This window comes from Streptomyces sp. NPDC001822, assembly GCF_042892135.1.
In the GTDB taxonomy this organism is placed as follows: Bacteria; Actinomycetota; Actinomycetes; order Streptomycetales; family Streptomycetaceae; genus Streptomyces.
Genome location: NZ_JBIATW010000005.1, coordinates 288,358 through 345,009 on the forward strand (window position 1 = coordinate 288,358; position 56,652 = coordinate 345,009).

51 protein-coding genes and 1 pseudogene (2 of these 52 cut by a window edge) are annotated in these 56,652 nt (G+C 71.5%); 25 read left to right on the forward strand and 27 right to left on the reverse strand.

Annotation, left to right across the window (positions count from 1 at the left end; genetic code table 11):
- On the reverse strand, nt 1-1,178 hold the 5' portion of the coding sequence (locus tag ACFYY2_RS14585) for a sensor histidine kinase (RefSeq protein WP_388741951.1). Its footprint begins 40 nt before the window's first position; the window shows 1,178 of its 1,218 coding nt (coding positions 1-1,178); its start codon is at nt 1,176-1,178; the stop codon falls past the left edge of the window.
- 145 nt (nt 1,179-1,323) lie between these two features.
- Between ACFYY2_RS14585 and ACFYY2_RS14590 the strand changes: the two genes are divergently transcribed.
- A complete protein-coding gene (locus ACFYY2_RS14590; RefSeq protein WP_388741954.1) occupies nt 1,324-1,527 on the forward strand; it encodes a hypothetical protein in 204 nt (67 codons plus the stop codon).
- Here ACFYY2_RS14590 and ACFYY2_RS14595 read toward each other — a convergent pair.
- Nucleotides 1,517-2,437, reverse strand: coding sequence for a DMT family transporter (locus ACFYY2_RS14595; protein WP_388742422.1), 921 nt, complete (start codon nt 2,435-2,437; stop codon nt 1,517-1,519). The genes ACFYY2_RS14590 and ACFYY2_RS14595 overlap by 11 nt on opposite strands.
- 226 nt (nt 2,438-2,663) lie before the next feature.
- Here ACFYY2_RS14595 and ACFYY2_RS14600 point away from each other — a divergent pair, with 226 nt between their 5' ends.
- Entirely contained in the window at nt 2,664-3,308 is a 645-nt protein-coding gene (locus ACFYY2_RS14600; RefSeq protein ID WP_388741957.1) for a TetR/AcrR family transcriptional regulator, read from the forward strand.
- Nucleotides 3,309-3,350: 42 nt separating this feature from the next.
- Here ACFYY2_RS14600 and ACFYY2_RS14605 read toward each other — a convergent pair whose 3' ends face one another.
- Nucleotides 3,351-3,974 (reverse strand): dihydrofolate reductase family protein, encoded by a 624-nt coding sequence (locus ACFYY2_RS14605; protein ID WP_388741959.1) that lies wholly within the window; start codon nt 3,972-3,974, stop codon nt 3,351-3,353.
- Between the two features lie 188 nt (nt 3,975-4,162).
- Here ACFYY2_RS14605 and ACFYY2_RS14610 point away from each other — a divergent pair, with 188 nt between their 5' ends.
- The gene (locus ACFYY2_RS14610) at nt 4,163-4,999 is read left to right on the forward strand and encodes an aldo/keto reductase (RefSeq protein ID WP_388741961.1); all 837 of its coding nucleotides are present in this window, start codon (nt 4,163-4,165) and stop codon (nt 4,997-4,999) included.
- 63 nt (nt 5,000-5,062) lie between these two features.
- On the opposite strand, the gene ACFYY2_RS14615 is transcribed toward ACFYY2_RS14610, so the two are convergent.
- From ACFYY2_RS14615 to allB, 3 genes are all read right to left on the reverse strand, one after another.
- Entirely contained in the window at nt 5,063-5,392 is a 330-nt protein-coding gene (locus tag ACFYY2_RS14615; RefSeq protein ID WP_388741964.1) for a putative quinol monooxygenase, read from the reverse strand.
- A gap of 89 nt (nt 5,393-5,481) precedes the next feature.
- Nucleotides 5,482-6,597: an allantoicase gene (gene alc, locus ACFYY2_RS14620; RefSeq protein ID WP_388741967.1), complete on the reverse strand. Its 1,116-nt coding sequence runs from the start codon at nt 6,595-6,597 to the stop codon at nt 5,482-5,484.
- A 2-nt stretch (nt 6,598-6,599) separates the two neighbouring features.
- Nucleotides 6,600-7,943 carry an allantoinase AllB gene (gene allB / locus ACFYY2_RS14625; RefSeq protein WP_388741970.1) on the reverse strand — a complete coding sequence of 448 codons (1,344 nt, stop codon included), beginning with the start codon at nt 7,941-7,943 and terminating at the stop codon, nt 6,600-6,602.
- Nucleotides 7,944-8,277: 334 nt separating this feature from the next.
- Here allB and ACFYY2_RS14630 point away from each other — a divergent pair, with 334 nt between their 5' ends.
- Nucleotides 8,278-9,078, forward strand: coding sequence for an IclR family transcriptional regulator (locus tag ACFYY2_RS14630; protein WP_388741973.1), 801 nt, complete (start codon nt 8,278-8,280; stop codon nt 9,076-9,078).
- A 110-nt stretch (nt 9,079-9,188) separates the two neighbouring features.
- Here ACFYY2_RS14630 and ACFYY2_RS14635 read toward each other — a convergent pair whose 3' ends face one another.
- A complete protein-coding gene (locus ACFYY2_RS14635) occupies nt 9,189-9,503 on the reverse strand; it encodes a DUF5955 family protein (protein WP_388741975.1) in 315 nt (104 codons plus the stop codon).
- A 189-nt stretch (nt 9,504-9,692) separates the two neighbouring features.
- Between ACFYY2_RS14635 and ACFYY2_RS14640 the strand changes: the two genes are divergently transcribed.
- From ACFYY2_RS14640 to ACFYY2_RS14650, 3 genes are all read left to right on the forward strand, one after another.
- Nucleotides 9,693-10,298, forward strand: a complete 606-nt coding sequence (locus ACFYY2_RS14640; RefSeq protein WP_388741978.1) for an NTP transferase domain-containing protein — start codon at nt 9,693-9,695, stop codon at nt 10,296-10,298.
- A 267-nt stretch (nt 10,299-10,565) separates the two neighbouring features.
- On the forward strand, nt 10,566-12,185 hold the full coding sequence (gene aceB / locus ACFYY2_RS14645; protein WP_388741980.1) for a malate synthase A: 1,620 nt from the start codon (nt 10,566-10,568) through the stop codon (nt 12,183-12,185).
- A gap of 153 nt (nt 12,186-12,338) precedes the next feature.
- Nucleotides 12,339-13,547: an MFS transporter gene (locus ACFYY2_RS14650; RefSeq protein WP_388741983.1), complete on the forward strand. Its 1,209-nt coding sequence runs from the start codon at nt 12,339-12,341 to the stop codon at nt 13,545-13,547.
- A gap of 17 nt (nt 13,548-13,564) precedes the next feature.
- Here the strand turns inward: ACFYY2_RS14650 and ACFYY2_RS14655 are convergent, their stop codons facing one another.
- Nucleotides 13,565-14,557, reverse strand: coding sequence for a fibronectin type III domain-containing protein (locus ACFYY2_RS14655; protein ID WP_388741985.1), 993 nt, complete (start codon nt 14,555-14,557; stop codon nt 13,565-13,567).
- Between the two features lie 421 nt (nt 14,558-14,978).
- On the opposite strand from ACFYY2_RS14655, the gene ACFYY2_RS14660 reads away from it, so the two are divergent.
- Complete coding sequence (locus ACFYY2_RS14660) at nt 14,979-16,916, forward strand: multicopper oxidase family protein (RefSeq protein WP_388741988.1); 1,938 nt, start codon at nt 14,979-14,981, stop codon at nt 16,914-16,916.
- A 145-nt stretch (nt 16,917-17,061) separates the two neighbouring features.
- On the opposite strand, the gene ACFYY2_RS14665 is transcribed toward ACFYY2_RS14660, so the two are convergent.
- Complete coding sequence (locus ACFYY2_RS14665; protein ID WP_388741991.1) at nt 17,062-17,745, reverse strand: alpha/beta fold hydrolase; 684 nt, start codon at nt 17,743-17,745, stop codon at nt 17,062-17,064.
- A 65-nt stretch (nt 17,746-17,810) separates the two neighbouring features.
- Here ACFYY2_RS14665 and ACFYY2_RS14670 point away from each other — a divergent pair, with 65 nt between their 5' ends.
- Both ACFYY2_RS14670 and ACFYY2_RS14675 read left to right on the forward strand, forming a co-directional pair.
- Nucleotides 17,811-18,614 carry a chitosanase gene (locus ACFYY2_RS14670; RefSeq protein ID WP_388741994.1) on the forward strand — a complete coding sequence of 268 codons (804 nt, stop codon included), beginning with the start codon at nt 17,811-17,813 and terminating at the stop codon, nt 18,612-18,614.
- A gap of 104 nt (nt 18,615-18,718) precedes the next feature.
- Nucleotides 18,719-19,585 (forward strand): chitosanase, encoded by an 867-nt coding sequence (locus tag ACFYY2_RS14675; RefSeq protein ID WP_388741996.1) that lies wholly within the window; start codon nt 18,719-18,721, stop codon nt 19,583-19,585.
- A gap of 60 nt (nt 19,586-19,645) precedes the next feature.
- Here the strand turns inward: ACFYY2_RS14675 and ACFYY2_RS14680 are convergent, their stop codons facing one another.
- The 9 genes and pseudogenes from ACFYY2_RS14680 to ACFYY2_RS14720 form a co-directional block, all read right to left on the reverse strand.
- A complete protein-coding gene (locus ACFYY2_RS14680; protein WP_388741999.1) occupies nt 19,646-21,097 on the reverse strand; it encodes a nucleobase:cation symporter-2 family protein in 1,452 nt (483 codons plus the stop codon).
- A 231-nt stretch (nt 21,098-21,328) separates the two neighbouring features.
- Entirely contained in the window at nt 21,329-22,726 is a 1,398-nt protein-coding gene (locus tag ACFYY2_RS14685) for an 8-oxoguanine deaminase (RefSeq protein ID WP_388742002.1), read from the reverse strand.
- A gap of 45 nt (nt 22,727-22,771) precedes the next feature.
- Nucleotides 22,772-22,924 (reverse strand): annotated as a pseudogene (locus ACFYY2_RS14690) (purine permease); the annotation flags it as partial.
- A 145-nt stretch (nt 22,925-23,069) separates the two neighbouring features.
- Nucleotides 23,070-23,993, reverse strand: a complete 924-nt coding sequence (gene pucL / locus ACFYY2_RS14695; RefSeq protein WP_388742005.1) for a factor-independent urate hydroxylase — start codon at nt 23,991-23,993, stop codon at nt 23,070-23,072.
- A gap of 6 nt (nt 23,994-23,999) precedes the next feature.
- A complete protein-coding gene (gene uraH / locus ACFYY2_RS14700; RefSeq protein ID WP_388742007.1) occupies nt 24,000-24,389 on the reverse strand; it encodes a hydroxyisourate hydrolase in 390 nt (129 codons plus the stop codon).
- A gap of 5 nt (nt 24,390-24,394) precedes the next feature.
- Nucleotides 24,395-24,934, reverse strand: a complete 540-nt coding sequence (gene uraD, locus ACFYY2_RS14705) for a 2-oxo-4-hydroxy-4-carboxy-5-ureidoimidazoline decarboxylase (protein ID WP_388742010.1) — start codon at nt 24,932-24,934, stop codon at nt 24,395-24,397.
- A gap of 154 nt (nt 24,935-25,088) precedes the next feature.
- Entirely contained in the window at nt 25,089-25,466 is a 378-nt protein-coding gene (locus ACFYY2_RS14710; protein WP_388742013.1) for a helix-turn-helix domain-containing protein, read from the reverse strand.
- Nucleotides 25,463-25,714, reverse strand: coding sequence for a hypothetical protein (locus ACFYY2_RS14715; RefSeq protein ID WP_388742018.1), 252 nt, complete (start codon nt 25,712-25,714; stop codon nt 25,463-25,465). The genes ACFYY2_RS14710 and ACFYY2_RS14715 overlap by 4 nt, the downstream gene beginning before the upstream one ends.
- A gap of 191 nt (nt 25,715-25,905) precedes the next feature.
- The gene (locus ACFYY2_RS14720) at nt 25,906-26,748 is read right to left on the reverse strand and encodes a GntR family transcriptional regulator (RefSeq protein ID WP_327113014.1); all 843 of its coding nucleotides are present in this window, start codon (nt 26,746-26,748) and stop codon (nt 25,906-25,908) included.
- Between the two features lie 246 nt (nt 26,749-26,994).
- On the opposite strand from ACFYY2_RS14720, the gene ACFYY2_RS14725 reads away from it, so the two are divergent.
- The 9 genes from ACFYY2_RS14725 to ACFYY2_RS14765 all read left to right on the forward strand — a co-directional run bounded on the left by ACFYY2_RS14725 (nt 26,995) and on the right by ACFYY2_RS14765 (nt 38,013).
- On the forward strand, nt 26,995-28,260 hold the full coding sequence (locus ACFYY2_RS14725) for an extracellular solute-binding protein (RefSeq protein WP_388742021.1): 1,266 nt from the start codon (nt 26,995-26,997) through the stop codon (nt 28,258-28,260).
- A 39-nt stretch (nt 28,261-28,299) separates the two neighbouring features.
- Entirely contained in the window at nt 28,300-29,268 is a 969-nt protein-coding gene (locus ACFYY2_RS14730; RefSeq protein ID WP_388742024.1) for a carbohydrate ABC transporter permease, read from the forward strand.
- Nucleotides 29,265-30,104, forward strand: a complete 840-nt coding sequence (locus tag ACFYY2_RS14735; RefSeq protein WP_388742027.1) for a carbohydrate ABC transporter permease — start codon at nt 29,265-29,267, stop codon at nt 30,102-30,104. The genes ACFYY2_RS14730 and ACFYY2_RS14735 overlap by 4 nt, the downstream gene beginning before the upstream one ends.
- Nucleotides 30,105-30,171: 67 nt before the next feature.
- Nucleotides 30,172-31,731, forward strand: coding sequence for a beta-N-acetylhexosaminidase (locus ACFYY2_RS14740; protein WP_388742030.1), 1,560 nt, complete (start codon nt 30,172-30,174; stop codon nt 31,729-31,731).
- Nucleotides 31,732-31,766: 35 nt separating this feature from the next.
- On the forward strand, nt 31,767-33,200 hold the full coding sequence (locus ACFYY2_RS14745) for a cellulose binding domain-containing protein (RefSeq protein ID WP_388742032.1): 1,434 nt from the start codon (nt 31,767-31,769) through the stop codon (nt 33,198-33,200).
- Nucleotides 33,201-33,358: 158 nt separating this feature from the next.
- Nucleotides 33,359-34,198 carry a TIM barrel protein gene (locus ACFYY2_RS14750; protein ID WP_388742035.1) on the forward strand — a complete coding sequence of 280 codons (840 nt, stop codon included), beginning with the start codon at nt 33,359-33,361 and terminating at the stop codon, nt 34,196-34,198.
- Between the two features lie 44 nt (nt 34,199-34,242).
- Complete coding sequence (locus ACFYY2_RS14755) at nt 34,243-35,136, forward strand: 2-hydroxy-3-oxopropionate reductase (protein WP_388742038.1); 894 nt, start codon at nt 34,243-34,245, stop codon at nt 35,134-35,136.
- A 181-nt stretch (nt 35,137-35,317) separates the two neighbouring features.
- A complete protein-coding gene (locus tag ACFYY2_RS14760; RefSeq protein ID WP_388742040.1) occupies nt 35,318-36,775 on the forward strand; it encodes a catalase in 1,458 nt (485 codons plus the stop codon).
- Between the two features lie 494 nt (nt 36,776-37,269).
- The gene (locus ACFYY2_RS14765) at nt 37,270-38,013 is read left to right on the forward strand and encodes a hypothetical protein (RefSeq protein WP_388742042.1); all 744 of its coding nucleotides are present in this window, start codon (nt 37,270-37,272) and stop codon (nt 38,011-38,013) included.
- A gap of 115 nt (nt 38,014-38,128) precedes the next feature.
- On the opposite strand, the gene gcl is transcribed toward ACFYY2_RS14765, so the two are convergent.
- Entirely contained in the window at nt 38,129-39,904 is a 1,776-nt protein-coding gene (gene gcl, locus ACFYY2_RS14770; protein ID WP_388742044.1) for a glyoxylate carboligase, read from the reverse strand.
- A 264-nt stretch (nt 39,905-40,168) separates the two neighbouring features.
- Here gcl and ACFYY2_RS14775 point away from each other — a divergent pair, with 264 nt between their 5' ends.
- Entirely contained in the window at nt 40,169-40,882 is a 714-nt protein-coding gene (locus tag ACFYY2_RS14775) for a hypothetical protein (protein WP_388742046.1), read from the forward strand.
- Nucleotides 40,883-41,008: 126 nt separating this feature from the next.
- Nucleotides 41,009-41,230, forward strand: a complete 222-nt coding sequence (locus ACFYY2_RS14780; RefSeq protein ID WP_388742048.1) for a hypothetical protein — start codon at nt 41,009-41,011, stop codon at nt 41,228-41,230.
- Between the two features lie 38 nt (nt 41,231-41,268).
- On the opposite strand, the gene ACFYY2_RS14785 is transcribed toward ACFYY2_RS14780, so the two are convergent.
- Nucleotides 41,269-42,876: an AMP-binding protein gene (locus tag ACFYY2_RS14785; protein ID WP_388742052.1), complete on the reverse strand. Its 1,608-nt coding sequence runs from the start codon at nt 42,874-42,876 to the stop codon at nt 41,269-41,271.
- Nucleotides 42,873-44,549: an AMP-binding protein gene (locus ACFYY2_RS14790; protein ID WP_388742054.1), complete on the reverse strand. Its 1,677-nt coding sequence runs from the start codon at nt 44,547-44,549 to the stop codon at nt 42,873-42,875. Before ACFYY2_RS14790 ends, ACFYY2_RS14785 begins: the two co-directional genes overlap by 4 nt.
- Nucleotides 44,550-44,653: 104 nt before the next feature.
- Between ACFYY2_RS14790 and ACFYY2_RS14795 the strand changes: the two genes are divergently transcribed.
- On the forward strand, nt 44,654-45,505 hold the full coding sequence (locus tag ACFYY2_RS14795; protein ID WP_388742424.1) for a response regulator transcription factor: 852 nt from the start codon (nt 44,654-44,656) through the stop codon (nt 45,503-45,505).
- 45 nt (nt 45,506-45,550) lie between these two features.
- Here the strand turns inward: ACFYY2_RS14795 and ACFYY2_RS14800 are convergent, their stop codons facing one another.
- Nucleotides 45,551-46,669: a winged helix DNA-binding domain-containing protein gene (locus ACFYY2_RS14800; protein WP_388742057.1), complete on the reverse strand. Its 1,119-nt coding sequence runs from the start codon at nt 46,667-46,669 to the stop codon at nt 45,551-45,553.
- A 105-nt stretch (nt 46,670-46,774) separates the two neighbouring features.
- On the opposite strand from ACFYY2_RS14800, the gene ACFYY2_RS14805 reads away from it, so the two are divergent.
- Nucleotides 46,775-47,644, forward strand: coding sequence for a DMT family transporter (locus ACFYY2_RS14805; protein WP_388742059.1), 870 nt, complete (start codon nt 46,775-46,777; stop codon nt 47,642-47,644).
- A gap of 5 nt (nt 47,645-47,649) precedes the next feature.
- On the opposite strand, the gene ACFYY2_RS14810 is transcribed toward ACFYY2_RS14805, so the two are convergent.
- The 3 genes from ACFYY2_RS14810 to ACFYY2_RS14820 form a co-directional block, all read right to left on the reverse strand.
- Entirely contained in the window at nt 47,650-48,681 is a 1,032-nt protein-coding gene (locus tag ACFYY2_RS14810) for a glutathione S-transferase family protein (protein ID WP_388742061.1), read from the reverse strand.
- Nucleotides 48,678-50,174, reverse strand: coding sequence for an MFS transporter (locus ACFYY2_RS14815; RefSeq protein WP_388742064.1), 1,497 nt, complete (start codon nt 50,172-50,174; stop codon nt 48,678-48,680). Before ACFYY2_RS14815 ends, ACFYY2_RS14810 begins: the two co-directional genes overlap by 4 nt.
- Nucleotides 50,175-50,246: 72 nt before the next feature.
- Nucleotides 50,247-51,737 carry a TerD family protein gene (locus ACFYY2_RS14820; RefSeq protein WP_388742067.1) on the reverse strand — a complete coding sequence of 497 codons (1,491 nt, stop codon included), beginning with the start codon at nt 51,735-51,737 and terminating at the stop codon, nt 50,247-50,249.
- A gap of 170 nt (nt 51,738-51,907) precedes the next feature.
- Between ACFYY2_RS14820 and ACFYY2_RS14825 the strand changes: the two genes are divergently transcribed.
- Both ACFYY2_RS14825 and ACFYY2_RS14830 read left to right on the forward strand, forming a co-directional pair.
- Entirely contained in the window at nt 51,908-52,312 is a 405-nt protein-coding gene (locus ACFYY2_RS14825) for a VOC family protein (protein ID WP_388742070.1), read from the forward strand.
- A gap of 236 nt (nt 52,313-52,548) precedes the next feature.
- The gene (locus ACFYY2_RS14830; RefSeq protein ID WP_388742072.1) at nt 52,549-54,963 is read left to right on the forward strand and encodes an endonuclease/exonuclease/phosphatase family protein; all 2,415 of its coding nucleotides are present in this window, start codon (nt 52,549-52,551) and stop codon (nt 54,961-54,963) included.
- A 58-nt stretch (nt 54,964-55,021) separates the two neighbouring features.
- Here ACFYY2_RS14830 and ACFYY2_RS14835 read toward each other — a convergent pair whose 3' ends face one another.
- Nucleotides 55,022-55,936 carry an alpha/beta fold hydrolase gene (locus tag ACFYY2_RS14835; protein WP_388742075.1) on the reverse strand — a complete coding sequence of 305 codons (915 nt, stop codon included), beginning with the start codon at nt 55,934-55,936 and terminating at the stop codon, nt 55,022-55,024.
- Nucleotides 55,937-55,954: 18 nt separating this feature from the next.
- A protein-coding gene (locus ACFYY2_RS14840; RefSeq protein WP_388742078.1) for a beta-ketoacyl-[acyl-carrier-protein] synthase family protein crosses the window boundary here: on the reverse strand, nt 55,955-56,652 show its 3' portion. The gene runs 577 nt beyond the window's last position; only the last 698 of its 1,275 coding nucleotides appear in the window; its start codon lies off the right edge, out of view; it ends in the stop codon at nt 55,955-55,957.

The window sequence follows — 56,652 nt, forward strand, 5'->3', positions numbered from 1 at the left end:
CCGTCGGGCCGGGATCCGTGGTCGAGGTTCCCGCCGGCCAGGGTCGCCCGTTCGGTCAGGCCGATGAGCCCCTGGCCGGATCCGGGGACGGGGTCGAAGGCGGCGTCGGGGGCGGGGTTGGCGACCTCGATCGTCAGCCCGTCGCCCGGACCGCCCGCCACGGTGACACGCACCGGAGCGCCCGGTGCGTGTTTGCGGGCGTTGGTCAGGGCCTCCTGGGCGATGCGGTAGACGGTGCGCCCGGTGGCGGCCGGCGCCCGGGCCGGTTCGGACACGCGGTCGTCCAGGGTGACCTCCATGCCGGCCGCGCGGGATTCCTCGATCAGCGCCCCGAGCGTCACCAGCGTGGGCTGCGGCCGGTTCCCCTCGTCGCCCTCCCCGGGAGCGCGCAGGACGCCGATGATCTCGCGCAGGTCCTGGAGTGCCTCGTGGGCGCTGTCCCGGATGACTCCGGCGGCGCGGCCGACCTCGGCCGGTGGTGCGTCGGGCCGGAATTCGAGGGCGCCGGCGTGGACGCTGAGGAGTGTCAGGCGGTGGGCGAGTACGTCGTGCATCTCCCGGGCGATGGCCTCACGGGCCAGCCGCTGCGCCTGCTCCGCGCGGAGTGCCGCCTCGGTCTCCGCGCGGCGTGCCCGCTCGCGCAGGGAGACGACCAGCCGGCGCCGTGAGCGTACGGCCATGCCCCAGCTGAGGACGAGGAGGATCAGCAGGACACCGATGACCACGGAGACGACGAAGGACGTCTCGGGGTCCGGCCGCAGCAACGGCTGCAGGGGGGTGATGGCGAGGGCGCCCGCGCCGACGACGGCCACCGGCCTGAACGGCCGGTGCACGGCCAGGCTGAACAGGCCGACCAGCGTGGCCCCGGCCGCCGCCGGCTCGACGAGGCTGACGGCCGTCAGGGCGGCAGCGACCGCGACGGGCCACCTCCGCCTGAGCCACAGTGCGCAGCACGCCGCGGCGCCGACGAGCGAGTCGGCGAAGACGACGTTGTCGGACGTGGTCGGATCGGCCTCGATGGCCGCGAGGGCGAGCACCCCGATGCCGGCGGCGCAGAGGAAGGCCGTGATGTCGACGGCCCAGTCCCGCACGGTCCGGCGCGCCCTGCCCCGGTCCCCGGGCAGCTCGTCGCCGGCCAGGTCCGAGGGCAGCAGCCAGCGGTACTCCACGCGTGTCATGTCGACGAATCTACGCAGGCGGGGGACGCGAAGAGACCGTTGCGGGCCGGGGAGACACCAAAGTCGCACGATCCGAGACTTTCGCCGTGTGCCCGCAGACCGATGGCGGACGCGGACCTGCGACGGGCCGCGCCAGGCTCGGGCCATGAAGAAATTCGTGGAGACGGTCGGGTTCATCGTGTTCGCGCAGGGTGCGGCCGGACTGCTGCACGAGTGGACCGGCTGGTTCCGGCTGTGGGCGCTGGTCGCGAGGCTCGACGTCCTCGACGGTTACGCGGTCTTCGTCAGCATCGTGCTGGTCGTGGCGGGCGCGGCCGTGATGATCGCGGCTGACTCGATCAGGACGTGACCCCGGCGTGGCGGCGCCCCCACGCGGTGCCCGCCAGCACCAGCACGGCGCCGAGCAGCCCGGGCGCGCCGAGGCGTTCACCGCCGATCGCGATCCCGGCAGCGGCGGCCCAGAGCGGTTCCGTGCCGAGCAGCAGGCTCACCCGGGACGGCGAGGTACGGCGTACCGACCACATCTGCACGGCGAACGCGAACAGCGTGCAGAAGACCGAGAGGAAGACCAGCCCGGTCCACTCGGCGGCGCCGAACCCCGTCGCCACGGTCCAGGGCGCCTCACCGGTGCCCGGGACGGCCGCCAGTACGGCGAACACGGCGACCGCGCCGCCCAGCTGCACGGTGGTCAGGGACAGCGAGTCGGCGTCCCGGACCGCCTTGATGCGGGCCATCGCCAGGACGTGGACGGTCCGGGCGAGCGCGGCCAGGAGCATCAGGAGGTCGCCCGCCGAGGGGCGGGTGAAGCCGCCGCTCTGGGTCAGCAGCACGACGCCCGTGACCGAGAGGCCGGCGGCCGCGAGGAAGGGCCCCGGCGGGCGGACCCGGGTGACGGCGGCCTCCGCGAGCGGGGTGAAGATCATCGTGAGGCTGATGATGAGTCCGGCGTTCGTGGCCGACGTGTGGACGACGCCGTACGTCTCCAGCAGGAAGATCACGCCGAGGACGAGGCCCAGGAGACCCGCGCCGCGCCACTGGGCGGCTCGCAGGGTGCGGAGCCCGCGGTACCCGGCGACGGCCAGGACCGGCAGCACGATCGCGAAGCGGAGGACGAGGACGGCGACCACGGTGTGGGGCGTGGTGATGCCCTTGGCCGCGAGATAGCTGCCGCCCCAGACCGCGGCGACGAGCAGGAGCGGAAGGTCGGCGACGAACGCGCGGCGCGAGGGGGCGCGGGCGGGCAGGACGGCAGAGGACACCTTGATCTCCTGGTTCTCCACAGCGGAATCGGTGTGGAGACTTCGCCGGCTCGCACGGGGAGCGATCACCGTACCGAACGGGCGGACGCACCGGGAACCGCTGTCCGAAGGATGGCCCCGGCGGGCGGCCCAGGGGGGTTGTCAGCGGCCCGAACCGGTGTCCCCGCAGCGTCGGCTCCTCCTAGAATGTCGGCCTTGGGACGCTCGGACACACGGAGTTGGGCACATGGGTGGAGCGCGGCTGGACGGACGGGTCGAGCGGGGGAACCAGACCAGGCAGCTGGTGCTGGGGCGCGCGGTCCACGTCGCCTCGACCGAGGGGCTGGAGGGTCTGTCGCTCGGACGGCTGGCCACCGAGCTCAAACTGAGCAAGAGCGGTGTGTTCGCACTGTTCGGCTCCAAGGAGGAACTGCAGCTCGCCACCGTCCGCGCCGCCGTCGGTGTCTTCGTCGAGCACGTGCTGACACCGACCCGGGCGGCGCCGCCGGGACTCGGCCGCGTCTGGCGCATGTGCGAGAGCTGGCTCTCCTACTCGCGGCGCAGGGTGTTCAGCGGCGGCTGCTTCTTCTACGCGACCATCGCCGAGTTCGACTCCCGGGAGGGCAAGGTGCACGACGCCCTGGCCTCCACGCAGACCGGGTGGGTCACCTTCGTGGAGGAGACGGTCGAGGAGGCGCGGGTGCGGGGCGAACTCGCGGCGGACACCGATGTCTCACAACTCGCCTTCGAGCTCATCGCTTTCATGGAGCTGGCCAACGCGGAGTCGGTCCTGCACAACAACAGCCCCGGCTACGCGAAGGCCGCCCGGGCCATCCTGGGCCGGCTGCGCGCCGCCGCCTCCGACCCGGCGCTGCTCCCTCCGGCCCCCTGAGGCGTACCCCTCCGAGGGCCGGCGGGACGGCGGTCGCGCCGCTCAGAGCTCGCGCTCGAAGGTCCCGAACCGTGCGGGCCCCTCGGCCCGGTAGGTCTGGATCGCGATCCCGCTCCCGGTGGTCCTGGTGTCCAGCAGCTCGAACGCGGTCGGCCGTCCGCCCTCCGGGAAAAGCCGCCGGCCCGCGCCCAGGTAGACCGGGTGGACGAGCAGGTTGTACTCGTCGATCAGGCCGTGCCCCATCAGGGACCGCGCGAGGACGCCGCTGCCGTGGATCTGCAGCTCCCCCTCCTCCGTCCGTTCCTTCAGCCGGGCGATCTCGGCGGGCACGTCCCGCGCGATGACCGTGGTGTTCTCCCAGGCCGGATCGGTCAGTGTGGTGGAGACGACGTGCTTGGGCAGCGTGTTGAGCCGGGTGGCGACCGGGTCCTCCGGATCGGTGACCCGGGGCCAGTAGGAGGCGAAGATGTCATACGTACGCCGCCCGAGGAGATAGGCACCCGAGCGGTCGAAGACCTCGCCGATGAAGGCACCCATGTCCGCGTCCGCGAAGGGCACCAGCCATCCGCCGTACGCGAATCCCCCCGTGGTGTCCTCGTCCGGCCCTCCGGGCGCCTGCGTCACACCGTCGAGTGACACGAACGTCGTGAGAGTCAGCTTCGCCATGGTCCTGCTCCTTCACCTCGCTGCCGCGTGTCCGGCAGTCCGCGCGCCCGTGGGTGTCATGACCCCACTGTCGGGCGGAAGCCGTCGGTGCGCCCGGCGAACGGCACCGTGGCCGTCGTCGCGCGCCCGCCGGGACGACGGGACAGCCCTAGGCTGGCGAGGACTGCACGCGAACGAAACGGGAGACCATGCGCCAGACACCGACCCCGGTCCGCAACCTCCACGACGGAAGCACCGTCCCCGCGGTGGGCCTCGGCACCTGGCCGCTCGACGACGAGGACGCCGAGAAGGCGGTGGCCGGGGCGCTGGGGCTCGGCTACCGGCTCGTGGACACGGCGCTGAACTACGGCAACGAGCGCGGCACGGGCCGTGGCATCGCCCGCGCGGGTGTGCCGAGGGAGGAACTGTTCGTCACGACGAAGGTCCCGGGCCGTCACCACGGCTACGAGGAGACGCTGGCCTCGTTCGAGGAGTCCCGGAACAACCTGGGACTGGAGTACGTCGACCTGTATCTCATCCACTGGCCGCTGCCCCGGGTGGACAGGTACGTGGACACCTGGAAGGCCATGATCAAGCTCCGCCGCGACGGACTCGTACGCTCGATCGGCGTCTCCAACTTCACGGCGGCCCACCTGGACCGGCTGGAGCGCGAGACGGGCGTGCTGCCGGTGGTGAACCAGATCGAGATGCACCCCCTGCTCCCGCAGGAGGAGCTGCGGGCCGTGCACACCGCGAAGGGCATCGTCACGGAGAGCTGGAGCCCGCTGGCCCGGGGACGTCAGGTGCTGGAGACCCCGGAGGTGATCGCGGCCGCCAACGCCCACGGTGTGACGCCCGGCCAGGTGGTGCTGAGGTGGCACACCCAGCTCGGGGCGGTGCCGATCCCCAAGTCGGCGGACCCCGGGCGGCAGCGGGAGAACCTCGACCTGTTCGGGTTCGAGCTCACACAGCGGGAACTCGGCCGCATCGGGGCCCGGCCCGCGCACCGCTTCGGCGGAGACCCCGACACGCACGAGGAGTTCTGACCCGACCGTGCCGGCGGCCCGTGCACCGGGGCCGCCGGCACGGTCCGCCGCGAGCGTCCCGGGTCAGCGGTTGCGCGGGGTGACCTCCGCCATCCGGGACCAGTCGTCGCCGGGTACGTCGACGTTGATGATCTCCGGAACCTCCGTGACGAGGTCGGACATGGTGTCGATCGCCGCCTTGAAGTGCTCCGAGTTCACGTGGGCCTCGCCCGCCTCCTGCGAGGCGAACGCCTCCAGCAGGACGAACTGGTCCGGGTTCTCGACGCTGTAGGACCACTCGAAGAAGAGGTTGCCCGGCTCCTGACGGGTGGCCAGGGTGAACGCCTCGACGGCGGGGAGCCAGTTGTCCCGCTCGGCGGTACGCACGGTGAACTTGACGGCGATGAAGATCATGGCGGCTCCTGGTCGGTAGGGCGGCGTTCCGGCCAGGGTCCCATATGCCCGCAGGACGGGCACGAACCGGCACACCAGCCCACGGACCGCTACCCGCCGAGCTCCTCGTGCCGGGCGGCCAGCCGCGCAGCGCCCTCCTCGGTGAGCGAGCCGAAGAGCCGGAGCCGCGAGATCCCGCCGTCCGGGAAGATGTCGATCCGGACGTGCGTGCCGCGCACCGGCGCGGGCAGCACGAACCGGTGGTTCGTGTCCGGCTGGAGCCGTGTGCGGGGCAGGAGTTCGGCCCACGGCGCGTCCTGCCCCGCACGTACGGAGACCGCCGCCCAGCCGGCCGCGTTGCCCTTCAGGCAGGCCGTGTCGATCTCCAGTGCCCGGATCTCGGAATCCTCGGCCAGCCGGTAGCGGATCCAGTCGTTGCCCTTGTCCCTGCGGCGGCGGGTCTCCCAGCCGTCGTCCATCCTGCGGGAGCGGCCCGGCGCGATGGTGTTGGCCGCCGGGGAGTAGAAGCGGTCGGAGGCGTCCTCGACCTGCCCGCCGTTCTCCAGGGCGACGACGTCGAACGTCCCGAGAGCGGCCAGCCACGCGGGGTCGGGGGCGACCTCGCCGTGGACGCGGAGCCGGGCGATGCCGCCGTCGGGGTGCTGGTTGACGCGCAGATGGGTGAAGCGTCGGCCGGCGTCGACCGCGAAGCCGTTGGCCGCGTGTCCGCCGACGGGCGTACGGGGCACCAGGGTGGTCCATTCCACTCCGGGGGCCAGGAGGTCCTCGGGGGACGGGGAGCCCGGCACCGAGGCCGCCTCGACGGAGACGGACTGCGGGTAGTTGCCGCGGAAGTGGGCGGTGTCGACGACGACGCCCCGTACGACGCCGGGTGCTCCGAGGCGCACGAGGGCCCAGTCGTGGTCCTCGTCGGTGGGGTGGGGTTCGGCGGCGCTCGCGCCGCGCCGGCGGCGGGTCTCCCAGCCGTCCATGATCTTGCCCTTGTGCCCGAAGCGCTCCGGGTCGAATTCCGCCGGCTCCGGCTTCAGCATGTTCTCGCGTTCGGCGAAGAACTCGTCGTTGGCGGCGATCACTCCGCCGCCGATCCGCCGGTCGGCCAGGTCCACGAGCGAGGTGAAGACGAACTCGGCGGTGCGGTAGTCGGCGTACGGGTCGCCGCCCGCGTAGGGGCGCGCGTCACCGGTGAAGTGCGGGGTCGCGGTCATGGTCAGTGGTTCCTCTCCAGGAGACGGCCGGCCGGCCCGGCGGGTTCGCCGTCCGCCGCGATCCGGCTGCCGCGCAGCCAGGTGGACTTGACGACGCCGTGCAGGGTCCGCCCGGCGTAGGCCGTGACCCGGTTGCGGTGGAGGAGTCCGGCGGGGTCGACGGTGAAGGTCTCGTCGGGTGCGAGCACGGCGAAGTCGGCGTCCCGGCCCGCCTCGATGGCGCCCTTGCGGGTCAGTCCGGCGAGGGCGGCGGGGGCGGCGGACATCCAGCGGACGACGTCGTCCAGGGTGTGTCCGCGCCGCCGCGCCTCGGTCCAGACCGCGGGCAGCCCGAGCTGGAGCGAGGAGATCCCGCCCCAGGCGGAGGCGAAGTCCGGTGTCTTGAGGTCGGTGGTGCACGGGGAGTGGTCGGAGACGATGCAGTCGATGGTGCCGTCGGCGAGTCCTTCCCAGAGGGCGTCCTGGTTGGCGGCCTCACGGATGGGCGGGCAGCACTTGAACTCGGTCGCGCCGTCGGGGACTTCCTCGGCGGTCAGGGTCAGGAAGTGCGGGCACGACTCGACGGTGACGCGGACACCCTCACGCCTGGCGGCCGCGATCAGCGGCAGCGCGTCGCTGGAGGAGAGGTGCAGCACGTGGACCCGTGCGTTCAGGCGCCTGGCGTGGGCGATCAGGCCCTCGATCGCGGCGTTCTCCGCGTCACGCGGCCGCGAGGCCAGGAAGTCCGCGTACTTCTCCCCGCTCCGCTGCGGGGCACCCGCCAGATGGCGGGGGTCCTCCGCGTGCACGATCAGCAGACCGCCGAAGCCCGCGACCTCGGCCATGGACCGGGCCAGTTGCTCCTGATCCAGCTCGGGGAACTCCTCGACCCCCGACGGCGACAGGAAGCACTTGAACCCGAACACCCCGGCCTCGTACAGCGGGCGCAGATCCTTCGTGTTCGACGGGACCGCGCCGCCCCAGAAGCCGACGTCGACGTGCGCCTTCGCGCGTGCGACCTCCTGCTTCACCCGCAGGTGCTCGACCGTGGTGGTCGGCGGGAGCGAGTTCAGGGGCATGTCGAGCAGGGTCGTGATGCCGCCGGCCGCGGCGGCGCGGGTGGCGGTCCAGAAGCCCTCCCACTCGGTGCGGCCGGGGTCGTTCACATGCACGTGTGTGTCGACCAGGCCCGGCAGGAGCACGTCGTCACCCAGGTCCTCGACCCGGGCGCCGTCGGGCACCTCGGCGTCGTACGGCAGGACGGCCTCGATCTCCCCGTCCGCGACAAGGACCGCCGCGGCGCGGGTTCCCCCGGGGGTGACGACGCGCGTCGAACGGAGTACCAGTTTCGTGTCCTGAACGGGCACCTGTGCTCCTCACGCAGAAATTCAACGAACTGTTGAAGGAGTCTTCACTCGGGGAAGCGGCCCGTCAAGACCTGACCCTCCGCGCCGGGCGGCGATCGGGACGGCACGCCGCACGGTTCGAGAGTTTCCACGAAGTAAAAGTTCATTTTCGCCAGACGGAACGTAGAATGGACAAGCGAGGCGTCACCCGACTGCGGGCGCCACACGTGCCGGATCGTCGACACCGGGACAAAACAGGCCCTGACCGGCAAGGACGCCGCATCGGGAGCAGTGGGCCGATCGGGAACGGCCCGGTAGGCTGCTGCCTTGCCTCCGCTTCGAAAGGACCGTTGACGTGCCGCCGTCCCACGCCAGCACTTCCGACTCCAAGCCCGCCGGTCCCAGTGGCGGGGTCCAGTCCCTCGAACGCGCCTTCGATCTGCTGGAGCGCATGGCGGACGCCGGGGGCGAGGTCGGTCTCAGCGAGCTCTCCGCGAGCAGCGGCCTCCCGCTGCCCACCATCCACCGGCTCATGCGCACCCTCGTCGTGTGCGGCTACGTACGCCAGCAGCCCAACCGCCGTTACGCCCTCGGTCCGCGCCTGATCCGGCTCGGCGAGTCCGCGTCCCGGCTGCTGGGCACGTGGGCGCGTCCGTACCTCCAGCGCCTGGTCGAGGAGACCGGTGAGACGGCGAACATGGCGCTCCTCGACGGGGACGAGATCGTGTACGTCGCCCAGGTGCCGTCGAAGCACTCGATGCGGATGTTCACCGAGGTGGGGCGCCGGGTGCTCCCGCACTCGACCGGCGTCGGCAAGGCGCTCCTCGCCGGCACACCGGCCGACGAGGTACGCGCCCTCCTGGCCCGTACGGGCATGCCGGCCGCCACCGAGAAGACGATCACCACTCCGGACGGCTTCCTCGACGCCCTGGAGCAGGTGCGCAGGGCGGGCTACGCCGTGGACGACAACGAGCAGGAGATCGGGGTGCGCTGCCTCGCGGTCCCGGTGCCGGACTCACCCACGTCGGCGGCCATCTCGATCTCGGGGCCCGCGGGCCGGGTGACCGAGGCGGCGACCGAGCGGATCGTGCCGATCCTGCAGCAGATCGCGAAGGAACTGTCCGAGGCCCTGGCCAGCAGCGGACCCGCCTCCTGACGCCCCGCCCCACCGCTCGCGACAGGCCGGCGGGACGCCCGGAGGCGCAGGGCGGCCGGGGCCGTCACGGACTCCGCGTCGGGCGGTCAGGGCGTCGGGAACTCCGCGGGTCAGGACGTCGGGGACTCGCCGAAGAGCTCGACGGCGTTCCGCACCTCGCGCAGCCCCGGGGCCAGTGCGCTGACGGAGCCGATGGCCCCGGCGACCAGCAGCAGCGAGCGGCGCAACCGGGGAATCTCGGGCGCGCCACCAGCCGCCATCGAGTCCAGCGCGGCCAGCTCGTCCTCGGCGATGCCCCGGTCAGGGAACTCGGCACGGTGTCCGGCCAGCTCCCTGCGGAGCCTGGAGACAGCGGTACGCAGCTCCGTGGCTCTCGGATCCCCATCGCTTCCGGTCAACCGCTCCTGCCCCACGCTTCGCAACAAAGCACTCCCCCTCGCACGTCATCGTGCCGGTGTGTCGACCCGCCCCCCACGGTGGCCAAATGCCTGGGCGTGTCCGTCAGTTAACGCTATGAAAGGTGACGCGCGCCACTCTCCGGACACGGAACGCGGATCCCCCGAGGGGTGACGTCCCTTACGCGTTCCCGAGCGGCACAGTGGTATCCAGGGCGCATGGCTCACACACAACGGATGCCCGTGGTCGCCGGGGTGCTGCTCGCGGCAGGCGGCGGGCGCCGCCTGGGCGGCCGGCCGAAGGCACTGCTGGAGCATCGCGGCCGCCCCCTCGTCGAACACGCGGTGCGATCCCTGCGCAACGGCGGGTGCGGGCCCGTCCGCGTCGTCCTGGGCGCCGCGGCGGAGGAGGTCCGGGTGCGGGCGGACCTGTCCGCGTGCGCGGTGACGGTGAATCCGCGGTGGGAGGAGGGCATGGGCTCGTCGCTCCGGGCGGGCCTGGGCGACCTCGCCGGACTGGAGGCGGACGCGGCGCTCGTGCTCCTGGTGGACCAGCCGGGGATCGGGCCGGAGGCGGTGGCCCGGGTCCTCTCGGCCTACCGCTCGCGGATGACCCTGGCGGCCGCCTCGTACGACGGGAAGCGCGGCCATCCGGTGCTGTTCGGTGCCGACCGCTGGGCGGACATCACGGCCGGTGCGGTCGGCGACCAGGGGGCGCGGGCCTATCTGAAGGCGCATCGCGACGCCCTCACCCTCGTCGAGTGCTCCGACGTGGCCCAGGCGTACGACATCGACACGGCCGAGGACCTCAGGCACCTCGCGTGAGCCCTTCGCGGGCGGCCTGGCACGCCGCGCCATCGGGCAGCCAGCTCTGTCGACCCGGAGAATCTCGACATCAACAAACCATTGAACTTCCACCATAAGGAAACTAATATCCACTGATCAGAAGCACGCGGCACCGATGTCGCGACGCTTCCGCACCTGGACGGCACCCACGGCCGTATCCCGGAGCCGTGGCACCCCGTGCCACATCAGGCGACCCGGCGGCCATGGGAGGCCGCCCGCGCCGCCACGCTGAAGGAGTGACAGCTCATGTCCGCACCAGCGCCGTCCCCGCTGGCCATCGTCGACGCCGAGCCCCTGCCGAGGCAGGACGAGGTCCTGACCGATGCGGCCCTCGCGTTCGTGGCCGAGCTGCACCGGCGGTTCACGCCCCGGCGCGACGAGCTGCTCGCCCGCCGGGGCGAGCGCCGGGCCGAGATCGCCCGCACCTCCACCCTGGACTTCCTGCCGGAGACGGAAGCGGTCCGCGTGGACGACACCTGGAAGGTCGCCCCGGCCCCGGCCGCGCTGGACGACCGCCGGGTCGAGATCACCGGCCCCACCGACCGCAAGATGACCGTCAACGCCCTGAACTCGGGCGCCAGGGTCTGGCTCGCCGACTTCGAGGACGCGTCCGCCCCCACGTGGGAGAACGTGATCACCGGCCAGCTCAACCTGATCGACGCGTACAACCGGAACATCGACTTCACCGACCCGAAGTCGGGCAAGTCCTACGCACTCAAGCCCGCCGAGGAGCTCGCGACCGTCGTCACGCGCCCGCGCGGCTGGCACCTGGACGAACGCCACCTCCAGCTCGACGGCACCCCGGTGCCGGGGGCCCTGGTCGACTTCGGCCTGTACTTCTTCCACAACGCGCAGCGCCTGATCGACCTGGGCAAGGGGCCGTACTTCTACCTCCCGAAGACGGAGTCGCACCTGGAGGCACGGCTCTGGAACGACATCTTCGTCTTCGCCCAGGACTACGCCGGCATCCCGCAGGGCACGGTACGCGCGACCGTCCTGATCGAGACGATCACCGCCGCGTACGAGATGGAGGAGATCCTCTACGAGCTCCGCGACCACGCCTCGGGGCTGAACGCGGGCCGCTGGGACTACCTCTTCTCCATCGTGAAGAACTTCCGGGACGGCGGCGCGAAGTTCGTCCTGCCGGACCGCAACCTGGTCACGATGACCGCCCCCTTCATGCGGGCGTACACCGAACTCCTGGTCCGCACCTGCCACAAGCGCGGCGCGCACGCAATCGGCGGCATGGCGGCCTTCATCCCGTCACGGCGCGACGCCGAGGTCAACAAGGTCGCCTTCGAGAAGGTCAAGGCCGACAAGGACCGCGAGGCGAACGACGGCTTCGACGGCTCCTGGGTGGCCCACCCGGACCTCGTCCCGATCGCCATGGCCTCCTTCGACGCGGTCCTCGGAGACAGGCCGAACCAGAAGGACCGCCTGCGCGAGGACGTCTCCGTCGCGGCGGGCGACCTGATCGCCATCGACACGCTCGACGCGAAGCCGTCGTACGACGGCCTGCGCAACGCCGTCGCGGTCGGCATCCGCTACATCGAGGCGTGGCTGCGGGGCATGGGCGCGGTCGCCATCTTCAACCTGATGGAGGACGCGGCCACGGCCGAGATCTCACGCTCGCAGATCTGGCAGTGGATCAACGCGGACGTGGTCTTCGAGAACGGCGAGCACGCGACGGCGGACCTGGCCCGCAAGGTCGCGGCCGAGGAACTGGCGGCGGTCCGCGCGGAGATCGGCGACGAGGCCTTCGAGGCCGGCAGGTGGCAGCAGGCCCACGACCTGCTGCTCCAGGTCTCGCTGGACCAGGACTACGCGGACTTCCTGACGCTGCCGGCGTACGAGCAGCTGGGCTGACCCACAGCCCGGAGCGCCGCACCCCCCGCCGGGCGACGAGCGGGGGGTGCGGCGCTCCCGCGTTCCGGCACCCCCGGGCTCCCGGCGGACCGCCGCGGCGATGACGTGCGACCTGGAGTGTACGTTCGTACGCTCTACCTATAGGCTCCCCGTATGACTGTCGACGTACTGAGCCGGCCGGCACCGGCCGAGCGGCATGCCCGTGTCGCCGTTGCCGTGCTCTTCTTCACCAACGGCGCCCTGTTCGCCAACCTCCTGCCTCGGTATCCGCAGATCAAGGCGGACCTCGGCCTGAGCAACGCCGCCTACGGGCTGGCCGTCGCCGCCTTCCCCGCCGGGGCGATCGCCGCGGGACTGGCCGCCGGGGTGGTCGTCCGGCGCCTGGGGTCGGCACGTACGGCGGTGGCCGGGACACTCGTGACGGGAGCCGGGATCCTGGCGGCGGGGCTGGCCGACTCCGTGGTCCTGTTCGCCGGGGCACTCTTCCTGGCCGGTGCGATGGACGCGATCACGGACGTCGCGCAGAACGCCCACGGACTGCGGGTGCAGCGCCTCTACGGGCGCTCCATCATCAACTCCTTCCACGCCATCTGGTCCATCGGCGCCGTCACCGGCGGTTCCATGGCCGCGGCCGCCATCGCACTCGGACTGTCACGCGGGCAGCACCTGACCCTGTCGGCCGTGGTCTTCGCCGTCGCCGCGTGTGTCGCCCTGCGGTTCTGCCTCCCGGGCCAGGACACCGATTCCGCGTCCGAGCCCGCCGCCGACGGCATCCGGGACCGGACGGCGGGGGCCGCCGTGCGAAGCCGACGCACCGTGTGGATGCTGACCGCACTCGTCCTGATCGCCACCGCCGGGACGCTGGTCGAGGACGCCGGCAGTTCCTGGGCGACGCTCTATCTGTCCGGCTCGCTGCACGCGTCGGTGACCCTGGCGGCCTTCGGCTACATCGCCCTGGTGGGGGCGCAGTTCGTCGGCCGCAGCATCGGCGACCGGCTCGTCGACCGGTTCGGCCAGCGCACCGTCGCCCGGGCAGGCGGGATCGTCGCCGCGGGCGGCATGGGGCTGGCCCTGGCCGTGCCGACGGTGCCCGGCACCGTGCTCGGCTTCGCGGCGGCCGGCTTCGGTGTGGCGACCCTGGTGCCCGCCGCGATGCACGAGGCCGACGAACTGCCGGGCCTGAAGGCCGGTTCCGGGCTGGCGATCGTGTCATGGCTGATGCGCCTGGGCTTCCTCGCCTCACCACCGGTCGTCGGCCTGGTCACCGACGCGACGAGCCTGCGGGTGGGCCTGCTCGTGGTTCCGCTCGCCGGACTGCTCGCCTTCCTGTTCGCGGGAGTGCTGCGGAACCGGCACCGGTAGGCGCCGCCCGGCCGGCCTCAGCCGGGCAGCACCACCGTCCGCTGCGCCGAGAAGTCGCCCCACTTCCCGTCCGGGAGCTTCGGACGGATCTTGAGCGAATGGCGGGTGCCCGGCGGGTCGGTGAGCGTGAGCCGGTAGGTCGCCCGCCCCACGGGCGGTGTGCCGCCCCAGACGATCGTGGTCGTCATCCTCCCGTCGAGGAACAGCTGGTACGCGGGAATCGTGCCGCCGGTGTCCGGCTGGTCCCAGGAGAGGTCGACGAGGAACTCCTCGCCGTCCGGCTTCGTCTCGGCCCGCAGGCCGGTGGGCGCCGTGCTCGCGGGGGCGCCGGGCGCGGACGGGGTGGTCAGGTCGAGGGCGCCGCTGTCCGGCGACGACGTGTCCGCGGCGTCCCGGGCGCGCACCGTGAACGTGTAGACCGTGCCGGGCCGCAGCCCGGTGAGCCGGGCCGTCGTCCGCGTCCCGGAGACGCTGTGGATCCTGGCGTCCTCCTGGTAGATGTCGTACGACGTCACGCCCACGTCATCGGTCGAACCACCCCAGGAGAGCGTGACCGTCCGGCTGCCCTCCGCCCTTCCGCGCAACTTGACGGGGGCCGTGGGGGGTTCCTCGTCCGCGGGGGTCGGGGCGGGCGTGGTGACGGGGACGGCGGCGCTCGGGTCGGAGAGGTTCCCCGCGGCGTCGCGGGCCCGGACCGTGAAGGTGTAAGCGGTCGAGGCGGTCAGGCCGTCGACGTCGGTCATCAGCTTCGCGGCGGGCACCGCGGCGACCTTCTCGCCCTCGCGGTAGACGTCGTAGCCGGTGATCCCCCTGTCGTCCGAGGCGCGCTCCCACATGACGTGGGCGGTGGTCGCGCTGCCGGCCTGCACGGTCACCCCCCGGGGGGTGGTCGGCTTCCGGGTGTCCGCTTCGGCGGACCCCGAGCAGGAGGTGAGCGCGGCTATGAGCAGCGCGGTGGAACAGGTCAACGCGGTGCGTGCGTGGGGGCGTTGCACAGTGATGCCTTCCATCCGGGAGCAATGGTCCAGACCTATATCCCATGCGGGTGGGGGTGGGGACAAGAGGACGGATCGAAACGCACCGAAGGCCCGTCCGAACCTCGGTCACCCCACCACCGCCCGGGATGCGGGACACCGGGAGACGCCTCCACCAAAACCACACTTTATTTGCACGTTCAACATCGTTATGGTCTACTTCCCCCCGAACGGAACCGGAAAATCGTACAATCGAGGCGCAAATCTGGCATCGTTCGCCGGGGCAGGCCCCACCACGCACCCCCTGTGGTGACGCGAGCCGCCCCTTCCCTGCCGCACCGTCAAGCCCGGCGCTGCGGCCATGACGGCTACCGCACGGGCGCGTTCACACGCGCCGACTATTCGATTTAGGACAAGTACACAGATGACTGGCACGTCCAGGCGGTCCATTCTGGGCATGGCGGGCTTCACTACGGCAGCCGTCGCCGTAGCCGGAACCGGCATCCTCCGCTCGAACGACACCGGCCACGACGCGGTGCCGGCAGCCAACGCCCTTCCCGGTGTGAGCGGGCCGACACACTCGACACTGGCCCCGTTCAAGGACCCGCTGCGCATCCCCCCGACGCTGAGACCGGGGAAGAAGAGCATCACCGAGATCGACCTCGTCGAGGCCCGCGTCCGTCTGCACTCGCAGATGCCCACCACGCGCCTGTGGACCTACCAGGGGCACTTCCCCGGCCCCACCATCGAGGCACGGCGCGGGCACACGTTCCGTATCGCGTGGAACAACAGGCTGACGGGCACCACTCCCGTCAAGGCCGTCTGGGTGCACGGCGAGGGCCCCGGCCCCGGCCTGCTGCCCTACAACCGCCCGGGAACACAGGGCTCGTATCCGCGCCCGGAGATCGACAAGCTCACCGCGTGGACGACCGTGCACCTGCACGGCGGACACCAGAACGCCATCAACGACGGCGCCGCCGAATACGGAGTCGGGCCCGGCTCCACGCAGTTGGCCGAGTACGCCAACGACCAGGCGGCGACGCACCTCTTCTACCACGACCACGCCATGGCGGTGACCGCGCTCAACGTGACCGCGGGCCTGGTCGGCAACTACATCGTCCGCGACAAGGAGGAGTCCCGGCTGGACCTGCCCCGCGGCGACTACGAGATCCCGCTGGCGATCCAGGACGTCAACTTCGACACCGACGCCGAGGGCCGCCTCAACGGTCAGGTCGTCTTCAAGCGGATCATCGGCGGGCCCGACGCCCCCGAACCCGGCAGGCTGCCGTCCGCGTTGTCCGCCCTCGCCCCCTTCACCCTGGTCAACGGCGTGGTCTGGCCGCACCTGGACGTGGAGGCCCGCGCCTACCGCTTCCGGGTCGTCAACACGTCGGACACCCGCATCTACCGGCTCGTCGTCGTCGACGAGGAGACCGGGAAGGCCGTGCCCGGCGCCATGAAGCTGATCGGCACGGACATGGGTCTGCTGGGGAAGCCGCAGACCGTCGAGGAGGCGGTCTCCCTCTCCCCCGCCGAGCGCGCGGACATCGTGATCGACTTCGCCGCGTTCCCCGGGAAGCGGCTCAAACTCGTCAACACCGTCCAGGGGCAGCGTCCCGGGGCGCCCCTTCCGGACTTCGCCATCCCCTACCCCGAGGTCATGCAGTTCCGTGTCGACAGGAAGCGACACGCGCCGACTCGCATTCCGACAACGTTGTCAGCATCGTTCCGCAAGCTCAAGGCATCGGACGTTCCGTCGGACGCGACCGAGCGGTTCGTCATGATGGCCTTCGACAGCACCGGCGGGATGCCCCAGCTCTGGGAGCTGCAGGAGGTCGCCTCGGGCACTCCGTCCGGGGACGGCATCGTGCAGATCGTGATGGCGGGCAGGACCCGGACGCTGCGGCGTACCGGTGCCGTGTTCGAGGACACCACCACCTTCTTCGCGGCCGCCGGCACCTGGGAGAAGTGGCACTTCATCAGCGCGGGTCCGGTGGATGTGCCGATCTACCACCCGATGCACATCCACCTGATGAACTTCCAGGTCATCGAGCGCCGGGCCGTGGACGGTTCGGGCCTGGACGTCGCCGCGGGCCGGACGACGAAGCCCCTGACCCTCGGTGCGCAGATGCCCGTCGCACCCGAGGAGTCGGGCTGGAAGGACACCGTCACGGTGACCGCCAACAGCCTCGTGACGGTGGCCGGCCGCCTCGCCGACCAGACCGGCAAGGTGATGTACCACTGCCACATCCTCTCCCACGAGGACGAGGGCATGATGCGGCCGTTCGTGATCATGCCGCCGGCGGTCCACGAGATCCACGCCATGTCGATGGGCATGAACGGGGCCATGGGAGCGGGAGGCAAGAAGGGCATGCACTCCGGCATGACGATGTGACGCCGGTCCGGCACGGCGTGCCGGGCACCGCGCGTCACGAGGCCCGCGCGTAGCGGGCCCGGCCCCGGGCCGTCGGCGATCCCGTCGGCGGCCCGGGGTATGCGCCGGCGCGCCCCGCAACGGCGGGTCGATCCCACGCCGCCCGTCAGCTGGTGAAGAACTCGCTGATCTGCTGGGCCACCTGCTCCGCGTGCTTCTTGTGCACGTGGTGGCCGCCGCCCAGGGTGATGAGCCGGCAGTCGGGGATGAGTGAGGCCATGTCGGCGAGCCTCCCCTGCGGCATGGTGCTCTCCGGACCACCCGCGATCATCAGCGTCGGGGCGACGATCTGGCCGAGTTCGTCCGCCCACCTCGGATCGGGGTCGGCGACCTGGGCCCTGACCTCGTCCACGGCGTTCTCGTCGTAGTCCACCGGCCCGCCCGGGCGCCCGTCGGCGGCCGGCTGTCCCGGGAACGGCGGCGGGGTCTCCACCAGCACCAGCCGTTCCACCCGGTCCGCGTACTCCTCCGCGAGGAGATAGGCCACCACCCCGCCCATCGAGTGGCCGACGAGGCCGACCCGGTCGAGCTCGCAGGCGTCGAGGAACTCCAGGACGTCGTCCCGCATCTGCTCGAAGCCGTATTCGTCGGGCCAGTCGCTCCCGCCGTGACCGCGCAGGTCGACGGCGTACACCCGCCACTCCTCGCCGAGGAGGCCGCCCACCGCCTCCCAGCTCAGGGACGAGGCGCCGAGGCCGTGCAACAGGACCACGGGCGAGCCGAACGGGTCACCCCAGGTCCGGTACGCCAGCCGCACATCGCCGACGTCCACAACAGACTGATCTTCCATGTCCCGAACGCTACAGGCGCCGGACCCCGGGCAGCTCCGGACCCCCGGCCTGGCACGCTTGGCGGGTGAAGCTCAGACGTCTCGCCCTCGCCGCGGCAGCGGCCCTCGTCCTGGCCGGCTGCTCCGCCTCCGGTCCCGGTTCCCCGGAGAAGGGGCTGGAAGACCCCGCGAAGAAGGACATCGCGATGCGGCTGGTGTCCAGCGCCGAGAACTCGACGCTGGACTGGAAGGGCCAGTACGGCTACATCGAGGACATCGACGACGGCCGCGGATACACCGCCGGCATCATCGGATTCTGCTCCGGCACCGGCGACATGCTGGACGTGGTCGGGCGTTACACGGCGAAGCGTCCCGGCAACGGCCTGGAGCGCTTCCTGCCCGCCCTGCGCGCCGTACGGGGCAGCGACTCGCACGAGGGGCTGGGCGACGCCTTCACGGCGGCGTGGACCCGGGCCGCGGGCGATCCGCTCTTCCGGGCGGCCCAGGACGCCGAGCGGGACCACACCTACTTCGGCCCCGCGGTCGAGCGGGCCGAGGCCGACGGGCTGAGCGCGCTGGGGCAGTTCATCTACTACGACGCCTATGTGATGCACGGCGGCGCCGACTCGCCGGGCACCGTCGGCTTCCGCACGATACGCGCCCAGGCGCTCGCCGAGCAGGACACACCGGCCGACGGCGGGGACGAGGAGGCGTATCTGAACGCCTTCCTCGACGCCCGGGTGGCGGCCATCCGCAAAGAGCCCTCGCACAGTGACACCAGCCGGGTGGAGACCGCGCAACGCGTCTTCGTCCGCCAGGGAAAGCTCCAGCTGGAGACGCCGTTGGCGTGGAAGGTCTACGGGGAGAGCTACCGCATCGACGGGAACTGACGCCCTACGGCCGTACGTGCACAGGGGTTACCCCCACGCTCCGACTTCTGGTAGGAAAGTTTCCTAACAGAACATCGGAACGACGAACTCCTGTTGGAGGACCGGTGCATCACCCCCACACCAGCACCCCGCGTCGCACCACCCGACTCACCCGCAGCGTCGGATTCGCCGCGCTCGCCCTCGGGCTGGCCTTCACGGCGATTCCGGCGACCGCCCAGGCCGGCGCCCCCAAGCCGGCGGCAGCACACCTGGAGGCAGCCGCGACCGGACTCGACGACCCCGCGAAGAAGGACATCGCCATGCAGCTGGTGTCCAGTGCCGAGAACTCGTCGCTGGACTGGAAGGGCCAGTACGGCTACATCGAGGACATCGACGACGGCCGCGGATACACCGGCGGCATCATCGGATTCTGCTCCGGCACCGGCGACATGCTCGATCTGGTCGAGCTGTACACCCAGCGCGTTCCCGGCAACGCCCTGGCCCGCTACCTGCCCGCCCTGCGCGAGGTGGACGGCACCGATTCGCACGACGGCCTCGACCCCGGGTTCACCGGGGCCTGGGCCAGGGCCGCGTCGGACCCCGCCTTCCAGCAGGCGCAGAACGACGAGCGCGACCGGGTGTACTTCGACCCGGCGGTGCAGCAGGGAAAGGCCGACGGCATCGGGACGCTGGGTCAGTTCGCCTACTACGACGCCATCGTCATGCACGGGGGCGGCGGCGACCGCACGGGATTCTGGGCCATTCGCGACATGGCCCTCTCCCAGGCCCGGCCCCCGTCGCAGGGCGGTGACGAGGTCGCCTACCTCGACGCGTTCCTGGACGCGCGGGTCTGGGCGATGAAGCAGGAGGAGGCCCACTCGAACACCAGCCGGGTGGACACCGCCCAGCGCGTCTTCCTGCGCGCCGGCAATCTGAACCTCGACCCGCCGCTGGACTGGCACGTCTACGGCGACGCCTTCCACATCGGCTGACACCGAAGCCCCGGTGCGCGTACGCGTTCCCCGCGCGGGTCCCGTACGCGCTCCGGTGGGTCAGCGGGCCGCAGGTACGGCCATCGGCTCCTTCGGCTGCGCGCCGGCTCCTGCTCCGGCCTCCGGCTCCGCGTCCGGCTTCCGGCCCCAGTGGTTGAAGGCCAGGTTGAGGACGATCGCCACGACGCAGCCGGTGGAGATGCCCGAGTCCAGGACCACGAGCATGTCCTCGGGGAAGGCGTGGTAGAAGTCCGGCGCGGCGATCGGGATCAGGCCGACGCCGACGGCCGCCGCGACGATCAGTGCGTTCTCGCCCTTCTCCAGGGCCGCGGCGGCGAGTGTCTGGATGCCGCTCGCGGCGACCGAGCCGAAGAGCACTATCCCGGCACCGCCGAGGACGGGCAGCGGGACGAGGGCGATGACGGACGCGGCGACGGGGACCAGGCCGAGCAGCACCAGGATGACGCCGCCCGCGGCGACGACGAACCTGCTGCGCACCCTGGTCATCGCGACGAGCCCGATGTTCTGGGCGAACGCGCTGCACATGAAGCCGTTGAAGAGCGGGCTCACGGCGCTGCCCAGGGTGTCGGCGCGCAGGCCGCCCTCGATGGTCCGCTCGTCGGCCGGGCGGCCCACGATCTTGCCGAGGGCGAGCATGTCGGCGGTGGACTCGGTCATGCAGACGAGCATCACGATGCACATGGAGACGATCGCCGCGATCTCGAACTGCGGTGCGCCGAAGTGGAAGGGCGTCGGGAAGCCGACCGGGTCGGCGTCGCCGAGCGCCCCGAAGTCGGTGATGCCCGCGGGAATCGCGATCAGGGTTCCGACGAAGAGGCCGAGCAGGATCGCGATCTGCTGGAGGAAGCCGCGCAGCAGTTTGCGCAGGGCGAGCACGATCACCAGGGTGACGGCGGCCATGGCGATGTTGGTCGTCGAGCCGTAGTCGCGGGCGGTGGCGTCGCCGCCCTGCGACCAGTTGAAGGCGACCGGCAGCAGCGAGACACCGATCAGGGTGATCACGGTGCCGGTGACGACGGGCGGGAAGAACCGCACCAGTTTGCAGAAGTACGGGGCGAGCACGAAGCCGAGGAGGCCGGCGACGATGATCGCGCCGAATATGACGGCGATGCCGTCGTGCCCCCGGTCCTTGCCTATCGCGATCATCGGGGTCACCCCGGCGAACGAGACGCCGTTGACGAACGGCAGTCTGGCGCCTATGCGCCAGAAGCCGAGGGTCTGGAGCAGGGTGGCCATCCCCGCGGTGAACAGGCTCGCCCCCATCAGGAAGGCGGTCTCCTCGGCGCTGAGGCCGACGGCGGGCCCCACGATCATGGGGGGCGCCACGACGCCCGCGTACATGGCGGCCACATGCTGGAGACCGCTGGTGAACATCCTGAGGGGCGGTAGTTTCTCGTCGACCGGATGCTTCCGGCCGGGCTCTTCGGCCGCGCGTGCTCCGGCCGCTTTTCCTTCGACTGCGTTCTTGCGAAACCTGGGCGTAGCTGCCACGGCTTCCTCCGGTCGGGTACACGTCGGGCGACGTGGGTGTCAGGGAGGTGGTGCTGAGTGGTGCGTTGGTGCAGGTCGTGCAGCTGGTGCGGCAGCTTCGGGCTCACCCGCGCGAGTGCGCGTACGGCTCGTACGCGCATCCCGTACGGGCTGCTGCGGGCCTGTGCGGTCCGCAGCGGCCGGCCGAGGGCCGTCCCCCTCGGCCGGCCTGTCATGGGGGTTGCCGGGCCGTCAGGCTCCGGCGGCGATCCGTGCGAGGCGCCTGGCCTCGTCGCGGGTCGCCCGGGCGATCGCGTCCTCGTCGACGGTGACGAGGCGGTTGTCCTCGACCACGGGCCTGCCGTCGACGAGGGAGAGGGTCACGGGTGCCGCCGCGCCGAAGACCAGGGCGGTCACCGGGTCCGCGATGGAGGCGTGGGCCAGGGTGTCGAGCTTCCACAGCACCAGATCGGCGAGCTTGCCCGGCTCCAGCGAGCCGATCTCGTCGGCGCGGCCGAGGACCCTGGCTCCGCCGTGGGTACCCAGGCGCAGGGCCTGGCGCGCGTTGAGCGCCTTCTCGCGGTGGGCGCCGAGACGGTTGACGAGAAGGGCGTTGCGCAGTTCGGTGTGCAGTTCGCCGGACTCGTTGGAGGCGGTGCCGTCGACACCGAGCCCGACCGGGACGCCGGCGGCGAGCATGTCGGGGACCCGCGCGATGCCCGCGGCGAGGCGGGCGTTGGAGGACGGGCAGTGGGCGACGCCGGTGCCGGTGCGGGCGAAGGCGGCGATGTCGGAGTCGTTCATGTGGACGCAGTGCGCCATCCACACGTCGTCGCCGAGCCAGCCGGTGGACTCGAAGTAGTCGGTCGGGCCCATGCCGAACAGTTCCTTGCAGAACTGCTCCTCCTCGACCGTCTCCGAGCCGTGGGTGTGCAGCCGCACACCCCGGCGGCGCGCCAACTCAGCTCCCTGCTTGAGCAGTTCGGTCGACACGGAAAAGGGCGAGCAGGGCGCGACGGCGATCTGCGTCATCGCGCCGAAGGAGGCGTCGTGGTGCGCGTCGATGGTCGCCTCGGTCGCCGCGAGGGCGCCGTCGAGGGTCTCCACGGCGAAGTCCGGCGGCAGGCCGCCGTCCTTCTCGCTGCGGTCCATGGAGCCGCGGGCGAGCGTGAACCGTACGCCCGTGTCGCGGGCGGCGCCGATGATCGCACCGGACAGGTCGCCGGAGCCGCGGGGGTAGACGTAGTGGTGGTCCATCGCGGTGGTGACTCCGCCGCGGGCCATCATGGCGAGGGAGCCCTGTGCGGCGGCGCGGGCCATCGGCTCGTCGATGCGCGCCCACGTCGGGTAGAGCGCGACCAGCCAGTCGAAGAGGTTGTGGTCGGTCGCGAGGCCCCGGGTGATCCACTGGTAGAAGTGGTGATGAGTGTTGACCAGACCGGGTGTGACGAGGTGTCCGGTGCCGTCGATCCGGCGCACGACGCCGGTGAGTCCCCGCGGCGCGTCACCCGCGCCGACCGACTCGATGCGGTTGCCCGCGACGACGACGTGCCCCGAGGCGTACTCCGTGTCGTGGGCGTCGACGGTGGCGATCGAACAGTTCTCGATGACGATGCGCTGCGTGGGCCTGTGGTCCGCCGAAGCTGCCATGGTGCTTCCTTCTTCTGTCTCTGGCGATGTGGGCACGGCAGGACCCTAGGAGGATTTGAGTGCCACAGCGTTGCGGCTGTGGGTGCCGAGATGGTGGAAGAACGGATTGAGCAGGACCGCCATGAGCGCTCCCGCGCTGATCCCCGAGCCGAGCACGGTCTGCGCCCGGGAGGGGAGTCCGGCGCAGAAGGACGGGGCCGTGGTCGTCACCGGTGTCTTCCGTCAGCGGTCGGTGGTGCGGTACGCGGGCCTGTCGCCGGCCCCGTCGCAGGCTGTGCCATGGAGTTTCCCTCCGGGATGACCGGTCCCCGCCCGGCTGGGGCGGGGCCGGTTCAGCTCCGCGTCAGAGGTTGGTCAGGTCGACCGGGATCTTCGGCTCGACGCCGTCCCGGAGCACCGTCGCCTCGATGAGGCCGTAGGGGCGGTCGGCCGCGAAGTAGACCTCGTTGTCGTTCTTGAGGCCGAAGGGTTCCAGGTCGACGAGGAAGTGGTGGTTGTTCGGCAGGGAGAAGCGGATCTCGTCGATCTCGCTGCGGTTGTCGATGATGCGCGAACCCATCTGGTACAGGGTCTGCTGGAGCGAGAGGGAGTAGGTCTCGGCGAAGGCCTGGAGCATGTGCTTGCGCGTCTGCTCGTAGGACTTCTCCCAGTTGGGCATGCGCTGCTCGTCGCTGGTCCAGTTGTAGCGCCACCGGGCGGAGACGTCGGTCGCGAGGATGCGGTCGTACGCCTCCTTCAGCGTCGTGTACTTGTCCTTGACGTAGCCCCAGAACTCCGAGTGCGTGGAGTTCATGACGGTGAGGTCCTTGAGGCCGGAGACGACCTCCCACCTCGTCCCGTCGAAGGTGATCTGGGTGACGCGGGTCTCCTGGCCCTTGCGGACGAAGGAGTGCTTGACCTCGTCGGCGCCGATGAACTTCGAGTTGCCGTCGGAGGTCGCGATGCGCTCCCAGCCGTACTCCTCGATCCGGATCCGGGCGACCTCGATCGGCTCCTGCGAGGTGACGAAGTGCCGCGCGAGGTGGATGCCGAACTGCTCGGCCGACTCGATGCCGTGTTCCTTGGCGAAGGCGAACACCGTGTTCTTGGTGGTGTCCGTCGGCAGGACGCTGGCGTTGGAGCCGGAGTAGTGGACGTCGTCCATGTCACCGGAGAGGGCGACCGAGACGTTGAGGTCCTTGATGTGGTGGGTGTCGCCGTCCCGCGTGATCCTGACGACGCGGTTCTCTGCTTTGCCGTACTGGTTCTGGCCGAGAATCGTGGGCATTGTCTGCTAGCTCCCTCGGTAAACGGAGTAGCCGAACGGGTTGAGCAGCAGCGGTACGTGAAAGTGCTCCCCCGGGGTGACGGCGAACGCGATCGCCACCTCCGGGAAGAACACGCCGCTGTCCCTTGCGCGGGGGGCGTCCTGCTGCGCCTCGGCTTGCTTCTTGGCGGTGAGGTACGACTCGGTGTCGAACACGAGCCGTACGTGGGTGGTGCCTTCCGGCAGCGCCGGCAGGTCCTTGCAGCGCCCGTCCGCGTCGGTCACGGATCCGCCGAGCGTCACGTAGTCGCCGCTGCCGCCGCGTGCGGCGAGCGAGACGGCGACGGCCTCGGCGGGGCGGCCGGTGCTGGTGTCCAGGATGTGGGTGGACACGGATGCGGTGGTGTCGGTGCTCAAGACCGTCACGCTCCTTGCTCTGGGGATTCCGGGGGTTCCGGGGGTTCCCGCACGAGGCGGGTCAGCCGGATGCGGTTGATCTTCCCCAGTTCGGTGCGCACGTGGCCGCGCTCCTCACCGGGCGAGTTCCCGATCCTGGACTTCACCGCGTCACGCATCTGCTCACCGGTGGCGCCGGTGGCACAGATCAGGAAGACGTGCCCGAACCGCTCCTGGTAGGCCAGGTTCAGTTCGAGCATCTCGGCCCTGAGTTCCTCGGACGCACCCGCCATCCCGCGCTGCTCGCGGGCGGAGGCCGGGTCCCCGGGCTTCGGGCGGCCGATGGGCGGGTGGCCCGCCATCGCTTCGGCCAGGTCCTGCTCCGTGAGGTCGGCCGTGGCGGCGTCACTCGCGGAGAGAAGGGCCTCCACGTCGGGATAGGGCCGGTGGGCGAGGACCAAGTCTCCCCACGCCGTACTGGCACACACCTCGTGCAGCGCGGCCACGGCGTCGCCGTCCGCCAGGGTGTTGAACCGGGCGAGGCCCGGTGTGGAGCTCGAAGTCACGGGAGCCTCCGTGGCTGTTCTTCGCTGTGCGTTGTCGGGCTGCGGATAGCTAACGCCCTTCGCAACACCACGTCAACAGTTTGTTGAAATTCCACGAACAGATGATGCCGCCGCCCGGTTTCCGGACGACGGCATCGGCCCGCATCGCGCTCGGCTACTCACCCTTGGCGGAGTTGTCCCGGTTCAAGTAGTTGTAGACGGTGAAACGGCTGACACCGAGCGCTCCGGCGACCGTCTCGACACCGTGCCGCACGGCGAAGGCACCGCGTGCCTCCAGCGTCCGCACCACGCCCTGCTTGGTCTTTCTGTCCAGGTCGGCGAGCGGCATCCCGTGCCGCCGCTCCATCGCGGCCAGGATGTGGTCCAGCGATTCCGAGAGCTGCGGCAGACGTACGGCGACGACGTCCGAACCCTCCCAGGCGAGGACCACGTCGTCGTCGGCGGCCTGCCCGGGGTCCAGCAGTTCGGCGCCCATGGCGTCGACGAGCGGCTTCACCGCGGAGACCAGGGGGTGGTCGGCCGGTCCGGTCACGGGGTGTCCTCCCCGGTCACGTTGACCTGGAGGGAGACCCTGGTGGCACCCGAGGCCAGGGCCTTGCGCAGCAGGGAGTCCACGGCCGTGAGGACCTGGTCGGCGCCCCCCTCGGCGGTGTTCCCGAAGGGGCCCACGTCCACGGCGTCGAGGCCGGCCCCCTGAATGACCTCCCGGGCCACGACCGCGTGCGCGGGCGTCTCGTCGAGATCGAAGGGCTCGGTGGTGAATTCCACCCTCAAGCGCACGGTGCCTCCCTCATGTCCCGCCGTGTCCATCGGCTCGCACGGCTCGCTCCGACCCTATGGCACGTGCGTACGGGGCCCAGGCGGCAGGGAGCGGCGCCCCGGCCGGCCCCGCCGGCCCACCCAGGCGGGCTCTCCGCGGCGCTGCGCTCCGGGGCCCGGCGGCTCCACGGCGGGTGGCCGCGGCCGGCACCTCACGGCGCGGCCTGGATGTCCCCCCGGGTGGACGACGTGATCGGGTCGCCGTGGGCGAAGTCCCCGGGCGGGATGCCAGGGTGGTGCCCGTCCCTGACCAGTGGGGCGCCGGCGGCCGCCGGGCCGAGGGCGAGCCGGGACACGATCCGGTAGCGGTCGCCCCGGTAGAGCGAGTGGACGTACTCCACGGGCAGCCCGCCGGTGTCCGAGGTCAGGCGCTCGAAGAGCAGTGCGGGCGAGAGCTCGGGGACCTCCAGGAGCTGGGCCTCCGCCCGTGTGACGACGGTGGGCTCGATGGCCTGGACCGCCTCCCGGACGTGCACTCCGTGGGTGTGGCGCAGGTGCTCGTAGAGGTCTCCGTCCTCCAGCTCCTGGGCCGACAGGCCCGGCACCAGCGCCGCCCTGATGTGCAGGTGCTCGATCGCCATCGGGGTGCCGTCCACCAGGCGCAGCCGTGCGACGTAGACGATCTCCTCGGCCGGCGACATCCGCAGCTTGCGGCCGACCCGGGCGCCGGCCTGGAGGGTGGTGAACTCCAGCAGCCTGCTGGACCACGCACCGGCCGCCTTGGGCAGGGTGAGGGCGAGGTCGGCGGAGACCAGTTCCTGGGTGATCTTCTCCGGCGCGACGAACATCCCCCGCCCGTGCTCGCGGACCAGCAGCCCGGCCGCCACCAGCTCGTCGACGGCCGCGCGCACGGTGGGCCGGGACACCCCGAGGAGGGCGCAGAGGGCCCGCTCGGACGGGATGGCGTCGCCGGGACTGCGGCTCTCGATCAGTTCGAGGACCGCGTCACGCGTCCGTTCACGCTTGAGCACCGTCCCCGGCACATCGGCTTTCATGCAGGCCCTTTCCGGCGTTCCGCTCCCTTTACCAGTCGAGCGCCCTACGGCCACTGGTCAGGGAAAGTGTAACCAGTTGCACTCCGAAGGCCAGGGGTAGTCGGCATCGAATCGCGAAAATCCCTTTGTACACGGGGGGTTGACGGCCTCATTGGTCTATGCCACCTTCATCCACCATCAAGAGGTGAGCTGTCCAGTGGACTTCACTGGTCAGGTGGTCAGGTCTTGCTCCCGTTGAGGTGAACCGTGAAGTACCGCTTGCTTGCCGGTGTGTCCGCGCTCGTGACGGCCGCCGCTCTCAGTGCCTGCAGTTCCGGTGGGGACGGCGCCGACGAGGCCGGAGGCGTGACGAAGGTCGATGTCTGGCTCATGCGCGACAGCGTGTCGGCCGCGTTCCAGAAGGAGTTCACCGAGGGGTTCGAGGCCGCCCACCCGGACATCGACGTGCGGATCCAGATCCAGGAGTGGGACGGCATCGGGCAGAAGATCACCGCCGCCCTGGCGAGCAACGACGCCCCGGACGTGATCGAGGCCGGCAACACCCAGGTCGCCCAGTTCGCGGAGAGCGGCGGTCTGCTCGACCTGAGCGACAAGAAGGACGAGCTGAACGGCGACGCCTGGCTGAAGGGCCTGGCCGAGCCGGGTGCCTACGACGGCAAGCAGTACGGCATCCCGTACTACGCGGCCAACCGTGTCGTGATCTACCGGAAGGACCTGTTCGAGAAGGCCGGAGTCGACCCGGCCGCGATCACCACCCGCGAGCAGTGGATCGCCGCCACCACGAAGCTCAACAAGGGCGGTACACAGGGCATCTACCTGCCGGGCCAGCTCTGGTACGCCCTCGCAGGCTTCATCTGGGACGAGGGCGGCGACTTCGCCACGGAGTCCGGGGACCGGTGGAAGGGTGCGCTCGACACACCGGAGGCCCAGCGGGGCATGGCCTTCTACGCGCAGCTCCAGGCGCTCGGCAAGGGCCCCAAGGACTCCGACGAGGACGACCCGCCGCAGGCCGAGGTGATGGCGCAGGGGCAGGTCGCCCAGGTCATCTCCACGCCGGGCGGGGCCAAGGTCGTCGCCGAGAACAATCCCGGGCTCAAGGACAAGCTGGGCTTCTTCCCCATCCCCGGGAAGACGGCCGGCACTCCGGGCGCGGTGTTCACCGGAGGCTCCGACCTGGTCGTCCCCGCCGCGGCGGGCCATCCGGACGAGGCGCTGACGTTCATCAAGGAGCTGACGGGCGACGTCTGGCAGAAGAAGCTCGCGGTGGCCATGAGTTACGTGCCCAACCGGACCACGCTCGCGTCGGCCGTGGCCGCCGACCCCGGTGCGTCGGCGATGGCCGTCGGTGCGGCGAACGGGCACGCGACGCCGAACACACCGGGCTGGGCCGCCGTCGAGGCCGAGAACCCGATCAAGGACTACATGACCGCGGTCCTGACCGGTGGGGACGCGGCGGAGGAGGCCGCGAAGGCCTCCGAGGACATCACCCGCGCCATGAACGCCGGCTCCTGATCCCGGCCGATGGTCTCCACCGACGAGAGGAGGTCGGCCGTGCAGGTCGTCCGTGAACGGACCGCGCCACGTGTCCGGCACCCCGCACCGGAACCGCCGCGGCGACGGCCCGCGCGGCCCGCGCACGGCTTCTGGCCGTACGCGCTGATCGCGCCCGCGATCGGCGGCATGCTCTACCTGCTCGTCTACCCGCTGGTGCGGGCCGTGGTCATCTCCCTGCAGGACTTCCGGCTCCGCCAGCTGATCAGCGGCGACGCCGAGTTCGTGGGGCTGCGCAACTACCGGACGCTGCTGTCCGACCCGCGCTTCTGGGAGGTGACCGGCCGCACCTTCGTCTTCATGGCGGTCAACGTCGTGCTGATCATGGTCATCTCCACCCTGGTCGCACTGATGACGGAGCGGCTGCGCCGGGCCGGCCGCACCGTCGTGCTCTGCTCGTTGGTGCTGGCGTGGGCCATGCCGGTGGTCGCGGCCACCACCGTCTTCCAGTGGCTGTTCCACTCCGAGTTCGGCATCGTCAACCAGCTGCTGACCGCGCTCGGCTTCGAGTCCTTCGACCGCTACCCGTGGTTCGCGAACGGCACGGCGGCCTTCACGATCCTCGTCCTGCTGATCGTCTGGCAGTCCGTGCCGTTCGCGGCGGTGACGCTCTACTCGGCCCTGACCACGGTGCCGGCGGAGCTGTACGAGTCGGCCCGGCTGGACGGAGCGTCGGGTTCCCGGATCTTCCGGTCCATCACCTTCCCGATGCTGCGGCCGATCTTCATGCTCGTCCTGTCGCTGGAGGTCATCTGGACCTTCAAGGCGTTCGTCCAGATCTGGGTGATGACCCGCGGCGGACCGGGCGACGCCACGACGATCCTCCCCGTGTACGCGGTGCAGACGGCACTCTCCAGCCAGCGCTACGACCTGGGTTCCGCCGCGTCGATGATCACCGTCGTGCTGATGTCCGGGGTGCTGGTCGCCTACTTCCGCCAGATGTTCCGCCAGGAGGACGACCAGCGATGACTCTGCTACGCCCCCGTGTCCGGCGGATCCCGTTGAACGCCGCCGCCGTCGTGACCGTCGTGGTCTGCCTCTTCCCGGTCTACTGGATGGTGTCCACGGCCTTCAAACCGAGCAAGGACATCCAGTCCCCGGAGCCGCGGCTCGTGCCCTACACCTGGACACTGGACCACTTCCGGCGGGCCGTGCAGGCGGACGGCTTCGAACTCTTCTGGCGCAACAGCGTCCTGGTCACCCTGGGCGCGGTGCTGCTCTCGCTCGTCGTGGCCCTCGGGGCGTCGTTCGCCGTCGCCCGGCTGCGCTGGAAGGGCCGGCGGCAGTTCATGCTGCTGGTCTTCATCGCCCAGATGGCGCCCTGGGAGTCGCTGATCATCCCGATCTACATCATCTCCCGCGACACGGACATGCTCGACCGGCTGCCGACCCTCACCCTCGTCTACTTCATGATCACCCTGCCGTTCACGATCGTGGTGCTGCGGGGCTTCCTGGCGACCATCCCGCCCGAGCTGGAGGAAGCCGCCCAGGTCGACGGCTGCACCCGGACCGGCGCCTTCGCCCGGGTCGCGCTGCCGCTGCTCGCCCCCGGCCTGATGGCGACCTCGCTCTTCGGATTCATCACCGCCTGGAACGAGTTCGCGTACGCCAACTTCCTGATCATCAAGCAGCAGGACAACCGCACCCTGCCGGTCTGGCTCTCCTCGTTCCAGAACACCTTCGGCACCGACTGGGGCGCCACCATGGCCGCCTCGACGCTGTTCGCCCTGCCCGCGCTCGTCATCTTCCTGCTGCTCCAGCGCCATGTGACCTCCGGCTTCGCCGCCGGCGCGGTCAAGGGCTGAGCCCGCCGGGCGTCCCCCCGCGAACCCGTACACGCGAACCGCCCGACCCCCCGAACCGGAGGCCCCCGTGCCCGCACGCCCCGAGCTCTCACTCCTCCCCCGCCCCCACAAGGTCTCACCACGGCCTGGCCGCTTCGTCCTCGGCCGGCACACCTCCGTACGCGCTCTGCCGGGGGCGCAGGGGGCGGCGGACCTGCTGCGCACGCTTCTCGGCCCCACCACCGGGCTGCCGTTGCCGCCGTCGGCGGAGGGCCGCGTCGTCCTGGCCCTCGACCCGGACCTCGGCGGGCTCGGTGACGAGGGGTACGGCCTGACCGTCGGACCCGAGGCCCTGCTGCTGCGCGCCGCCCGGCCCGCCGGGCTGCTCCGGGGGGTGCAGACGATCCGTCAGCTTCTGCCGCCGGAGGCGCTGTCGGGCGGTGTGCGCCGTCCCACCTGGGAGCTGCCGTGCGTGGAGATCAGCGACGTGCCCCGCTACCCCTGGCGGGGCGCGATGCTCGATGTCGCCCGGCACTTCCAGCCGGTGTCCTACCTGCACCGGTACGTCGACCTGATGGCGCTGCACAAACTGAACGTCCTTCATCTGCACCTCACGGACGACCAGGGCTGGCGGATGCCGGTGGACGCGTACCCCCGGCTCACCTCGGTGGGCGGCCTGCGCGCCGAGTCCCTGTCCGACGGGGTGCCGCACGGGGGGTCGTACACCAAGGCCGACCTGCGCGGTCTGGTCCGCCACGCGGCGGAGCGCGGGGTGACCGTCGTGCCGGAGATCGAGATGCCCGGTCATGTGCGCGCGGCCCTGGCGGCCTATCCGTCGCTGGGCAACGACCCTGAGCGCCGGCTCGACGTCTGGACCAGGTGGGGCGTCTGCGACACCGTGCTCGGGGTGCACGAGGAGGTCTTCGACTTCTGCCGGGCCGTGCTGGAGGAGGTCATGGACGTCTTCCCCTCCCCCCACATCCACATCGGCGGCGAGGAGTGCCCCACCACCGAGTGGGAGAACAGCCCGGCGGCCCGCGAACGCGCTGCGGCCGAAGGGCTCGCCGGCCCGGAGGACCTGCACGGCTGGTTCATGGGCCGCATCGGCGCGTTCCTGGTGGAGCACGGCCGCCGGCCCACGGGCTGGGCGGAGAGCGGCAGCGAACTGCCGCCCGAATTCACGGTGATGACCTGGCGCGACCCGGCCCACGCCCGCACCGCCGCCCGGCGCGGGCACCGGGTGGTGACCGCGCACCACCGCGCCACCTACCTCGACTACGCCCAGTCCACGGACCCGGACGAGCCCCCGGCCCAGCCGGGCGACCCGGTCCCCCTGCACGCGGTCCACGCCAACGAACCCGTGCCGCTGGACTGGGAGGCCGACGAGGCGTCCCGGGTCCTGGGCACACAGGCGCAGCTGTGGACCGAGTACGTGACGACGCCGGACCGCATCGAGTACCTCACCTACCCCCGGCTGTGCGCACTGGCGGACCGCGCCTGGTCCGGCGGGCACGGCGACTGGTCCGGTTTCGTCGAGCGCCTGCGCCATCACACCGCCCGGCTGGACGCCCTCGGTGTCCGGTACCGGCCTCTGACCGCGCGGTCCCTGGCGACCGCGTCGACAGGTACAGCGCAACCCCCTCTTTAACCCGATCTCCCACCGTTCCGGAGAGGAACATCGCCATGAGTACGTTCCGCAGGAGCCGTATCCGCGCGGCGGCGGCCGCCGCCGTCACCCTGGCCATGGGCTGTACGGCCCTCGCCGCACTGCCCACGACGGCAGGTGCCGCCGCGGCGGCGGGCGGGCTGGCCGTCCAGTACCGCACGAGCGCGTCCGGCGCCACCGCCGACCAGAGCGAACCCTGGCTCAAGGTCCGCAACACCGGCAGCACGAGCGTGTCGCTCGCCGACGTGAAGGTCCGGTACTACTTCAAGGCCGATTCGGCCTCGGCCGCCTACCGCTTCGCCTGCTCGTGGGCGGTCAAGGGCTGCGGGAACATCACCGGGACCTTCAAGACCCTGCCCAACCCGACGGCCACCGCTGACCGTTACCTGGAGATCGCCTTCACCGGCGGTGCGGGCAGTCTCGCCCCGGGTGCGGACACCGGGGACATGCAGCTGCGTTTCCACCGCGCGGACTGGCAGTCGCTGCGGCAGAGCGACGACTACTCCTTCGGCCCCGAGCGGAGCACCTACGGCGACTGGTCCCGGATCACCGCCCAGCTGGGCGGCGTCACGGCCTGGGGAGAGGCCCCGGGCGGCAACGGCCCGACCGACCCGACCGATCCCCCCACCGACCCGCCGGCCGACGGGCCCACGCTGTTCGACGACTTCAACTACTCCGGTCACGCGGACCCGAAGATCGCGGCGAACGGCTGGAGCGTCCGCTCGAACTCGGGCGGTCCCGGTGTCCCGGGTGCCGTGTGGGCGCCCGAGAAGGTGACCTTCGCGAGCCAGAGCGGCAACTCCATCATGAATCTGGAGACCTCGACCGCCGGCACGGGTGCCTCGACCGTGCAGACGGAGATCCTCACCCGTTCCTCGAAGTTCCGCAACGGCACCTACGCGGCCCGGGTGAAGTTCAGCGACGCCCCGAAGTCCGGTCCGGACGGCGACCACCTCGTGCAGACCTTCTTCACGATCAACGACCTCAAGGCGCCGATGGCGGACGACTACGCCGAGTACGACTTCGAGTACCTGCCCAACGGCGGCTGGGGCGAGCCGTCCAACATCCTCTACACCACGTCCTGGGAGACCTACCGGCCCGACCCGTGGGAGGCAGTGAACCAGCACAGCGAGGTGCGCCAGAGCTACGCCGGGTGGCACGACCTGGTGGTGACGATCGACGACAACGCGATCACGTACTACGTCGACGGGCAGCCCTTCGGCACGCACGGGGCGGCCTACCTCCCGGAGCGGCCGATGTCGATCAACTTCAACCAGTGGCTCATCGATCTGGCCGGCCAGAGCAGCACCACTCCGCGGGCGTACGACCAGCAGGTGGACTACGTCCTGCACGTGAAGGACCAGGTCCTGACCCCCGCGCAGGTGTCGGCTCTGGTGAGCGGCTACCGGGCATCCGGGACGACCTTCCGGGACACGGTGCCGGGCGTCTGACCAGGCAGGTGTGAGCAGGGGCGGGGCGGAGGGCCGGGCGGCCTCCGCCCCGCTTCTGCGTGTCCGGAAATCCGGGCGGGCTCTTGACAGCCGCGCCACCCGCCGGGCAATCTTCCGTTAAGCAGAAACTAACTTCCGCGATACGGAAGGAGCGCAGAATGGGTCACTCGGACCAGCGCTTCGATGTGAACCTCTCGATCCTCTTCACCGAACTCCCGCTCCTGGAGCGCCCGGCGGCGGCAGCCGCGGCGGGCTTCACCGCGGTCGAGCTCTGGTGGCCCTGGACCGAGACCCCCACCCCGGCGCAGGCCGAGTTCGACGCCCTGAAGAAGGCGCTCGACGACGCGGGGACGCAGCTGGTGGGGCTGAACTTCTACGCGGGCCGGCTGCCCGGCCCCGACCGCGGCGCGGTCTCGGTGCCCGGCGAGGAGTCGGACCGCTTCCGCGCCAACATCGAGGTGGCGGCCGGATTCGCCGCCTCGGTCGACTGCAGGGCGCTCAACGCGCTGTACGGCAACCGCGTCGAGGGCATGGACCCCGCCGCGCAGGACGAACTCGCCCTGGAGAACCTGGTCCTGGCCGCCCGCGCGGCCGACCGGATCGGGGCAGCCCTCCTCGTCGAGACCCTCAACGCCACGGAGTCGCCGCTCTACCCGCTGGTGAGCGCACCGGCCGGCATCGAGGTCGTCGACCGCGTCAACGAGGCGACGGGCCTGGGCAACGCCGCGTTCCTGCTCGACCTGTACCACCTGTCGATGAACGGCGAGGACCTCGGCCAGGTGATCAAGGCGTACGCCGCGAAGACCGGTCACGTCCAGATCGCCGACGACCCGGGCCGCGGCGCACCCGGCACCGGCTCACTCCCGCTGGAGCGGCTCCTGGACGAGCTGACAGAGGCCGGCTACGACGGCTGGGTCGGCCTGGAGTACAAGCCCGGCGACCGGCCGAGCGCGGAGGCCTTCGACTGGCTCCCCGCCGAGGCCCGGCCGGCCCGCTGACGGCCCCCCGCCCCACGCACACACGCTTACCGGAAGGCACCCTCATGAGCACCGACCTCCCCAAGGTCGCCTGGATCGGCCTCGGCATCATGGGCTCCCCCATGTCCGAGAACCTGATCGAGGCCGGATACCAGGTCACCGGCTACACCCTGGAGCAGGACAAGATCGACCGGCTCGTCGCGGCAGGCGGTCGCGGAGCCGCCTCGATCGCCGAGGCGGTGCGCGACGCGGACGTCGTCGTCACGATGGTCCCGGCGTCCCCCCAGGTCGAGGCCGTCGCGTACGGCCCCGACGGCATCCTGGCGAACGCCCGCGAGGGCGCCCTGCTGATCGACATGTCGTCGATCACCCCGCAGACCTCCGTGGACCTGGCCGCGAAGGCGAAGGAGAGGGGCATCCGCGTGCTGGACGCCCCGGTCTCCGGCGGCGAGGCGGGTGCGATCGAGGCCGTCCTGTCCATCATGGTCGGCGGCGAGCAGACCGACTTCGACGCCGCCAAGCCGCTGCTCGACGCGCTCGGCAAGACCATCGTGCTGTGCGGCCCCCATGGCTCCGGCCAGACGGTGAAGGCCGCCAACCAGCTGATCGTCGCGGTCAACATCCAGGCCTGCGCGGAGGCCGTGGTCTTCCTCGAGAAGTCGGGCGTGGACCTGAGCGCCGCCCTGGACGTCCTGAACGGCGGGCTCGCCGGCTCCACGGTCCTGACGCGCAAGAAGGACAACTTCCTCAAGCGCGACTTCGCTCCGGGCTTCCGGATCGACCTGCACCACAAGGACATGGGCATCGTGACGGACGCCGCGCGCAACGTCGGCGCGGCCCTGCCCGTCGGCGGCGTGGTGGCCCAGCTGGTCGCCTCGTTGCGCGCCCAGGGCGACGGCGGGCTCGACCACTCGGCGCTGCTGCGCTCGGTCGAGCGGCTCTCCGGGTCCCAGGTCTGACCCCCGGCCCCTCCCGGGCCCCCTGAACTCCGGGTCGCGGCGGCGCTGACACCTGTCCTGTCGCGCCCAGGCGTCGCCGCGACCCGGAATCCACTCCTCCAATTTCAACAAACTGTTGACGCGTCGTTCCCGGCTTATCTACGCTCCTGAAGCCGTCAGCAGCCCCGTACGGAAGGCCTCCATGTCCCAGCGTGTGCTCACGACCGAGTCAGGCGCCCCGGTCGCCGACAACCAGAACTCCGCCACGGCCGGCGCCGGCGGGCCGGTCCTCCTCCAGGACCAGCACCTGCTGGAGAAGCTCGCCCGCTTCAACCGTGAACGCATCCCGGAGCGCGTGGTCCACGCCCGCGGCTCCGGCGCGTACGGCTACTTCGAGGTCACCGACGACGTCACCGGCTTCACCCGCGCCGACTTCCTCTCCGAAGTGGGCCGTCGCACCGAGACGTTCATCCGCTTCTCCACGGTCGCCGACTCGCTGGGCGGCGCCGACGCCGTACGCGATCCCCGCGGCTTCGCGCTGAAGTTCTACACCGCCGAGGGCAACTACGACCTCGTCGGCAACAACACGCCGGTCTTCTTCATCAAGGACCCGGTGAAGTTCCCCGACTTCATCCACTCCCAGAAGCGCGACCCGTTCACAGGGCGTCAGGAGCCGGACAACGTATGGGACTTCTGGGCCAACTCCCCCGAGTCGACGCACCAGATCACTTGGCTGATGGGCGACCGCGGCATCCCCGCCTCCTACCGTCACATGAACGGCTTCGGCTCGCACACCTACCAGTGGACGAACGCCGAGGGCGAGGCCTTCTACGTCAAGTACCACTTCAAGACGAACCAGGGCGTGCGCTCACTCTCCGCCGAGCAGGGCGCGGAGCAGGTCGGCAAGGACGCGAACTCGCACCAGACGGACCTGCTCCAGGCCATCGAGCGGGGTGTCAACCCGTCCTGGACGCTGCACGTGCAGGTGATGCCCGCCGCCGAGGCCGCGGACTACCGCTTCAACCCGTTCGACGTCACGAAGGTGTGGCCGCACGCCGACTACCCCTTGCGGCGGGTCGGACGTCTGGTGCTGGACCGCAACCCGGACAACGTGTTCGCCGAGGTGGAGCAGGCCGCGTTCTCGCCGAACAACTTCGTGCCCGGCATCGGCCCGTCCCCGGACAGGATGCTCCAGGGACGGCTGTTCGCCTACGCCGACGCGCAGCGCTACCGCCTGGGCGTCAACCACACCCAGCTCCCGGTCAACGCGCCGAAGGCGGCCGTGGTCGACAACTACGGCCGCGACGGCCTGCACGCGACGCGCCACGGCTCGCGCCAGGACCGGAACTACGAGCCCAACTCGTACGGCGGCCCCGCGCAGACCGGGCAGGCACTGGCCGCTCCGATCGCCGTCCACGGCTGGACGGGTACGCACGAGGCACCCGCCCACACGAAGGACGACGACTTCTTCCAGGCGGGCGAGCTCTACCGGCTGATGTCGGCCGACGAGAAGGACCGCCTGGTCGCCAACATCGCCGGAGGCCTCTCCCAGGTCACCCGTGACGACGTCATCGAGAAGAACCTCGCACACTTCCACGCCGCCGACGCCGACTACGGCAGGCGCGTGGAGGAGGCGGTCCGCGCCCTGCGCGAGGACTGAGCCTCCCACCGGGGCCCTGCCCGTGCCGCGTACCCGGATGAGGGCAGCGCGCGGCACCGGCAGGACGGGACCGCGGCGGCGGACGACGCCAGTGCGGTGGCGAAGGGCCGGGCGGCCCGCTCCAGACCTGAAGGAGCCGGCCGCCCCGCCCACGGTCCGCCGCCGCGGTCGCGGGAACAGGGCTGTGGGGGGGCGCCGTTCCTGGGGTGCCACAACCAAAAGAACCCCAATGCCGCCCCCGCGGGGGGCCGCCGCCCCCCCCCCCGCGCGCTGATGGGCGGCCGCGGGCGCCCCCCCCCCCCCCCCCCCCCGCCGCCCCCCCCCCCCCGGCCCCCCCCCGGGGGCCGGGGGGGGGGGGGGGGGGGCCCCCCGGGGGGGGGCCCACCACAGCCCTGTTCCACGTGCTCGCCGCGCGCGGGGTCACCGGCCCCCGGCCCGGCCGGATGAGTACGCGGACGGATGGACACCACCGCCCCCGCGGCGAGACTGGCCGCATGACCAAGACGCGTGTCCGTGCCGCATTGTCGCTCCCGCTCGGTCTCCTGCTCGCCCTCACCGGCTGTTCCGCGCAGGACCGTGCCACCGATCCCGAAGAGGTGCGCGAGCTCGCCGGAGGCACCCGGGCACGACACTCCCGCGAGGGGGCCGAGGAGTATCTCAGGTCCGTCGTGAGCGCGTACGACACCAGGACGCCCCTCACCCTCGGCCTGCTGTCCCTGGACGACACGTGCACGGGCGGCGCGGCGAAGGAGTGGCTCTCGTCCTCCGACGACGACCGCTACAGGATCAGGTGCACGCTGCGCGTGACCGCGTACTACGGTGCCGATCCGAAGCGCGTCGGCGGCGTCCTGGAAGGGGTCTTCACCGCGGGTGACCACGAGGCCGCCGGCGGCGTGATCCCTTTCGGTCACGACGAGCACCGCAGGCGTCTCGTCGCGTACTACGAGGGGCGCGGCCCGAACCCGACGGGCCCGGACACGCCGGAACCGGCCCAGGTGTCCGACCCCTCGCAGACCCTCTCCTGGGACACCGTGCGCAGCGACCCGCCGGAACGGGCGGAGGAACCGGAGCCGTCGGCGGCGAGCGATCCCCCGGTGAGCCGGCATCTGCGTGAGCCCGCGTCGACGACGGTGGCGGACGTCCGCGCACACCACGGCATGGTGTTCCGGCTGGAGTTGTCCCCGGTGGACTACTACACCGTGTCCAGGGACGGCAGGACCGTGCGGGACTGGGAGTGAGGCGCACCCGGCGGGCCGGGGTGCGTGGGGAACACCGTTCGATGCGAGGGGGCCCGGCCCGCTCCGTCCCTCGCGGGAGCGGGCGGACCGGGCCCCGGGCCCGTCCTGACCGGGGTCAGGACACCGTCAGGGGGCGGATCGCCGTGGGTGCGTGTCCGGGTTCGCTCGCGACCTCCTCGAACTCGTTGACGGACGCGATGTCCGTCCCGCTCATCGAGATGTTCGTGACCCGCTCCAGGATCGCCTCGACGACGACCGGCACCCGGTGCTCGGCCGCGAGCTTCTTCGCCTCCTCGAAGGCGGGCAGCAGCCGGTCCGGTTCGGTGACCCGGATCGCCTTGCAGCCCAGGCCCTCGACGACCTTGACGTGGTCCACGCCGTAGACGCCCAGCTCCGGGGAGTTGAGGTTCTCGAACTCCAGGTTGACCTGGAAGTCGATGTCGAAGTTGCGCTGCGCCTGCCTGATGAGCCCGAGGTAGGAGTTGTTCACCAGCACGTGGACGTACGGGATGCGGTGCTGGGCCCCGACCGCGAGCTCCTCCAGCATGAACTGGAAGTCGTAGTCGCCGGAGAGGGCGACCACGGAACCGTCGGGGTCGGCCGTGGCCACACCGAGCGCGGCCGGGATGGTCCAGCCGAGGGGTCCGGCCTGGCCGCAGTTGATCCAGTGGCGCGGCCGGTAGACGTGCAGCATCTGCGCACCGGCGATCTGGGAGAGGCCGATGGTGCTGACGTAGCGGGTCTCGGGGCCGAACGCCCGGTTCATCTCCTCGTACACGCGCTGGGGCTTCAACGGCACGTCGTCGAAGTGCGTACGGCGCTGGAGTGTGGCCCGGCGCTCCTGAGTGGAGGCCGCCCACGCCGAGCGGTCCTTCAGCCTGCCGGCTTCCTTCAGCTCCCGCGCCACCTCGACGAAGAGCTTCAGGGCCGCCTTCGCGTCGGAGGCGATGCCGAGGTCCGGGGCGAAGATCTTGCCCAGCTGGGTGGGCTCGATGTCCACGTGGACGAAGGTGCGGCCCTTGGTGTAGACGTCGAGCTTGCCGGTGTGCCGGTTGGCCCAGCGGTTGCCGATGCCGAGGACGAAGTCGGACTCCAGGAAGTTGGCGTTGCCGTAGCGGTGCGAGGTCTGCAGACCGACCATGCCCGCGTTCAGCCGGTGGTCGTCGGGGATGATGCCCCAGCCCATCAGGGTGGGGACGACCGGCACCCCGGTCAGTTCCGCGAACTCCACCAGCAGCGCGGAGGCGTCGGCGTTGATGATGCCGCCGCCCGCGACGAGCAGCGGCCGCTCCGAGGCGTCGAGCATCTCGACGGCCCGCTCGATCTGCCTGCGGGTCGCGGCGGGCTTGTGGACGGGCAGCGGCTCGTACAGCTCGGGATCGAACTCGATCTCGGTGAGCTGCACGTCGATCGGCAGGTCGACGAGGACCGGTCCCGGCCGGCCCGTGCGCATCAGGTGGAAGGCCTGCTGGAAGACGCCCGGGACCTGCGCGGCCTCCAGGACGGTCGTCGCGGCCTTGGTCACCGGGGCCGCGATGGACGCGATGTCGACCGCCTGGAAGTCCTCCTTGTGGAGGACGGCGGTCGGCGCCTGGCCGGTGATGCAGAGGATCGGGATCGAGTCGGCGATGGCGGAGTACAGCCCGGTGATCATGTCGGTGCCTGCGGGCCCCGACGTACCGATGCAGACGCCGATGTTCCCCGCTGCGGCACGCGTGTAGCCCTCGGCCATGTGGGAGGCGCCCTCGACGTGACGGGCGAGGGTGTGGTGCACCCCGCCGGACGCCTTGAGAGCCGCGTAGAACGGGTTGATCGCCGCACCCGGCACACCGAACGCGTTGCTGACACCTTCGCGCTTGAGGATCTCAACTGCCGCTCGGGCAGCGGTCATACGAGGCATGAGTGCTCCTGCTCGGACCTGGTGGAGTCGGGCTCTGTCGCGCCACCTGAGAGCACCAATTCCGCATTATGGAAATCTACTTCTGCTATACGGAATCAACTTAGAGCCGCCCCGCGCAGCCGTCAAGAGAGGGCGGGAACGCGGCACCGCAGGGCGGCGGAGTGCGCCGTTTCTCCGCCCGGAGGGTCGCTCCTGGTGGACGATGGGAGTACGCGACGCAACCGCCCGCGGGGGCGGCGAAGGAAGGGGCGACACGTGGAGTCCGTACCGGTGCGATGCCCCGTCTGCCGCCGGGACCACGCCTACATCACGCCGGTGTACCCCTGCCCCTGCGGCGCCCCGACGGCCCCGCCGCTCATGCGCGGCGCCCCGGCCGTACCCATCACCCACCGCACCTGGGACGACGACTGGGTGAGCGTGCGCTGCCACTCCTGCGGGCGGCGCGACCAGTGGCCCCACCCCGAACTCTGCTGCCCCTGCGGCGCGGTACTGCGGATACCCGTGCGCCCCGTGGCGACACCCGGGGCCGCACCTCCCGCCACCCCGGGGCCCTCCCACATACCGCTGCCCCGCACGGCCGCGCATCCGCGCCCGTCGTTCCGGCCCCTGGTGATACGCACCGCCAGGGACGCGGTGAGCACGGCCGCCCTGTATCTGCGGTGGCTGGGCTACCGCGACGTGGTGCAGCCCGAGGCGCGGCCCAGCTCCCGGATCGACCTCAGGGCCGCCGGCCTCATCGCCCAGGTCGACGCGACGACGCGGCCGACCCCTCTCCGCGACGTCGAGTGCTTATGGCTGAACGCCCTCAACTCCTCCGTGTCCGGCGTGCTCTTCTCGCTGGCCGGCTACACCGACGAGGCGCGTTCCCGGGCGGACGGGCTCGCCATTCCCCTGTTCGTCCTCGATCTCACCGGCACGCCGCAGCCCGTGAACGGCTCCGCCGACGAGCTGATCAGCACCGGTCCCTGACGAAGCGTCAGATCGCGCGTCTTCCCGCGGACCCACGGGATTCCCGCAGGATGATTTCGGTCACCTGTACCCCCCTGGGCCTCATATGTTCGGTCTGTTGTCAGTGTGAGGACGTAGAGTGAAGGCATGGTCTTAACTCCTCGGCATCCCACCCACTCCACCCCCGTTTTCCTGACCCAGCCCGCGCACCCGTCCGCCGTCGAGGCCAATGACGCCATCCGCGCACTCGTCGACGCGCGAGCGGGCCAGGACTGGACGCCGGTCGAGGCCGCGGAGTACGAGGTACTGCTCATCGAGTGGGCAGCGGCCACCCAGGGCATCGGTTCCGGCGTCATCGAAGCCGCCTGACGCCGGACCCCGCGGCGGCTCCGCCCCACGGGCGTCCCTCAGGCTCCGTAGCCCTCCCGCAGTTCGACCTTCCGGACCTTCCCGCTCACCGTCATCGGGAACGCGTGCATGATCCGCAGGGCGCGCGGGATCTTGTAGTGGGCCAGCTGCTCGCGACAGTGGGCGGTCACCTCGTCCAGCGTCGGCGGGTCGGCCGGGTCGCGGGGAATCACACAGGCCAGGATCTCCTCGCCGTACACGTCGTCGGGCACGCCCACGACCTGCACGTCCGCGATCTTGGGATGACCATGGAGAAATTCCTCGATCTCACGCGGATAGACGTTCTCGCCCCCGCGGATGATCATGTCCTTGATCCGGCCGACGATCTGGACGTATCCGTCCTCCCGCATCACCGCGAGGTCCCCCGTGTGCATCCACCGCCCCGCGTCGACGACTTCGGCGGTCCGCTCCGGCTGACCCCAGTAACCCAGCATGACGCTGTACCCGCGGGTGCACAGCTCGCCGGCCTCACCGCGCGGCAGCGTCACCCCGGTCGCGGGGTCGGTCACCTTCACCTCGATGTGCGGCATCACGCGGCCCACCGTGCCCGTGCGGCGTTCCAGATCGTCGTCCCGGCGCGTCTGGAGGGACACCGGGGAGGTCTCCGTCATGCCGTAGCAGATCGACACCTCCTCCATGTGCATCTCCGCGACGACCCTCTTCATCACCTCGACCGGACAGGGCGAACCGGCCATGATCCCGGTACGGAGCGAGGAGAGGTCGTAGGAGGAGAAACCGGGGAGGTCCAGTTCCGCGATGAACATGGTGGGCACGCCGTAGAGCGAGGTACAGCGCTCCTGCTGGACGGCGGCCAGCACCGCGGCCGGCTCGAAGGACGGGGCGGGGATCACGATGCAGGCGCCGTGCGAGGTGATGCCGAGGTTCCCCATGACCATGCCGAAGCAGTGGTAGAACGGCACCGGCAGACAGACCCGATCGTGCTCGGTGTAGGCGACCATCTCCCCGACGAAATAACCGTTGTTGAGGATGTTGTGGTGGGAGAGCGTCGCTCCCTTGGGGAAGCCCGTGGTGCCGGAGGTGTACTGGATGTTGATCGGGTCGTCGCAGGACAACTCCGCTTCACGTGCGTCGAGTTGCTCGGCGGTCACCGTGTCCGCCGCCCGTGTCAGCTCGTCCCAGGACGCGTCGCCGATGTAGTGGACGGCCCGCAGCGCGGGGCAGTCGGCGCGGACCTGGCCGACGAGCGCCCGGTAGTCGCTGGTGCGGTGGGCGAGTGAGGCGATCAGGACGGAGATGCCGGCCTGGTCGAGCACGTACTTCAGCTCGTGGGCCCGGTAGGCCGGGTTGATGTTGACCATGACGGCGCCGATGCGCGCCGTGGCGTACTGGACGAGGACCCACTCGGGGCAGTTGACCGCCCAGATGCCGACACGGTCGCCCTTCGCCACCCCCGACGCCATCAGCCCGCGGGCCAGTTCCTCCACGGCGGCCCCGAACTCGGCGTAGGTCCAGCGGCGCCCGGACACCACGTCGACCAGGGCCTCCCGCTCGGGGAAGGCGGCGACGGCGCGGTCCAGGTTCCGCCCGATCGTGTCGCCGAGCAGCGGGATGTCACCGGTGCCGTGCGCGTAGGACGGCTCGCTCATCGCAGGTCTCCCTCGTCGTACTCGGCGCCGGTGCCCAGGGCGGTGCGCTCCCGCAGCTCGATCCTGCGGATCTTGCCGGAGACGGTCTTCGGCAGCTCGGCGAACTCGATCCGGCGGACGCGCTTGTACGGCGCGAGGACCGCCCGCGAGTGTGCGAACAGCACCTTGGCCGTGTCCGGTCCCGGCTCCCAGCCCTCGGCCAGCACGACGTACGCCTTCGGGACGGAGAGCCGGACGGGATCGGGGGCGGGCACCACCGCGGCCTCGGCCACCGCCTCGTGCTCCAGCAGGGCGCTCTCCAGCTCGAACGGCGAGATCTTGTAGTCCGACGCCTTGAACACGTCGTCGGCCCGGCCCACGTACGTGATGTAGCCGTCCTCGTCCCGGGAACCGATGTCGCCGGTGCGGTAGTAGCCGCCCGCCATCGCCTCTGCGGTGCGCTCCGGGTCGCCGTGGTAACCCGTCATCAGCCCGACGGGCGCGTGTGCCAGGTCGAGCGAGATCTCGCCCTCGGCCGCGCCCGGCTCTCCGGAGACCGGGTCGAGCAGGACGACGTCGAAGCCGGGACTGGGCCGTCCCATGGAACCGGCCTTGAGCAGCTGTCCCGGGGTGTTGGCGACCTGCACTGCGGTCTCCGTCTGGCCGAAGCCGTCGCGGATGGTCACGCCCCACGCCCGCCGGACACTCTCGATGACCTCGGGGTTCAGCGGCTCGCCGGCCGCGACGACCTCGCGCGGCGGGGTCTTCAGCTGCCCGAGATCAGCCTGGATGAGCATCCGCCAGACCGTCGGAGGGGCGCAGAAGCTGGTCACGGACGAGCGGTCCATCTCCGCCATCAGCCGGGTGGCGTCGAAGCGGGTGTAGTTGAAGATGAAGACGGTGGCCTCGGCGCTCCACGGGGCGAAGAGGTTCGACCAGGCGTGCTTCGCCCAGCCGGGCGAGGAGATGTTCAGGTGCACGTCTCCGGGCTTGAGGCCGATCCAGTACATCGTGGACAGGTGGCCGACCGGATAGGAGACGTGGGTGTGTTCGACCAGCTTCGGGCTCGCCGTGGTCCCGGAGGTGAAGTAGAGCATGAGGGGCTCGTCGGCGTCCGTGGGCCGGTCAGCCGTGAAGTCCTCCGACGCGTGGTCGGCACCGCTGTAGGAGAGCCAGCCCTCGACGTCGGCGCCCACGGCGATCCGGGTGTAGCCGCCGGGCACCTCGTCGAACTTCGCGGTGTCCTCGGCCCGTACGAGCACGTGGCGGACCCGGCCGCGCTCCACCCGGTCGCGCAGGTCGAGCGGCCCCAGCAGCGGGGTCGCCGGGATGACGACGGCGCGCAGCTTCATCGCGGCCAGTGCCGTCTCCCACAGCTCGACCTGGTTGCCGAGCATGACGAGGACCCGGTCGCCCTCGGAAACCCCCTGCTCGCGCAGCCAGTTCGCGGCCTGGGCGGAGCGGGCCGCCATGCGGGCGAAGGAGACCTCGGTCCGCCCGCCGTCCTCCTCGACGATGTGCAGGGCGGTCCGGTCGTTGCCCTCGGCGATGACGTCGAACCAGTCCAGCGCCCAGTTGAAGTGGTCGGGCCTGGGCCAGGTGAAGCCCTCGCAGGCCGCGGTGTAGTCCTCGCGGTGCTCGATCAGGAAGTCCCGGGCCGCCCGGAACGTCTCCGTCGCACTGGTTGCAGGCATGTGCCCTCCTCGTTGCGGACGCGTCCTTTAGCATCATGTAAACAGTGACCCTGATCTCACCACCCCCGAACGGGGGGTACGGCCGGAAGGGCGGGGACATCGGCGTGCCGGACACGGGCGAGGCGACCGAGCTGCGGGCGGCCCTGCTGAGGCTGCGTCGCACCAGCGGTCTGCCGGTGGTGTTCGGCGGTCTGCTGTCCGACGCCCGCCACACGCGGATCGCCGAGCTGAGCGGGGCGCAGACCCCCGCGTTGCGCGGGCTCGTCATCTCGACGGGCAGCGGGCTCGGGGGCAAGGCGATGGCCCTGTCCAGGGCGTGCGCCGTCACCGACTACCGGTCGTCCCGCCACATCAGCCACGAGTACGACACGGCGGTCGCCGCGGAGGGGCTGCGTTCGGTCGTCGCGGTGCCCGTCGTCGTGGGCCGCACGGTGCGGGGCGTGCTGTACGGGGCGCTGCGTGAGCCCCTCGCCCTGGGGGACCGCACGTTCGACGTCGCGGTGTCGGCCGCCCGGGACGTGGAGCAGGCCCTGGCCGTCCGCGACGAGGTGCAGCGGCTCCTCGCCTCCACCCGGCAGCGGATCGCCGACCCCGACGAGCGTCCCGGGACCTGGGAGGACGTGCGCGAGGCGCACCGCGACCTGCGTGCTCTGGCCCCGAGGATCCTGGACCCGGTGCTGCGCGACGAACTGCTCGCCGTGTGCGGCCGGCTGGCCTCCGCGGGCGGGACCGGGGCGGGCACGGACCCGGCGGTGCGGCGGGTGCGGCTGGCACCGCGCGAGGTCGACGTGATCGCGTGCGTCGCCTCGGGCACGACGAACGCCGCGGCCGCCGAACGGCTCGGCCTGCGCCCGGAGACGGTGAAGAGCTACTTGCGCTCGGCGATGCGGAAGCTGGGGGCGCACACCCGGCTGGAGGCGGTGGTGGCCGCACGCCGCGCGGGTCTGCTGCCCTGAGCGCCGGCCCGGCCCCTCCCCGGCGGCGTACCGGTCGCGCCGGAGTCAGCTGCCGAAGTCGACGAAGGTGGTGAAGCGGACTTCGTACGCCGTCGGCGTGGACATCACCGTCAGCATCCGGACGGCCTCCTGCGTGATCTCCTCGCGTACGGACGGGGTGAGGGTGCCCAGTGCCTGCACGGTGACGACCGCGTCGTCCGCCGTCTCGTCCAGGCGCCAGAGGGCGGCCAGGAAGCCGTCGGCCAGGACGGTCCCGTAGGACTGGTTGCCCACGCCGTTGCGCCCCTTGAACTCGGGCGGGATGATCCGGGTCCGGTCGGCGTGGCCGAGCAGCACGTTGTCGAACTCTGGCAGGAAGCGGGGCGGCGCCGGGGTGGCGGGGTCCGGGCGCGGGGCGTCGGGGAGGTCGAAGAGCTCGGTTCCGCGCTCGTCGCGGAAGGTGACGAGCCGGGGGCGCAGCCGTTCGAAGACCTCGCGCATCCGGGTGAGGCCCGCCCAGGTCTGCATGTCCTTCACCGACGCCGGTCCGAAGGCGCCGAGGTAGCGCAGGACCGTGGTGTCCGGCGACGCCGCCTGCTCCGACGGCCTGCCGAGCCAGTGTTCGACGGTCGTCAGGGCGACCTGGCCGCTGCGCCCCCACAGCCCGCGGGGGGTGACCTGGACGAGCGGGAGGCGGCAGCGCGCGGCCACCGCCAGGGCTCTGGGGTCGGCGTCCGGCCAGTGCTTGAGCAGGTCCTCGCGCAGTTCCTTCATGGTGCGCGGCCGTTCCTCGACCAGCTCTCCGGCGAGCACGGCCAGCCGGTCCAGGTCCACCCCGGTGAGGCCGCGCCGGAACATGTTGAGCTCCCGGTCGCGCGCGGGCTGGACGAGGGGCCTCAGCGTGAGCGCGTCCTCGGCGGTGTGGGTGTGGATGGTGGAGCGCAGGGTGACGATCCTGACCACCTCGCGGGACTCCATCAGCCCCGACAGCTCCGCCGGGCCGAAGCCCTCCAGGCGTGCGGACAGCTGGAAGTACGGCGGCCGGGTGTTCTGCGCCTGCAGGCCCACGAGGGTCCCGACGGCCTCCTTCGCGGACACGGCAGAGCGCCTCAGCAGCAACTGGCGTTCCAGCGTGGCCCTGTTGAGCGCACGGTCGGAGAGCACGGGGGCGTTGTGGGCGGCCATGGACCGCAGGTTACGCGGGCCGGGGGTGCGGCGGTCCGGATCCGGCGACACTCGCGCGGTCCGCGGCGCCGCGGACCTGGGGGTCCGGGCCCGCATGATGGGGCGGTGATCAGTGTCCTGTTCGCCGTCCTGACCGCGCTCAGCAACGGCTCCGCCTCGGTCCTCCAACGCCGTGCCGCCCTCGACGTGCCCGACAGCGAGGCGATGCACCTGTCACTCTTCCGGCACCTGCTGCGCCAGAAGGTGTGGCTCGCCGGGATCGCCCTCGTGGTCGTCGCGGCCGTCTGCCAGGCCGTGGCACTGGCCACGGGTCCCATCGCCGTCGTCCAGCCCATCTTCGTGATCGAGCTGCCCGCGACCCTGCTCATCGCCGGCTTCGTCCTGCGGAGCCGGCTCTCGGGTGCCGTCTGGGCGGGCGTGGCCGCCGTGACGGTCGGGCTCGCCGTCGGCATGATCTCCGCCTCGCCCGTCGGCGGCAGCGACGACGTGCAGGGATCGGCCTGGGTCCCCGCCCTGGCGGCGACCCTGATCTTCGAGGCCGTCCTGATCGCCACCGCGCTCAAGACGTCGGGCAACACCAGGGGCGCGCTCCTGGGGCTGTCCGCCGCGTGCGGCTACGCCCTGACCGCGGCGCTGATGAAGGACGCCATGAGCAGGCTCGACGCCGACGGCGCACCCGGTCTGCTCACCGCGTGGCAGCTCTACGCCACGGCGGTGGCGGGGGTGGGCGCCCTGTTCCTCCTGCAGAACGCCCTCCAGGCCGGCACGCTCGTGGCGGTGCAGCCGATGCTGACGCTCGGGGACGCGCTGATCAGCGTGGCGTACGGCCTGACCCTGTTCGGGGAGACGATCCGGACAGGGTGGTGGCTGGTGCCCGAGCTGGCCGGGCTGTCCCTGATCGCTGTCGGCTGTGTGGTCCTGGCGCGCTGCCCGCTGGCGACGGGGACTCCGCAGCCCCCGCCCCGGGTGAAGTGACGCGGTCAGGGCCGCCCGGCGGCGGGAACCTCCTCGCCGGCCGGCACGGGCCCGGGCGGGGTCCCGTCGCCGAACGGCCGGCCGCCCAGCTGTTCCCGGTGGTGCGGTGTCAGCCAGCCGGACAGGTCCGGCCCCAGAGGCACGATGCCGGTCGGGTTGATACCGGTGTGCACCTCGTAGTAGTGACGCTTGATGTGGTCGAAGTCGACGGTGTCGCCGAAACCGGGGGTCTGGTAGAGATCGCGGACGTACGCCCACAGGACGGGGTCCTCGGACAGCTTCGCGCGGTTGCACTTGAAGTGGCCGTGGTAGACGGGGTCGAAGCGCACCAGCGTGGTGAACAGCCGGATGTCCGCCTCGGTGATCGTGTCGCCGACGAGGTAACGCCGGTCAGCGAGTCGCTCCGAGACCAGGTCCAGGCGTCGGAACAGGCTGGTGAACGCGGCTTCGTAGGTGTCCTGTCCGTCGGCGAACCCCGTGCGGTAGACACCGTTGTTGACGTCCCGGTAGATGCCCTCCATCACCGTGTCGATCTCGTCGCGCAGCGGCTCGGGGTAGAGGTCGGGTGCGCCGGGCCTGTGCAGGCCGGTCCATTCGGTGGCCAGGTCCAGCGTGATCTGCTGGAAGTCGTTGGTGACCAGGGACTTCGTCGGCACGTCGACGATCGCGGGCACGCTGACCCCGCCGGGGTAGCCCTGTTCGCGGGCGTCGTAGGCCTCGCTCAGGTAGCGGTATCCGAGCACGGGGTCCCGGCCGCCCTCGTCGAGGGTGAAGCGCCAGCTGCGGTCGTCCTGGATCGGGTCCGCGACGGCCAGTGAGAGGACGCCCTCCAGACCCAGCAGGCGCCGGGACACCAGCGCGCGGCTGGCCCAGGGGCAGGCCCGGCTGACGACGAGCCGGTAGCGGCCCGCCTCGACGGGCCAGCCGTCCCGGCCGTCGGCGGTGATCCGGTCGGCGAAGTAGCTGCGGGACCGCTTGAAGGGTTTGCGGCCGTAGGAGCTGTTCCCGTCCTTCTCCCCGGCACTCGTGTCGTTCATGATCTGCTCCTCGACTGGTCGGTGGCTTCGGACTCCGCCGCGCGTTTCTTCTCCCGTCTGCCCGCCCCCACGTCCGCCAGCGCGATGATCAGGGCCGCGAGGACGAAGGCGACCGAGACGAGGAGCCCGTGGTCGTAGGCCGACGCCCAGTCGTCCGGACCCAGCCGGGCGAAGAAGACCGAACCGACGGCGGCGATGCCGATGGCCGATCCGACACGCTGGCTGGTCTGGAGGGTGCCGCCCGCGCTTCCGGCGTTGTGCACCGGAACCCGGGAGAGGGTGAGGGTCTGGTTGGGCGCGATGACGAGTCCGCTGCCCAGGCCCGCCAGCAGCAGCGGCGCGGCCATCGCGAGCCCGGCGCCCCGGCCCGGGACGAGGTGCGCGGCCAGCGCCGTGAGGCCGAGCCCGGCCGCGACCATCGTGAGCCCCACGACGATGAGGGGCCGGCCGAAGCGGCCCACCAGCCGGCCGCCGATGCTCGCGGAGCCGCCGGCGCCGAGGGCGAACGGGGTGATCGCGAGGCCGGCCTCCAGTGCGCTGTAGCGCAGCCCGGACTGCAGGTAGAGCGTGCTGATGAAGAAGATCGAGGTGAATCCCGCGAAGTAGAGGAGGATCATCAGACAGCCGAGCCAGAAGGACCGCAGCCGGAACAACGCCAGGTCCAGGACCGGCTGGACCCCCCGTCCGGTGCAGCGGGACTCCCAGGCGACGAACGCGGTGAGCAGGACGAGGGCGGCCGGCACGAGGAGCCACTTGTCGTCGCCCGGCCACTGCTGGGCCTGGACGAAGGGCAGCAGCAGGACGAGGACCCCGCTGCCGAGCAGCAGTACGCCGACGGGGTCCAGGTCGCGGGGCCGCACCCGGGTGGCCGACGGCGTGTCGGGGAGCAGTCGCCGCGCCAGCAGAAGGCAGACGGCGCCGATCGGCAGGTTGACGTAGAACACCCACCGCCAGCCCTCCTGGGCCCCCGCCATCTGGATCAGGAGGCCGCCGAGGAGGGGGCCGACGGCGGTGGAGATGCCGACGACGGTCCCGAACATCCCGAAGGCGCGGCCGCGCTCGCGTCCGGAGAACATCTGCTGGATCAGTGCGGAGATCTGCGGCGAGAGGAGTCCGCCCGCCGCTCCCTGGAGCAGCCGTGCCACGACGAGCCACAGGCTGGACTGGGCGGCGCCGCAGGCGGCCGACGCCAGGGTGAACAGGGTCAGCCCCGCCATGAACACGGCGCGGCGGCCCCGGGCGTCGCCGAGTCGTCCACCGGGGATGAGGACCAGCCCGAAGGCGAGGGCGTAGCCGGACAGCACCCACTGGAGGTCGGACTCCGGGGTGTCGAGCCCCTCCTTGATGGACGGCAGCGCCACGTTGACGATGGACACGTCCAGAAGCGTCATGAAGCCCGCCACCAGGCAGACCGCGAGGGCGCGCCAACGGCGTGGGTCGGAAGGGCCGGGCCCGGAAGTGGCTGTGTCCCGGTCCCCCGCGCTCGCTGACATGGTCCGCACCCTAGGCCGCGGTACGCCGATCGCGGTCCCGGGCGCGCCGTGGGACGGTCCGGCGTGCTTCTGTCAGCCGCGTGTCCCGAACGTCCAGCGGCCCAGGGTCCTGATCTGGAGGAAACCGGGGGGCATCCGCCGGAGGCCGCCCCCGATGCTCACCCTGCGCACCGGTTCGAGCCGGTCGTCGAGCGCCCAGACGACGAGCACGTCGAGCCCTCCGCCGGGTTCGTGCGTGAGCATGACGTCGGTCTCCGGCCCGGAGTGGTGGACGACGCCGTACCCGTGGCCGGACACCGAGCGGCCGAAGACCGCGGCCTCCTGAAGGGCCGTCGGCTCGATGTGCCAGCCGGTGTGGTCCACGGCGTTGACCAGGACGTAGCAGTGCCCCGCGCCCGACACCCACAGGGGGCCGACGGCCGGGCGGCGGCGGCCACCGGTGTCCGCGGACACGACCGTCCGGCCGTGCGCCTGCACGGTGCGGGTGGCCAGCTGGTCCTCGTCGCCGGTGAGCCTTCGCAGCGCGAGCAGCGCGGGCGGTCCCGCATAGCGGAACACCTCGCTGCCGGTGCCCCGCACGGGGCCGGTGAGCACGGGGGCCGTCTCGACGGGGAGCAGGCTCAGCCGCCAGTCGACGGCGTCCTCGATCCCGAGGACCACCTCGCTCTCGCCGTTGCGGAAGAGCAGGGTCCGGCCCCGTGCGCCGTCCTGGCTGCCGCGCAGGAGCTGCTCGCCGTCGCCGTACTCGTCGATGATCCGGACCGTGTGGCCGAACACCGATCCGGCGCTCTCGATGGCGTAGTCGAGGAGGGCGGGCCGGCCGGGGGCGGGATTGGCGAGCGTGACGCGGGCCCGGCCACGGCCGGTGTGAACGCCCGCCGCCCGTGCGGCCGCCGGGTCGGTGAACGGCACGGGGGCGGCCTCGGGCCCGAAGGCGTACGGGACGGTGGCCTGCGGCGGGAGCGGCTGCGGGGCCGCGGGCCGGGCCGGGGCCCGCGGGGCCGGGGCTTCGGGAAGCGGCGGCCCCGCGGGGGTGCTCTCCTCCACGGCGATGCCGAAGTCCGTGGCGAGGCCGGCGAGCCCGGACCCGTATCCCTGGCCCACGGCGCGGAACGTCCATCCGCCGTCGCGCCGGTAGAACTCCCCCAGGACGAACGCCGTCTCCGTGGTGGCGTCCGTGACGGAGCAGGACGCCACTGTCGACCCGTCCGGGGCCAGGCTCCGCAGGGAGAGTTCCGCCACCTGCCCGAAGACGCCGCCCTCGCAGGAACCCGCCACCACCAGACGCCGCACCGCGGGCTCGATCCGCGGGAGATCGATCTCCAGCCACTCGGCGATCCGTCCGTCGCCCTCCACCGTGCCCATGTGCCGGACGGTGCCCGACGGATGGACCGACTGGTTGTAGAAGACCAGGTCGCGGTCGCCCCGGACCTTTCCGTTCGCGTCGAGCAGCAGGACGGAGGCGTCCACCGCGGGGCCGCCGGAGACGTCGCGGCGGCAGACCGCCACACGGAGCAGGGCGGTCGGCACGGGGGTGTCGGCACCCTTGGCTATACGGGTCATCTCCTCATGCTGCCAGTGAAGATATGGTGAAGTCGATGGGTCGAAGTTGCGAAGACGATCAGGAACGTCCGAGACACCCCTCCACCTCGGTTTCCATAACTCGGCCGACTCATAAGCATGTTGTGGCGCCCACCCGGCGTGCGACGCTTCATCTCGGGTAGCCGTGGAGCATGACTGTCGGGAAAACGAGTGTCCTGGTCCTGGACTGCGCCGAGCCGTTGGAGCTGGCGGACTTCTACGCCTCTCTGCTGGAAGCCGAGACCCGCATCGGGAGCGATCCCGACTTCGTCGAGATCGTCGGCAACAGCGGGGTCCATCTCGCCGTGCGCCGCGACCACGGCTACGCGCCCCCGAGCTGGCCGCGCCCGGAGGACTCCCTGCAGGCCCATCTGCGCATCCTGGTGGACGCGGGGGACATGGACGAGGCCGAGCGCGAGGCGATAGGACTCGGCGCCCGGCCCGTGGACACGGGCGACAGCAACAGCGGCCCGCGCGACGTCCGCGTCTACACCGACCCGGCCGGGCACTCGTTCTCCCTGTCCGTCTATCCGGCCCGCACTCCGGAGGGCCGCTGACCGTAGGCGGCAGGCACCCGGGAGGGCCGCTGACCGGAAGTGCCCGGACCTGCGGCGATGCCAGTGCCGTCAAGGGCGCCCGGCCGCTCGCGCGGCACGGGGGTGGGCATCGGCCGACGCCGAACTCCCGTCCGAAGGCCGGGCGATGACGTCCGGATTTAACCTCGGGTCTCTTGCCACGACCGGTCTACGCGCATAGTTTTTGGCCCCTCACTACACATTTGGGGGCAGTTCCCGTGCACATAGCCAGACCCGGCTCCGCCCTGCTGGCCACCGCCGTCGCCGTGACCCTGTCGGTGACCGCGCTGCCCGCCGCCTTCGCGGCACCGTCGTCATCGGCCGTCATCTCCGAGGTGTACGGCGGTGGAGGCAACTCCGGTGCGACGCTCACCCGCGACTACATCGAGCTGGCCAACGCCGGCGGGAGCGCCTTCGCCCTGTCGGGCTTCAGCGTCCAGTACCTGCCGGGGACCCCTTCCGCCGGCTCGCTGTGGCAGGTCTCCGCGCTGTCCGGCGCCGTCGCGCCCGGCGGCCGCTACCTCGTGGCCCAGGCCGCGGGCACCGGCGGCACGGTGGCCCTGCCGGCCCCCGACGCGACCGGCACCGTCGCGATGTCGGCGGCGAGCGGCACCGTCGCACTCGTCTCCGGCACCACGCCGCTGACCTGCAAGACCCCGGCGGACTGCGCCGCCGACACCCGCGTCGTCGACCTCGTGGGCTACGGCTCCGCGGTCGTCCGCGAGGGCAGCGGCCCGGCGGCGGGCGCCTCCGCCACCGCCTCCGTGGCGCGCGGGGCGTCCCTGGCGGACACGGACGACAACGCCGCCGACCTGACCGCGGGCGCCCCGACGCCGGTCAACGCGGCCGGCGAGACCTCCGGCGGCACGGGGCCCGGCGAGCCCGGCGGGCCGACCGAGCCGGGCACCGTGCGGGTGCACGACATCCAGGGCACGACCCGCCTCTCCCCGCTCGCGGCTCAGCAGGTGACCGGCGTCCCCGGCGTCGTCACGGGCGTACGGACCACCGGGTCGCGCGGCTTCTGGATCCAGGACACCGCGCCCGATGCCGACCCGCGCACGAGCGAGGGCGTGTTCGTCTACACCGGCTCCGCCGCACCCGCGGTCGCCGTCGGCGACTCGGTCCTGGTCAGCGGCAAGGTGGCCGAGTACTACCCGGCCACCGGCGCGCAGTCGCTGACCCAGATCACCGCCCCGCTCGTCACCGTCCTCTCCTCGGGCAACACGCTGCCCGGCGCGGTCGTGCTCGACGCCTCCTCGGTACCGGACGCCTACGTGCCCACGGCCGGCGGAGGCTCGATCGAGGCGCTGGCCCTCGACCCGTCGGCGTACGCCCTGGACCTCTACGAGTCGCTCGAGGGCGCCCGGGTCACGATGGCGGACACCCGGGTGACCGGGGCGACGACCGCGTACGCCGAGGTGTGGGTGACGGTCAAGCCGCGGGAGAACCCCACGCGGCGCGGCGGCACGCTCTATTCCTCGTACGAGGACCAGAACACCGGCCGCATGAAGGTGATGTCGCTGGACGCGGCGCGGCCCGTCCCGGTCGCGGACGTGGGCGACGTGCTGACCGGCAGCACCACGGGCGTGGTCGACTACGCCTCCTTCGGCGGTTACAACGTCCAGGCCACCGAGCTCGGCGCGCTGAAGGACAACGGCCTGAAGCGCGAGGTGACGCGGAAGCAGAAGCGCGGGGAACTCGCCGTCGCCACCTACAACGTGGAGAACCTGGACGCGGGCGACGCGCAGGAGAAGTTCGACACGCTCGCCCGGGGCGTGGCCGTCTCTCTCGCGGGCCCCGACATCGTGTCGCTGGAGGAGATCCAGGACGACAACGGGGCGGTGAACGACGGCACCGTGGGCTCCGAGGCGACTCTGAAGCGGTTCACGGACGCGATCGCGGCGGCGGGCGGCCCCCGGTACTCGTGGCGCTATGTGGCCCCGCAGGACGGCAAGGACGGCGGTGAGCCCGGTGGCAACATCCGTAACGTCTTCCTCTTCAACCCCGGGCGGGTCGACTTCGTGGACCGCCCTGGCGGTGACGCCACCACCGCGGTGACGGCGGTCAGGACCCGGAAGGGCGCCGCGCTCTCCGTCTCCCCCGGCCGGATCAACCCCACGAGCACGGCCTGGGACAGCAGCCGCAAGCCGCTGGCGGGCGAGTTCCGCTTCCGCGGTGAGCCGGTCTTCGTCATCGCGAACCACTTCGCGTCCAAGGGCGGCGACCAGTCCCTGCACGGCCGCTACCAGGAGCCGGTACGCAGCTCCGAGACCCAGCGCGTGCGGCAGGCCACGGAGGTCAACACCTTCGTCACCTCACTGCTGAAGGCGGACAAGTCGGCCCGGGTGGTCGCCCTGGGCGACCTGAACGACTTCGCGTTCTCCCCCACCATGAAGGCACTGACCAGCGGCAAGGTGCTCAAGCCGCTGATCACGACACTGCCCGTGGGCGAGCAGTACAGCTACGTGTACGACGGCAACTCGCAGACGCTGGACCACATCCTGACCAGCCCCGCGGTGCGTCGCCTCGACTACGACGTGGTGCACATCAACGCGGAGTTCGCCGACCAGGCGAGCGACCACGACCCGCAGATCGTGCGGATCGACGTGAAGGGCCGCGGGCACGGGCACTGACGCACCCCGGGTGGCGGCTCCACTGGGCCGCCACCCGGACCGGTCTCCCGGACGGGGTTCACGCGGGGGACGGCTCCGCGGCTGTGGGCGCCCCGTGCTGGTGCGGGAGGAGGGCCGCGGCGTGTTCGACCGGCTGGTCCGTGAAGAAGCGGGTCACCAGGGCGGCCACCTCGTCGGACCGCTCCAGCACGACCCAGTGGTCGGACTCCGGCAGGGTGAGGAAGCGGCTGCCCTCGATCGTGGCGGCGAACTCCCGCTGCATTCCGGGCGAGGTGACCGTGTCGTGCTCCCCCGCGAAGACCAGGGCCGGCACGCCGGAGAGCCCGCCGGAGAAGTCCGGCCGGTCACCCAGCGCCCGCCGCAGCGAGTCGGCGGCGTGCCCGGAGTGGGCGAGGGCGTGCAGGAACGACCTGCGGACGTAGCGCCGCGCCAGTTCCCTGCGGTGCACGGGACGCTCCGGGTCCAGGCACATCAGGCCGTCGGCCGCGAGTGCCGCGAAGCCCTCCGCGTCGCCCTCCGCCAGCGCGGCCGTGGCGCGGTGCCAGTAACTCCGGCGCTCCTCACCGATGTGGACGGGCACTCCTCCGAGGACGAGCCGGGCCACGCGCCCGGGAGCGTGCTGTGCGTAGCCGAACGCGATGGCGGCGCCGTAGGAGAAGCCGAAGAGGTTGATCCGCGACGCCCCCAGGTCCTCGACGATCGCGCCGACCGCGGCGCGCAGGACCGGCGCGCTGGGGCCGGGCGGCAGCGGGTCCGCCGTGCCCATGCCCGGAAGGTCGGCGGTCACCACGTCGGCCAGCGGGCCCAGATGGTCATCCATCTGCGGCCACCCGAACATGCCCTGCAGCGCGCCTCCGATGACGAGGACCGGCTCGGTCCCCGGCCCCCCGTCCACCGCCGGATCGCGGGGCATGACCCGGTAGGCGAAGCGCACTCCGTCCGCGGTCAGTGACCGGATGATCTCTTCGGGCATGGTGCTCCTCGTCTCCTGTCAGGCCCTGGTGAGCACGAGTGCCGCGTTGTGGCCGCCGAAGCCGAGCGACGTCTTGACCGCGCAGTCGAACGAGGCGCGCCTGGCCTCCTTGCTGACCACCTCGACGGGGATCTCGGGGTCCGGGGCGTCGAGGTTGGCCGTCGGCGGGACGGTCTGATGCTGCAGCGCGAGGACGGTGAGCGCCGTCTCGATGCCTCCGGCGGCACCCAGGGTGTGCCCGGTCATGGCCTTCGTGGACGTGACGAGGGAGCCCTCGCCGAGGACACGGCGGAGCATCGTCGTCTCGATGATGTCGTTGGCGACGGTCGAGGTGCCGTGGGCGTTGACGTGTCCCACGTCCGTGGCGTCGATGTCCGCGTCGGCCAGTGCGGTGCGCAGCGCCCGCTCGATGCCGAGCCCGTCCGGATCGGGCGCGACGGCCGAGTGGGCGTCGCTGGAAGCCCCGTAGCCGGCGACGCGGGCACGGACCGTGGCACCGCGGGCGCGGGCGTGCTCGGGGTGCTCCATGACGAGGAGGCCGGCGCCCTCGCCGACGACGAAGCCGTCGCGGTGGGTGTCGAAGGGGCGGCAGGCGGCCTGCGGGTCGTCGCGGCGGGTGGAGACGGCACGCATCTGGCAGGCGCTGGCGATCAGCAGGCGGGACAGGACCGACTCTGCGCCGCCCGCGACGACGATGTCGCAGGCACCGGTACGGA

What these genes read in the sequence shown, in the direction of transcription:
- ACFYY2_RS14610 (WP_388741961.1), top strand. Translation starts at nt 4,163, where the DNA reads ATGCGCCAGACACCGACCCCGGTCCGCAACCTCCACGACGGAAGCACC.
- ACFYY2_RS14640 (WP_388741978.1), top strand. Translation starts at nt 9,693, where the DNA reads ATGGCTCACACACAACGGATGCCCGTGGTCGCCGGGGTGCTGCTCGCG.
- alc (WP_388741967.1), bottom strand. Translation starts at nt 6,597, where the DNA reads ATGACCGCGACCCCGCACTTCACCGGTGACGCGCGCCCCTACGCGGGC.
- ACFYY2_RS14605 (WP_388741959.1), bottom strand. Translation starts at nt 3,974, where the DNA reads ATGGCGAAGCTGACTCTCACGACGTTCGTGTCACTCGACGGTGTGACG.
- pucL (WP_388742005.1), bottom strand. Translation starts at nt 23,993, where the DNA reads ATGCCCACGATTCTCGGCCAGAACCAGTACGGCAAAGCAGAGAACCGC.
- gcl (WP_388742044.1), bottom strand. Translation starts at nt 39,904, where the DNA reads ATGACCGCTGCCCGAGCGGCAGTTGAGATCCTCAAGCGCGAAGGTGTC.
- ACFYY2_RS14660 (WP_388741988.1), top strand. Translation starts at nt 14,979, where the DNA reads ATGGCGGGCTTCACTACGGCAGCCGTCGCCGTAGCCGGAACCGGCATC.
- ACFYY2_RS14615 (WP_388741964.1), bottom strand. Translation starts at nt 5,392, where the DNA reads ATGATCTTCATCGCCGTCAAGTTCACCGTGCGTACCGCCGAGCGGGAC.
- ACFYY2_RS14810 (WP_388742061.1), bottom strand. Translation starts at nt 48,681, where the DNA reads ATGAACGACACGAGTGCCGGGGAGAAGGACGGGAACAGCTCCTACGGC.
- ACFYY2_RS14650 (WP_388741983.1), top strand. Translation starts at nt 12,339, where the DNA reads ATGACTGTCGACGTACTGAGCCGGCCGGCACCGGCCGAGCGGCATGCC.
- ACFYY2_RS14665 (WP_388741991.1), bottom strand. Translation starts at nt 17,745, where the DNA reads ATGGAAGATCAGTCTGTTGTGGACGTCGGCGATGTGCGGCTGGCGTAC.
- ACFYY2_RS14815 (WP_388742064.1), bottom strand. Translation starts at nt 50,174, where the DNA reads ATGTCAGCGAGCGCGGGGGACCGGGACACAGCCACTTCCGGGCCCGGC.
- ACFYY2_RS14825 (WP_388742070.1), top strand. Translation starts at nt 51,908, where the DNA reads ATGACTGTCGGGAAAACGAGTGTCCTGGTCCTGGACTGCGCCGAGCCG.
- ACFYY2_RS14820 (WP_388742067.1), bottom strand. Translation starts at nt 51,737, where the DNA reads ATGACCCGTATAGCCAAGGGTGCCGACACCCCCGTGCCGACCGCCCTG.
- ACFYY2_RS14745 (WP_388742032.1), top strand. Translation starts at nt 31,767, where the DNA reads ATGAGTACGTTCCGCAGGAGCCGTATCCGCGCGGCGGCGGCCGCCGCC.
- ACFYY2_RS14835 (WP_388742075.1), bottom strand. Translation starts at nt 55,936, where the DNA reads ATGCCCGAAGAGATCATCCGGTCACTGACCGCGGACGGAGTGCGCTTC.
- ACFYY2_RS14800 (WP_388742057.1), bottom strand. Translation starts at nt 46,669, where the DNA reads ATGGCCGCCCACAACGCCCCCGTGCTCTCCGACCGTGCGCTCAACAGG.
- ACFYY2_RS14760 (WP_388742040.1), top strand. Translation starts at nt 35,318, where the DNA reads ATGTCCCAGCGTGTGCTCACGACCGAGTCAGGCGCCCCGGTCGCCGAC.
- ACFYY2_RS14685 (WP_388742002.1), bottom strand. Translation starts at nt 22,726, where the DNA reads ATGGCAGCTTCGGCGGACCACAGGCCCACGCAGCGCATCGTCATCGAG.
- ACFYY2_RS14600 (WP_388741957.1), top strand. Translation starts at nt 2,664, where the DNA reads ATGGGTGGAGCGCGGCTGGACGGACGGGTCGAGCGGGGGAACCAGACC.
- ACFYY2_RS14720 (WP_327113014.1), bottom strand. Translation starts at nt 26,748, where the DNA reads ATGAAAGCCGATGTGCCGGGGACGGTGCTCAAGCGTGAACGGACGCGT.
- ACFYY2_RS14655 (WP_388741985.1), bottom strand. Translation starts at nt 14,557, where the DNA reads ATGGAAGGCATCACTGTGCAACGCCCCCACGCACGCACCGCGTTGACC.
- ACFYY2_RS14765 (WP_388742042.1), top strand. Translation starts at nt 37,270, where the DNA reads ATGACCAAGACGCGTGTCCGTGCCGCATTGTCGCTCCCGCTCGGTCTC.
- ACFYY2_RS14750 (WP_388742035.1), top strand. Translation starts at nt 33,359, where the DNA reads ATGGGTCACTCGGACCAGCGCTTCGATGTGAACCTCTCGATCCTCTTC.
- ACFYY2_RS14735 (WP_388742027.1), top strand. Translation starts at nt 29,265, where the DNA reads ATGACTCTGCTACGCCCCCGTGTCCGGCGGATCCCGTTGAACGCCGCC.
- ACFYY2_RS14755 (WP_388742038.1), top strand. Translation starts at nt 34,243, where the DNA reads ATGAGCACCGACCTCCCCAAGGTCGCCTGGATCGGCCTCGGCATCATG.
- ACFYY2_RS14790 (WP_388742054.1), bottom strand. Translation starts at nt 44,549, where the DNA reads ATGCCTGCAACCAGTGCGACGGAGACGTTCCGGGCGGCCCGGGACTTC.
- aceB (WP_388741980.1), top strand. Translation starts at nt 10,566, where the DNA reads ATGTCCGCACCAGCGCCGTCCCCGCTGGCCATCGTCGACGCCGAGCCC.
- ACFYY2_RS14780 (WP_388742048.1), top strand. Translation starts at nt 41,009, where the DNA reads ATGGTCTTAACTCCTCGGCATCCCACCCACTCCACCCCCGTTTTCCTG.
- ACFYY2_RS14590 (WP_388741954.1), top strand. Translation starts at nt 1,324, where the DNA reads ATGAAGAAATTCGTGGAGACGGTCGGGTTCATCGTGTTCGCGCAGGGT.
- ACFYY2_RS14785 (WP_388742052.1), bottom strand. Translation starts at nt 42,876, where the DNA reads ATGAGCGAGCCGTCCTACGCGCACGGCACCGGTGACATCCCGCTGCTC.